The organism is Variovorax sp. KBS0712 (genome assembly GCF_006323185.2).
Classification (GTDB): domain Bacteria; phylum Pseudomonadota; class Gammaproteobacteria; order Burkholderiales; family Burkholderiaceae_C; genus Variovorax; species Variovorax boronicumulans.
On record NZ_VCCD02000002.1, the window covers coordinates 1,633,630 to 1,690,193 of the forward strand.

Sequence of the window (56,564 nt, forward strand, 5' to 3'; positions counted from 1 at the left end):
ATGCGGCTCAACCCGGCCTTGTTCGCAATGCCCATGAGCGCCACCACCTTGCCGTAGGGCACGGTCTGGTCGGCGCGCAATTGCACCTCGGTGTCCTTGCTGTCGGCGGCGGCCTTTTCGAGCTGCGCGGTCAGCTCCTCGTCGGTCACGGGCTTGTCGTTCAGGAAGACCTTGCCCGACGCATCGACCGACAGGCTCACGAACTTCGGCGTGTCGTTGGGCTGGCCCGCGTCGGTCTGCGGCAGGTCGAGCTTGATCGAGCTCGCCATCAGCGGCGCGGTGATGATGAAGATCACCAACAGCACCAGCATCACGTCGACCAGCGGCGTGACGTTGATGTCGGACAGCGGACGCTGCCCGCCCGCACCCATGGCCCGCCCGCCGCCTGCGGCGCTGCTGCCCAGTGAGGTGCGTCCGAAGGCCATGGTGTGCGCTGCGCCTTAGACGGGCATCGGCCGCGCGGGCGGCGGTGCAGCGGGTGCCGGCGCTTCGCCGAAGCTGCCGAGCAGGTCGTGCGCAAAGCCTTCGAGCTCGGCTTCGACCCGGCCCACCACACGGCCGAACACGTTGTAGGCCAGCACGGCCGGAATGGCGACGGCGAGGCCGAAGGCCGTCATGACGAGCGCCTCGCCGACCGGCCCGGCCACCTTGTCGATGGTGAAACCGCCGGTCTGGCCCGCGATGCCCGCCAGGGCACCGTAGATGCCCCAGACGGTGCCGAGCAGGCCGACGAAGGGCGCGGTGGCGCCGACGGTGGCCAGCAGGATCTGCCCGGCCTGCAGGCGCCGCAGCGCGCCGTGCAATGCACCGCGCAGCACGCGCGTGAGGCGCTGGTTGCGGTCGACCGTGGCGCCCAGCGTGCCGCCGGGCGCTTCGGTGGCGGCCTGGCGCAGCGCGGCCACAGCGGGGCGCACGAGTTCGGCGCGGTCGAAGGCCTGGAGCTTCTGCTCGGCCTCGACCAGGGTGGCCGACTGCCAGAACGCCGCGATGCTGCGCAGCACGTCGCGCGTGCCGCCGCGCAACAGCCAGGCTTTCCAGAGGATCACGACCCAGCTGGCGATCGACATCGCGAGCAGCAGCGCGGCCACCGAACGGCTGACGCCGTCACCGTGGGTCAGCAGTTCGAGCACGCTCATTCGCGTCGTCCTTTGTTGGCCGCGATGCTTAACGCAGACCCAGCACGTCGAACATGTCGTACAGGCCGTTGCGCTGGCCGCTCAGGAAGCGCACCGCACGCAGCGCGCCTTGCGCGTAGGTCACGCGGCTGGACGACTTGTGGGAGATTTCGATGCGCTCGCCGATGCCCGCGAACAGCACGGTGTGGTCGCCCACGATGTCGCCGCCGCGGATGGTGGCGAAGCCGATGGTCGACGGGTCGCGCTCGCCCGTGATGCCTTCGCGGCCGTACACGGCGCAGTCCTTGAGGTCGCGGCCCAGCGCGTCGGCGATCACCTCGCCCATCTTGAGCGCGGTGCCCGAGGGCGCGTCGACCTTGAAGCGGTGGTGGGCCTCGACGATCTCGATGTCGTAGCCGGTGGCCATGGCGCGGGCGGCCATGTCGAGCAGCTTGAGCGTGACGTTGACGCCCACGCTCATGTTGGGCGCCATCATGATGGCGATGTCTTTCGCGATCTCGGCGATCTCGGCCTTCTGCGCGTCGCTGAAGCCGGTGGTGCCGATCACGGCCTGCACGCCCAGCTCGCGGCACACGGCCAGGTGCGCCATCGTGCCTTCGGGGCGGGTGAAGTCGATCATCACCTGGGCGTCCTGCAGGCCGGTGCGCAGGTCGGCCACGATGGGCACGCCGCTGGTGAAGCCCAGGAAGGCCGCGGCATCGGCGCCGAGGGCGGCGCTGCCGGCGATGTCGAGCGCGCCGGCCAGACGGCAGTCGGGCGCGTTGCGCACGGCTTCGATGAGCATGTGGCCCATGCGGCCCGAGGCGCCGGCGATCGCCACCCGGCGCAGCGCGGGAGCGGAGGAAGAATCGGAAACGGAGGTGGGGGTGGTGGTCGGTTCAGTCACGGGGATTCGGTCGTTGAAAAGTCCCTACGGGAGCCATGGACACCGACGAAAGCCGCCCCACCGGTCCGGCGGGCACCGCCCGCAGGAGGGGTGGCCGCCGCCGGAGCCCTGCCGCGCACGCTCAGCGCGCGGCTTCGAGCGGGGGGTAGGCGGCCGGCAGCGCGGGCATGGGGGCTGCCGGGGTGCCGGTGGTGTCGGCTTTCTTGTCGGCCTTGGGCGCGAATTTCTTGAGCTCTTCTTCGGTGGCCTCGAGCTGCGGCACCTTGCCGCTCTTGCGGCGGGTGTCGAGCGTGGCGACGAATTCTTCTTCGCTGGGCATTTCATCGCCCTCGAAGCGGTCCATGAGTTCACCGTTGAAGAACACGGTCAGGCGGCGCTCCTGCGGATCGACGCCCTGGCGGCGGATCGTGAAGACGTAGTCCCAGCGGTTGGCGTGGAAGACGTCGTTCAGCAGCGAGGTGCCGAGGATCTCGCGCACCTGCTGGCGCGACATGCCGGGCTTGAGTGCCGCGACCTGTTCCTTCGACACGAAATTGCCCTGCACCACTTCGACTTTGTAGGGGGTGACGGCAGACAGCGCGCCACGCGTGCGTTCGCTGAAACCGCTGCAGGCACCGAGGGCGAGCGTCGCCGCAATGGCAGCAACCAGCAACCAGGGCCGGCGTTGGAGGATGGCAGGCATGGGAGAAGAGGGGGGTAGCGATATGATCGAACATTGTAGCGGCCGAGCCTGAAGGCCCGGCCTCAGCCCAGGGCGCAGGAACCATCATGGCCAACATCGACGAACTCAAGAACACCGGCCTCAAGGCCACCTTGCCGCGACTGAAGATCCTCGAGATCTTCCAGACCGGCAGCCAGCGGCACATGACCGCGGAAGACGTCTTCCGCGTGCTGCTCAACGAACACTCCGACATCGGCCTGGCCACCGTGTACCGCGTGCTCACGCAGTTCGAGCAGGCCGGCATCCTCGAACGCAGCCACTTCGAAAGCGGCAAGGCGGTCTACGAACTGAACGAAGGCACGCACCACGACCACCTGGTCTGCACCTCGTGCGGCAAGGTCGAGGAGTTCTACGACGCCGAGATCGAGCGGCGCCAGCAGATGATCGCCAAGGACAAGGGCTGGGTCCTGCAGGACCACGCCATGTCGCTGTACGGCCTGTGCGGCGACTGCGTCAAGAAGCGCTGACGCTGAAGACCTGCTGAAGCAGAAAGCGGCCCTTCACTTTGAAGGGCTTTTTTCTTTGCTCAGTCCGGATCGCGCCCGCTCTCCATCGCCTTGTGGTGGCGCGCCACGAAGTCGGCATAGGTGTCGATGCCGCGCAGCTGCAGGATCGAATTGCGCACCGCGGCTTCCACCAGCACGGCGATGTTGCGCCCCGCCACCACCTGGATGATGACCTTGCGCACCGGGATGCCCAGCACGTCCTGCGTGAGCGGCGCCGAGGGCATGCGCTCGTAGTCGCGCTCGAAGCTGTCGCGCCGCACGAGGTGCACGATGAGCTTCAGGCGCATCTTCCGGCGCACGGCCGTCTCGCCGAAGATCGCGCGGATGTCCAGCAGGCCGATGCCGCGCACCTCCAGCAGGTTCAGCAGCAGGTCGGGGCAGCGCCCTTCGATGGTGTTCTGGTTGATGCGGTACAGGTCGACCGCGTCGTCGGCCACCAGGCCGTTGCCGCGCGAGATCAGCTCCAGGCCGAGCTCGCTCTTTCCGAGGCCCGACTCGCCCGTGATCATCACGCCCATGCCCAGGATGTCCATGAACACGCCGTGCATCGAGGTGCGCTCGGCGAAGTGCTTGGACAGGTAGGCGCGCAGCAGGTCGATCACGAAGGCCGACGACTCGCGCGTGGCGAACAGCGGCAGCTGGGCGCGTTCGCAGATCGACAGCAGCTCGTCGGGCGCGGCCTGGCCGTCGGCCAGCACCAGCATCGGCGGCTCCAGCGTGACGATGCGGCCGATACGGCGCACGCAGTCTTCCTTGCTGCCGCGCGTGAGGTAGGCCACCTCGCGCGCGCCGAGGATCTGCACGCGGTACGGGTGGATGTAGTTCAGGTAGCCGACCAGGTCGGCGGCCGACTGCGCGCGGCTGATGACGTCGGGGTCGAACTGGCGCTCCGAGGCGCCCAGGCCCGCGAGCCATTCCCAGCGGAGCGACCCGCGGAACTCCTCGAACATGGCATCGGCGCTGATGACGGTCGGCTTCATGCGTGCGGCGGCCGGCGCGGGGCGCCGGCATTCTGGTCAGGATGGAGGGAGAGAAAAGCGTCGCCGCAGCTTATCAGCAGCAGCGGCAGGCCCGGCACGGGCGCTCAGGCGACCTGGGTCGACTGCCAGCCGGCAATGAGGCCGTGCAGCGCGGCGGCGTCGGTGCTGGACTTGATCTGCTCGCGCAGGCCTGCGTCGCTCAGCAGCTCGGCAATTTCGGACAGGATTTCGAGGTGCTTCTGCGTGGCCGCTTCGGGCACCAGCAGGAAGATCAGCAGCGCCACGGGCTGCTCGTCGGGAGCGTCGAAGCCGATGGGGTTCGCCAGCTGGAACACCGCGGCCATCGGCGCCTTGAGGCCCTTGATGCGGCCATGTGGAATGGCGACGCCGTGGCCCAGGCCGGTGGAGCCGAGGCGCTCGCGCGCAAACAGGCTGTCGGTGATGAGGGCACGGCCCAGACCGTGAAGGCTCTCGAACAGCAGGCCGGCTTCTTCGAAAGCACGTTTCTTGCTGGTGGCGTCAACGCTCACGAGCACTTGAGCGGGCGGCAGGATGGACGCGAGGCGATTCATGGTGGGGTCAGAGCGGGGGCGATTATGCACCTCCTCGGTAAAAACCCCCAGTCCCCCTAATTACTTTCGTCTACATGTGTTGCCGTGAGGCGTCGCTTCCTCTGAGGGCCTTGCAAAGCCCCACCAATGTGGTCGGACAAACAAAAGGCCGCCCGAAGGCGGCCTGGGATGCGGGGCGCGGGGCCCGGCGTTTACATCACGCGCTTGGGCGCCACGTGATGGTGGTCCTGCAGGCGATCCTTGTGGCGGACCACCTGGCGGTCGAGCTTGTCGACCAGCTCATCAACCGCGGCGTACAGATCAGCGTGGCTCGATTCCGCGAACATGTCATTGCCCTTGACGTGAATGTTGCACTCCGCCCTTTGGCGGCGTTCCTTTTCCTTCTGCTTTTCCACCGTGAGGATCACCTTGACATCGACCACCTGGTCGAAATGTCGCGTGATCCGGTCCAGCTTGCTCGTGACGTAGGTGCGCAAGGCAGGTGTGACGTCGAGGTGATGACCGCTGATCGTCAAATTCATGAATGACCTCCTGAGAATTGACGGTTGGGGAAATGACCGCGCTCCGGGATGAAGCGTGGCCGGCGAAACAGGTGAGGTTGGGAGAGAGGGGGAAGAGGAAGGGAGATGAAGAAAGGGGCGGTCGGATTCACTATGCCCAAGCTGTCACGGTATTGCAATACCGGGGCTTGCCCGAGTGACGGGCCGGTGTATTGCATGCCCTAATCCGCTATTGATTCCATAGCTGCCCCCGTGCAGTGGCATGCCGTTGCGGCACATTGGAAGCAAGTGTTTCCATGTGCAGCGCGCAGTGACCCTCACGCCCGAAGGGCCGGCCCGTTCAGCGCCAGGCGGCGCGCATGCGGTTGCGCAGGTCGATCACCGCGGCCGGCGGCGGCACCGCAGGCGGCAGCACCGGCGGCGGCGGCCAGGTCTGCAGTTCGAAGCCCGCCAGGTCAGACTCGGTGATGAAGCGGGTGCGGTTGGCGTACAGGTGCCGGTCGCCGCGCGCCGCCTGCTGCGTGATGTGGAAGCGCTGCGGCATCACCAGGTGCAGGTGGTCGCGGGCCCGCGTCATCGCCACGTAGAGCAGGCGCCGCTCTTCCTCGAGTTCATGCGCGCCCTGCGCCACGTCGGCGGGCATGCAACCGTCGACCACGTTGATGACATGCACCGAATTCCACTCCTGCCCCTTGGCCGAATGGATGGTCGACAGGATCAGGTAGTCCTCGTCGAGCGAGGGCGGGCCAGGCCGGTCACTCGTGGCCTCGGGCGGGTCGAGCGTGAGCTCGGTGAGAAAGCGCTCGCGCGAGCCATAGCCGGCCGCCAGCCGCGCCAGCTGCTCGACGTCGGCACGCCGCACGCCCGAGGTGTCTTCGTACAGCCGCTCCAGGTGCGGCTGGTACCACTGCATGGCCACCTCGACGTCGGCCGGCCACTGCAGCGACGGCGCGCGCAAGGCGGCGTAGGCCTGGGCGAAGTCGGCCCACTGTTCACGCGCGGCCGACGGCGGCACGAAGTCGCGCACCGCCGCGGCCGGGTCGCCCGCCTGGTCCATCGCGTCGAGCAGGCGCGTGCCGGTGGCCGGCCCCACGCCGGGAATGAGCTGCGTGACCCGGAAGCCCGCCATGCGCCCGCGCGGGTTCTGCGCGAAACGCAGCACGGCGAGCAGGTCCTTCACATGCGAGGCCTCGAGGAACTTGAGCCCGCCGAACTTCACGAACGGGATGTTGCGCCGCGCCAGTTCCAGTTCGAGCGCCGCGCTGTGCGACGAGGTGCGAAACAGCACCGCCTGCGACTTCAGCGCCAGCCCGCCCTCGCGGTGCGCCAGGATCTTGTCGGCCACCCAGCGCGCCTGCCCGGCCTCGTCGGGCACGAGCACCAGCACCGGCTTGCCGGCCGAGGGCTTGTCGGTCCACAGCGTCTTGGCGTGCCGTTCGGCGGCCTGCGCGATGACGCGGTTCGACACGTCGAGGATCGGCTGCGTCGAGCGGTAATTGCGCTCCAGCGTGACGATGCGCGCCTCTTGCGAGAACTGCGAGGGAAAGTCGAGGATGTTGCGCACCGTCGCGCCGCGGAACGAATAAATCGACTGCGCGTCGTCGCCCACCACCGTCACGCCGCGCCCGTCGGGCTTCATCGCGCGCAGGATCTCGGCCTGCAGCAGGTTGGTGTCCTGGTACTCGTCGACCAGCACGTGGTCGAAGCGCGCGCCGACGTGCGCGGCCAGCGCGGGCTCGGCGACCATCTCGGCCCAGTAGAGCAAGAGGTCGTCGTAGTCGAGCACGTTCTGCTGCTGCTTGGCCTCGACGTAGGCACCGAACAGCGTCTTGAGCTGCGCCTCCCACTCGGCGCACCAGGGAAAGCTGTCCTTCAGCACGGCGGCCAGGGGCGCGCGCGTATTCACGCAGCGCGAGTAGATCGACAGGCAGGTGCCCTTGCGCGGGAAGCGGTTGACCGTGGACGACAGGCTCAGCTCGTGCCGCACCAGCCCCATGAGGTCTTCGGCGTCGCCGCGGTCGTGGATGGTGAAGTTCTCGTCCAGCCCGATCTGCGCGGCGTACTCGCGCAGCAGCCGCGCGCCGATGCCGTGGAAGGTGCCGGCCCACGGCAGCGCGGGCGGGCGCTCCGACTTCAGGCCCAGCACGCGTGCCAGCACCTGGCCCGCGCGGCGCTCCATTTCCTGCGCGGCGCGGCGCGAGAAGGTGAGCAGCAGCAGGCGCTGCGGATCGACCCCGTCCGCGATCAGGTGCGCCACGCGGTGCGCCAGCGTGCTGGTCTTGCCCGAGCCGGCGCCGGCGATCACGAGCAGCGGCCGGTGGTCGACGCCGACCGCCGCGCCCACGCCGTGCTCGACCGCCGCGCGCTGGTCGTCGTTGAGCGCGGCAAGCGCCGCGGCCAGGCGCTCGGCTTGCGTCTTCGGGGGGGTGGAAAGAACGGGGGACGCAGGGGTCTGCATGGGCACGACTTTACTGTATGTCCGTCCAGTTCGAGTGCCTTGTCGCCCTGTGGCCGGTGACATAATCGCGCCTCGCTGCAACCGGAGACTCCCCTTGGAAACCGCCCCGTCTCGGCAGCTTTCAACTCCCTGGCGACGCTGCGCGTGATGTACTGACGCTGGGTCCGCGGGAATTGAAAGCGCCCCGCCCTCGCCCATCGTTCAGTCACCCCCGGGAGTGAGCCCATGCTCAACATCTTTACGCTCGCCAACGGCCGCCTCGTCCAGGAAGAGATCGAGTCGCTCGAAGAGCTCTCCAAGTTCCAGCCGATCTGGGTCGACCTCGAGTCGCCCACGCTCGAGGAAAAGCGCTGGATCAAGCAGTACTACGGCCTCTCGATTCCCGAAGACGCGATGGACGAGGACATCGAGGAATCGGCCCGCTTCTACGAGGAAGACAACGGCGAACTGCACATCCGCTCCGACTTCCTGATCGACGACGACGAAGACCCGCGCACGGTGCGCGTCGCCTTCATCCTCAACCAGCACAACACCGACCTGCGCAGCCGCGGCGTGCTGTTCTCGATCCACGACGAAGACGTGCCCGTGTTCCGCCTGCTGCGCATGCGCGCACGCCGCGCGCCGGGGCTGATCGAAGACGCGAAAGAAGTGATGCTCAAGCTCTTCGACGCCGACGCCGAGTACTCGGCCGACACGCTGGAGAACATCTACGACGAGCTCGAGGTGGCGGGCAAGAAGGTGCTGTCGGGCAACGTCAGCGACGAGCTGGCCGGCGAGGTGCTCGGCGCCATCGCGCGGCAGGAAGACTTGAACGGCCGCATCCGCCGCAACGTGATGGACACGCGCCGCGCCGTGAGCTTCATGATGCGCAGCAAGATGCTCAACGCCGAGCAGTTCGAGGAGGCGCGGCAGATCCTGCGCGACATCGAGTCGCTGGACAACCACACGGCGTTCCTCTTCGACAAGATCAACTTCCTGATGGATGCGACCGTCGGTTTCATCAACATCAACCAGAACAAGACCATCAAGATCTTCTCGGTGGCCAGCGTCGCGCTGCTGCCGCCCACGCTGATCGCGAGCATCTACGGCATGAACTTCAAGTTCATGCCCGAGCTCGACTGGGCCATGGGCTACCCCTACGCCATCGCGCTGATGGCCGCGAGCGCGCTGGTGCCGATGTGGTACTTCCGCCGGCGCGGCTGGCTCAAGTAGTCGCTGTACTGGGTGCTAGAGTGACTGCCGGCAGGCAGCTGACCCTGGAGAGCCCCGTGCGCAGACTTCGTTTCCTCACCAACCGCCACCGCGCGCCGTCGACGAACACCGCGCTCGGGCTACTGCTGGCCTTCAACGCCGGCGCCATCAATGCGGGCGGCTTCCTCGTGCTGCACATGTACACCTCGCACATGACCGGCTTCGCCTCGCAGCTGGCGGACGGCATGGTGCTGGGCAACCTCACGCTGCTGCTGAACGCGCTGGGCGCGATCCTGGCGTTCGTGAGCGGCGCCGCGGTCTGCGCGGTGCTGGTGAACTGGGCGCGGCAGCACCGGCTGCATGGCGTGTATGCGCTGCCGCTGCTGCTGGAGGCCGCGCTGATGTTCCCGTTCGGGCTCGCCGGCGCCATCACGCTGACCTGGGCCACGCCGTTCGCGGTGCCGCTCACGGTGCTGCTGCTGTCGTTCATCATGGGCCTGCAGAACGCCGTGGCGTCGAAGACCTCGGGCGGCAGCACGCGCACCACCCACATGACCGGCAACATCACCGACGTGGGGATCGAGCTGGGCAAGATGCTCTACTGGAACCGGCGCGCGCCGTCCACGCCGCTGCCGGTGCGCCACGACCGCAGCCGGCTGCGCCGCTGCGGCGGCCTGGTCGCCATGTTCGTGCTCGGCGGCGCCGTGGGCGCGCTGGGCTTCAAGCACGTGGGATTCATCTGCGTCGTGCCGCTGGCCGCGCTGCTGCTGGCGCTGTCGATCCCGCCGCTGCTGCGCGACCTGCCGCAGCTGCGCCGGCTCGCGCCGTAGGCGGGTTCTTCAGGCCGTGTCGCGCGGCAGGGAGGCGAGCCAGGCGTCGACGAGCGCGAGGCTGTAGCGGCTCGCCACCTCGGCCACGAAGCGCGTGAAGTCGCCGTGCGCGGCGTCGTCGGCGCGATCCGAGATGGTCCGCAGCGCCGCGAAGGGCACGCCGTAGTCGTGGCAGGCCTGCGCCATCGCAGCGCCTTCCATCTCGACGGCGAGCGCGTCGGGCAGCGAGCGCTGCAGGGCCCCGCACTCCGCGGTGGTCGACACGAAACGGTCGCCGCTGATCAGCAGGCCTCGATGCACCTTCGGTGAACGCAGATGGAACTCATCGACCGCCTTCTGCCCCACCAGGCTCACCGGATCGCGCAGCGTGCCTTCGGCCACTGCCGCCAGCGCATCGCCGATGGCCGCATCGGCCGCGAAGCGCGAACGCCCCATCAGCGGCACCTCGTACTTCGGAAAGATCGGCGAGGCGTCCATGTCGTGCTGCAGCAGCTCGGTCGCCACGACCACGTCGCCGACGTTCACGCCCGGCGCCAGCCCGCCCGCCACGCCCGTGAACACGATCGCCCGCACGCCGAAGCGCTCGAGCAGCACCGTGGCCGTGACCGCCGCCGCGACCTTGCCGATGCGCGACAGCACCGCGACCACGGGCTGGCCCTGCAGGTGGCCGACCCAGAAGTCGCGGCCGGCCACGCGCACGCGCTGCTCGTCGGGCATGCGCGCGAGGAGCGCACTCAGCTCCTCGTGCATGGCCGCGACGATGGCGATGGGCGCAGCGGCCACGGCTTACTTGATGTCCACGCCGTAGAAGGTGTGGCGGCCGAAGGGGCTGAGCTTGAAGTCGACCACTTCCTTGCGCACCGGCTTCAGCTGCACCGCGTGCGCGATGGTGAACCACGGCGCCTGCTCCTTGAAGATGACCTGCGCCTTCTTGTAGAGCGCGTCGCGCTCCGACTGCTTGGTCGCGCTCTTGGCCTTCACCACGAGGTCTTCATACGGCTGGTAGCAGAACTTCGAGATGTTGCTGCCGCTGGCCGACTTGGCCGAGGCGCAGCCCAGCAGGGTGTACATGAAGTTGTCCGGGTCGCCGTTGTCGCCGGTCCAGCCCAGCATGCCCATCTGGTGCTCGCCGGCCTGCAGACGCTTGCGGTACTCGCCCCACTCGAAGCTCTTGATCTCGGCCTTGACGTTGATCTTGGCCAGGTCGGCCTGCATCAGCTCGGCGATGCGCTTGGCGTTCGGGTTGTACGGGCGCTGCACCGGCATGGCCCACAGGTCGGTGCTGAAGCCGTCGGGGAAGCCAGCCTGCGCCAGCAGCTTCTTGGCGGCTTCGGGGTCGTACGGGTCGTCCTTCACGGCATCGTTGTAGGACCACAGCGTGGGCGGGATCGGGTTCTTCGCCGCCACGCCGGTCGTGAGGTACACGCCGTCGATGATGGCCTTCTTGTTGATCGCCATGTTGATGGCCTTGCGCACGCGCACGTCGTCGAAGGGCTTCTTCGTCGTGTTGTACGAGAGGTAGCCCACGTTCAGGCCCGGCTGCTCCAGCACCTGCACGTTCGGGTCCTTGCGGATCGCGTCGAGGTCGGCCGGGTTCGGGTACGGCATGACGTGGCACTCGCCCTTTTGCAGCTTGGCCCAGCGCACCGACGCATCGGGCGTGATCGCGAACACGAGGTCGTCGATCTTGGCCTTGCCGCCCCAGTACTGCGGGAAGGCCTTGAAGCGGATGATCGCGTCCTTCTGGTACTGCACGAGGTAGAACGGGCCGGTGCCGACCGGGTCCTGGTCGACCTTCTCGGGCGTGCCGGCCTTCAGCATCGCGATGGCGTACTCCTTCGACTGGATGCCCGCGTACTGCATCGCCAGGTTCGCGAGGAACGGCGCCTCGGCCTGGTTGAGCGTGATCTTCACCGTGTGGTCGTCGATGCGGTCCACCGACTTCAGCAACTTGGGCATGCCCATGTCGTTGAAGTAGGAGTGGTTCTGGCTCGTGACCTTGAAGAAGGGGTCGCTCTCCTTCCACTGGCGCTCGAGCATGAAGATGAAGTCGTCGGCGTTGAAGTCGCGCGTGGGCTTGAAGCTCTTGCTCGTGGTGTGCCACTTCACGCCCTTGCGCAGGTGGAAGGTGTACACGGTGCCGTCGGCCGAGATGTCCCATTTTTCAGCGAGGCCCGGCATCACCTTGGTGCCGCCGCGCTCGAACTCGACGATGGTGTTGTAGACCTGCGTGGTCACGTCGAAGGACGTGCCGGTGGTGTTCATGCCCGGGTAGAAGTTTTCCGGGCTTCCTTCGGAGCAGTACACCAACGTCTTGGCTGACACGGCGCCGCAGGCCAGGGTAAGGGCCGTGAGCGCTGCCGGTGCCAGGAGCGCCAGCTTTTGTGAGCGGCGCGAAACGGAGGACTGGGTCGTCATGGGGACTCCTCGAGACAGGGTTGAAAAAATCGCCACTCCACTCTTCTTCAGGACGCGGCGAGCACGGGACCATCGGCGCGCACGACAGGCGCGCCATCGAGAAACTGCTCGGCGAAGTGGCAGGCCACCAGCCGTTCGTCGAGCGCGCGCAGCGCGGGACGCTCCTCGCGGCAGCGCGGCTGCACGTGCGGGCAGCGCGTGCTGAAGACGCAGCCCGAGGGCGGGTCCAGCGGCGACGGCAGCTCGCCCTTGAGCACGATGCGCTGGCTGCTCAGGCCCGGCGTCGAGGCCAGCAGCGCCTGCGTGTAGGGATGCAGCGGCCGCGCGAAGATGCGCGACTTGGGGCCCTGCTCCACCGCGTGGCCCAGGTACATCACGAGCACGTCGTGCGCGATGTGGCGCACCACGCCCAGGTCGTGCGAGATGAAGAGGTAGGCCAGCCCCAGCTCGGCCTGCAGGTCGGCCAGCAGGTTCAGCACCTGCGCCTGGATCGACACGTCGAGCGCCGACACGGGCTCGTCGGCCACCAGGAGGCGCGGCGACAGCATGAGCGCGCGCGCGATGGCGATGCGCTGGCGCTGGCCGCCCGAGAACATGTGCGGGTAGCGGTTGGCGTACTCGGGGCGCAGGCCGACGCGGGCCAGCATCTCGCGCGCGCGCTCGGTGCGCTCCGGCTTGCTCAGCGTGGTGTTGATGGCCAGCGGGTCTTCGAGCACCGCCGAGATCTTCTTGCGCGGGTTGAGCGAGCCATACGGGTTCTGGAACACCAGCTGCACCGCCTGGCGCAGCTCGCGCTTGCGTTCATGCGGCGGGCTCACGGCATCGGCACCGATCAGCGTCAGCTGCCCGGCCGTGGGTTTCTCGATCAGCGCGACCATGCGCGCGAGCGTCGACTTGCCGCAGCCCGATTCGCCCACCACCGCGAGCGTGCGCCCGCGTTCGAGGCGGAACGAGATGTCGCCCACGGCGCGCAACTGCGCCGGTGCGCGGAACAGCCCGCGCCGCACGGCGTAGGTGCGCTGCAGGTTGCGCGCCTCGGCGACGATCTCCGGGGGCGATGCGTCGCTCATGGCAGCACCTCCGCGACGGCGGCGCGCGGTGGGTCGTGCGCGATGGCTTCGGCGCGCCCCGGCTCGCCGAGCGGAAAGTGGCAGCGCACCTCGGCGCCCTGCCACGCACGCAGCGCAGGTCGCACCTGGCAGGCGCGCTCGGTCACGTAGCCGCAGCGCGGCGCGAACAGGCAGCCCGCGGGCCGGTCGTGCACGCCGGGCACCACGCCGCTGATGGTGGCGAGCCGCCCCTCGGGCGCGGCACGCTCGGGCAGCGCCGCGAGCAGCGCCTCGGTGTAGGGATGCTGCGGCGATGCGAACAAGCGATCGACGCGCTGGTGCTCCATCACCTGCCCCGCGTACATCACGGCGATGCGCTGCGCCATCTCGCTGACCACGCCCATGTTGTGCGTGATGAGCACGAGCGCCATGCCGCGCTCCTTCTGCAGGTCGCGCAGCAGGTCGAGGATCTGCGCCTGGATGGTCACGTCGAGCGCGGTGGTCGGCTCGTCGGCGATCAACAGGCGCGGGTTGCAGGCGATGGCCATGGCGATCATCACGCGCTGGTTCATGCCACCCGAGAGCTGGTGCGGGTAGCTGCCCAGGCGCGACGAGGCGGCGGGGATGCCCACCTGCTCGAGCAGTTCGGTGGCGCGTTTCTTCGCTTCGCGCTTGTCGAGCTTCAGGTGCAGGCGCAGCGTTTCCATCAGCTGGAAGCCGATGGTGAAGCAGGGGTTGAGGCTGGTGGTCGGCTCCTGGAAGATCATCGCGACCTCCTTGCCGACCAGCGTGCGGCGCGCCTTGTCGGAGATGCCGAGCAAGTCCTTGCCCGCAAAGCGCATGTGGTCCGCGCGCACGCGGCCCGGAAAGCCGACGAGGCCCATGAGCGCCATCATCGTGACGCTCTTGCCCGAGCCCGATTCGCCGACGATGCCGAGCACCTCGCCTTCTTCGAGCGTGAGGCTCACGCCGTCGACGGCATGCAGCACGCCGCCTTGCGTGGGGAACTCGACGTGCAGATCTTTGATTTCAAGCAAAGGCATCTGTTCTTTCCTTTGCGTCAGCGCTTGAGCTTCGGGTCGAGCGCATCGCGCAGCCCGTCGCCCAGCAGGTTGAAGGCCAGCACGGCCGCAAGGATGGCGAGCCCCGGAAAGGTCACGACCCACCACGCGCGCAGCACGAACTCGCGCGCATCGGCCAGCATCGTTCCCCACTCGGGCGACGGCGGCTGTGCGCCCAGGCCGATGAAGCCGAGCGCCGCCGCGTCGAGGATGGCGGTCGAGACGCCCAGCGAAGCCTGCACGATCAGCGGCGCCGAACAGTTGGGCAGCACCTCGCGGAACATCAGGCGCAGCGTGCTGGCGCCGCTCACGCGCGCCGCGGTCACGTAGTCGCGCGAGACCTCGGCGATGACCGTGGCGCGCGTGATGCGCACGTAGTGCGGCAGCACCACGATGGCCACCGCGAGCATGGCGTTGACGAGCCCCGGCCCGAGGATCGCGACGATCACGATGGCCATCAGCAGGCTGGGCATCGTGAGGATGATGTCCATCATCCGCATGATCGCGATCTCCAGCGCGCCGCGGAAGAAGCCGGCGACGAGCCCGAGCACCACGCCCACCACGACCGACAGCGCCACCACCGCGACGCCGATCGACAGCGACAGCCGCGCGCCGTGCATGAGCCGCGACAGGATGTCGCGCCCGATGGCGTCCGTTCCCAGCAGGTAGGTCCACGAGCCGCCCTCCTGCCAGGCCGGCGGCTTGAGGAACGCGGCGGCGTTGGTTTCGTTCGGTGCATGCGGCGCGATCCACGGCGCGAACAGCGCCACCAGCAGCAGCACCACGATGGTGACGAGGCCGATGACCGCGCCCCGGTTCGCCGAGAAGGCGGTCCAGAACTCGCGCCAGGGACCGGGAGGCGCCGAGGCCTGCGAGCCGGGGGGCACTGCGTGGGTGTTGCTCGTCATCGACTCAGTGCCTGATCCGCGGGTTGATGACGCCGTAGGCGATGTCCACCAGCAGGTTGAGCAGCATCACGATGCCGCCCAGCAGCAACATGCCGCCCTGCAGCACCGGGTAGTCGCGCCGGCCGATGGCCTCGATGAGCCACTTGCCGACGCCGGGCCAGGAGAAGATGGTCTCGGTGAGGATCGCACCGGTGAAGAGCACGCCGATCTGCAGGCCGATCACCGTGACGACCGGGATCAGCGCATTGCGCAGCGCATGCAAGCCCACCACGCGAAAGCGCGACAGGCCCTTGGCGCGCGCGGTGCGGATGTAGTCCTCGCCCAGCACCTCGAGCATGGCCGAGCGCGTCATGCGCGCGATGACGGCCAGCGGCACGGTGCCCAGCACGATGGCCGGAAGAATGAGGTGGTGCAGCGCCGACCAGAAGGCCTCGGTCTCGCCGGCGCGCAGCGCGTCGATCAGCAGGAAGCCGGTCTGCGGCTCGACGAAGTACTGCACCGAGATGCGACCCGACACCGGCGTCCAGCCCAGCTGCACCGAGAAGAACAGGATCAGCAGCAGGCCCCACCAGAAGATCGGCATCGAGTAGCCGGTGAGCGACGTGGCCATCACACCGTGGTCGAAGATCGAATTGCGCCGCACCGCCGCGACGATGCCGGCCGGCAGCCCGAGCAGCAGCGCGAAGAGAATCGCGCACACGCCGAGTTCGACGGTGGCCGGAAAGAGCGCGAGGAACTCGCTCATCACCGTGTCCTGCGTGATGAGCGACTTGCCCAGGTCGCCCTGCAGCACGCGGCCGATGTAGATGCCGTATTGCACGAGCAAGGGCTTGTCCAGGCCCATGGCGGTGCGCAGCTCGGCGTGGCGCGCGGGGTCGATGCCGCGCTCGCCGGCCATCGTCTCGATGGGGTCACCCGGCACCAGCCGGATGAGAAAGAAGGCCAGCAGCGTCATGCCGATGAAGGTCGGCACGAGCAAGCCTAGGCGAACGTAAATGAATCTGAGCATCGACCCGCGAATATGCAAGATCGATGCCCCGGCCCCACCCGGGCGGAACCCTTACTACTTCTTGCTATCCCGCAGTTCGCGCCGCAGGATCTTGCCCACCGGGGTCTTGGGCATGTCGGTGCGGAACTCGATCACGCGCGGCTGCTTGTAGCCCGTGAGGTTGGCGCGGCAGTACTCGCGCACCTGCGCTTCGGTGAGCGACTCGTCCTTCTTGACGATGACGAGCTTCACGGCCTCGCCGGTCTTCTCGTCGGGCACGCCGACCGCGGCGCATTCGAGCACGCCGGGCAGCATTGCCACCACGTCCTCGATCTCGTTCGGGTACACGTTGAAGCCCGACACCAGGATCATGTCCTTCTTGCGGTCGACCACCTTGAAGTAGCCGCGCTCGTCGACCACGCCGATGTCGCCGCTCTTGAAGTAGCCGTCGGGCGTCATGACCTTGGCGGTCTCGTCGGGGCGCTGCCAGTAGCCGGCCATGACCTGCGGGCCCTTGATGGCGATCTCGCCGCGCTCGCCGGTGGGCACCTCGTTGCCGTCGTCGTCGAGCAGCTTGAGCCAGGTGCTCGGCAGCGGCAGGCCGATGGTGCCGGTGTAGGCCGTGCTGTTGGTCGGGTTGCAGGTGGTCGAGGGCGAGGTTTCCGAGAGGCCGTAGCCTTCGCAGATGGGGCAGCCGGTTTTCTCGAGCCAGAGCTTGGCCACCGCGGCCTGCACCGCCATGCCGCCGCCGACCGAGACCTTCAGGTTCTTCCAGTTGACGGTGTTGAAGTCGGGGTGGTTCGCCAGCCCGTTGAACAGCGTGTTGACGGCCGGGAAGCTGTGGATGGTGTGCTTCGACAGTTCCTTGAGCACGCCGGGAATGTCGCGCGGGTTCGGGATCAGGATCAGCTTGCCGCCCGTGCGCATGCTCAGCATCATGCCGACCGTGAACGCGAAGATGTGATACAGCGGCAACGCGCACACGCTGGTGGGCTGCTCGTTGGCCGGCACCTTGGCCATGACGGGCTCGTTCCAGGCCTCGGACTGCAGCACGTTGGCGATCACGTTGCGATGCAGCAGCACCGCGCCCTTGGACACGCCGGTGGTGCCGCCGGTGTACTGCAGCACGGCCACGTCGTCGGGGCCGGTGGCCACGGGCTTGAGCGAACCGCCCGCGCCCTTGTCGAGCGCATCGTTGAAGCGCACCGCGCCCGGCAGGCTGAAGTGCGGCACCAGCTTCTTGACGTTGCGCACCACGTAATTGACCAGCGCGCCCTTCAGGAAGCCGAGCCGGTCGCCCATGGAGGCCAGCACGATGTGCTTGATCGGCGTGCTCGCGATGCACTGCTGCAGCGTGGTGCCGAAGTTCTCCATGATGACGATCGCCTTGGCGCCCGAGTCCTTGAGCTGGTGCTCGAGTTCGCGCGGCGTGTACAGCGGGTTCACGTTCACCAGGATCAGGCCGGCGCGCAGGATGGCGGCCACCGCGATCGGGTACTGCGGGCAGTTGGGCATCATCGCGGCGACGCGGTCGCCCTTCACGAGGCCCAGGCCCTGCAGGTAGGCCGCGAAGGCCTTGCTGAGCTTGTCGGTCTCGCCGTAGCTCACGTCCTTGCCCATGAAGCTGTAGGCCGTGCGGTCGGCGTACTTGGTGAAGCTCTCCTCCATGAGCGCCACCAGCGACGGGTAGTGCGACGCGTCGATGTCGGCGGGCACGCCTTGCGGGTAGCTGCTGAGCCAGGGGCGTTCGGTCATGGATGTGTCTCCTCGGAGTCGGATGAGTTTTTAAAAACGAAAACGGCGCACGTGAGGCGCCGCGACGATCAGGCCCGCATCGCGGGCACGGACCTTCGGCCTATTCGATGGCCTTGCCCATATCTTCCACTACTTTTTTCGCATCGCCAAAGACCATCATGGTCTTGTCCATGTAGAAGAGCTCGTTGTCCAGGCCCGCGTAACCGGCGGCCATGGAGCGCTTGTTCACGATGACGGTCTTGGCCTTGTAGGCTTCCAGGATCGGCATGCCGTAGATCGGCGTGCCCTTGGTGAGCGCGGCCGGGTTCACCACGTCGTTGGCGCCCAGGATGATCGCCACGTCGGCCTGCGCGAACTCGCCGTTGATGTCTTCCATCTCGAACACCTGGTCGTAGGGCACCTCGGCCTCGGCCAGCAGCACGTTCATGTGGCCCGGCATGCGGCCGGCCACGGGGTGGATGGCGTACTTCACGTTGACGCCCTTGTGCGTGAGCTTCTCGGCCAGTTCGTTCACCGCGTGCTGGGCGCGCGCCACGGCCAGGCCGTAGCCCGGAACGATGATCACCGTCTCGGCGTTGGACAGCATGTAGGCCGCGTCGTCGGCGCTGCCGCTCTTCACGGGGCGCTGTTCCTTGGCGCCGTCGGTGGCGGTGGTTGCCTCGCCGCCGAAGCCGCCCAGGATCACGTTGAAGAACGAGCGGTTCATGGCCTTGCACATGATGTAGCTCAGGATCGCGCCCGAAGAGCCCACCAGCGAACCGGCCACGATCAGCATCGCGTTGTTCAGGCTGAAGCCGATGCCGGCCGCAGCCCAGCCCGAGTAGCTGTTGAGCATCGACACCACCACCGGCATGTCGGCGCCGCCGATCGGGATGATGATGAGCACGCCCATCACGAAGGCCAGCGCCAGCATCGCGAAGAACGCCGGCCAGCTTTCGGTGGCCACGAACACCAGGCCCAGTGCGATGGTCGCCAGGCCCAGCACCAGGTTCAGCATGTGCTGGCCCGAGAACTGCACCGGCGCGCCCTGGAACAGGCGGAACTTGTACTTGCCCGAGAGCTTGCCGAAGGCGATGACCGAGCCGCTGAAGGTGATGGCGCCGATGGCCGCACCCAGGAACAGCTCGAGCCGGTTGCCGTACGGAATGGCGTGGCGCACGAAGCCCTCGAAGAGGACCGCGCCGTCGGGCGTGCGCGCACCGACGACAGCCGCCACGGGCGCGGCGGTGATGCCGAAGGCCCAGGGCTCGGCCACCGCGGCCACGCCGATGAACACCGCGGCCAGGCCGATCATGCTGTGCATGAAGGCGACCAACTCGGGCATCTTGGTCATCTCGACCTTGTTGGCCATGAACGCGCCCAGGCCGCCACCGACCACGACGGCGGCCAGCACCCAGGCGATGCCGGTGGTGAAGTCGACGTTGAGGGCGCGCGCCTGTCCGTGGACGAGCGCGATGGTGGTCAGCACGGCGATCGCCATGCCGGTCATGCCGAAGACGTTGCCGCGGATCGAGGTGGTGGGATGCGAGAGGCCCTTCAGGGCCTGGATGAAGCAGACGCTGGCAACGAGGTACAGCAGCGTGACGAGGTTCATGCTCACTTGGCGACTCCCTCTGCAGCCTTGGGGGCGGCCTTCTTGTCTTTCTTCTTGAACATCTCGAGCATCCGGCGCGTGACCAGGAAGCCGCCGAAGACGTTCACCGCGGCCAGCGCCACGGCGAGCACGCCCATGGTCTTGCCCAGCGGGGTGGTGGTGAGCGCGGCGGCCAGCATGGCGCCCACGATCACGATGGCCGAGATGGCGTTGGTCACGGCCATGAGCGGCGTGTGCAGCGCGGGCGTGACGGTCCAGACCACGTGGTAGCCGACGTAGATGGCCAGCACGAAGATGGTCAGGTTGATGACGGTGTGCGAAACGATTTCCATGGTGTTGTGTTCTCCTCGTTCGGTCTCGGTCTCTTGTCCAGGGCTCTGTCAGAGCTTCTTGACTTCGTTGATGCGGTTGGCATCGCCAAGCAGCACCACCTTCGGCTTGTAATCGGCGGCTTCGGCCTCGGTCATGGGGGCGTAGGTGCAGATGATGAGCAGGTCGCCCACATGCGCCTTGCGCGCCGCCGCGCCGTTGAGCGAGATGGCGCCCGAACCGCGCGCCGCCTTGATGATGTAGGTCGAGAAGCGCTCGCCGTTGTTGACGTTGTACAGCTCGATCTTTTCGTACTCGCGCATGTCGGCCGCGTCGAGCAGGTCTTCGTCGATGCCGCACGAGCCTTCGTAGTGCAGGTCGGCTTCGGTCACGGTGGCGCGATGCAGCTTCGCGCGGAGCATGGTGCGGTTCATGGAAGGCAGCCTGCTCTTACTTGCGCGTGACCTGGCCGTCCTGCGTGACGCGGCAGGCGGCGACGATGTCGTCCTCGAGGTCGATCTTGAGCGCGCCTTCCTTCGTGACGACGAGCTTGAGGAAGTCGAGCACGTTGCGCGCATACAGCGCCGACGCGTCGGCCGCCACCAGCGCCGCGAGGTTGGTTTCGCCGACGATGGTCACGCCGTGCTTGACCACGGTCTTGTCGGCCTCCGACAGCGGGCAGTTGCCGCCGATGCCGTCGGCGCCCTTGCCGGCCGCGATGTCGACGATCACCGAACCCGGCTTCATCGACTTGACCATGTCCTCGGTGACGAGGGTGGGCGCGGCGCGGCCCGGGATGAGCGCGGTGCTGATGACCACGTCGGCCAGCGCGACGCGCTTGGCGACCTCGGCCTGCTGGCGCGTGAGCCAGCTGGCGGGCATCGGACGGGCGTAGCCGCCGACGCCTTCGGCCGCGTCTTTCTCTTCCTGCGTCTCGTAGGGCACGTCGATGAACTTGCCGCCCAGCGACTCGATCTGTTCCTTGACGCTCGGACGCACGTCCGAGGCCTCGATGACGGCGCCCAGGCGCTTGGCCGTGGCAATGGCCTGCAGGCCGGCCACGCCGACGCCCAGGATGACGACGCGCGCGGCCTTCACGGTGCCGGCGGCGGTCATCAGCATGGGAAAGAAGCGCTGGTACCTGTCGGCCGCGATCATCACGGCCTTGTAGCCGGCGATGTTGGCCTGCGAGCTGAGCACGTCCATGCTCTGGGCACGGGTGGTGCGCGGCGCGGCTTCGAGCGCGAAGCCCGTGACGCCCGCAGCGGCCAGGCGCTGCAAGCCGGCCGCGTCGAAAGGATTGAGCATGCCGATGACGACCGCGCCGGCCTTCAGCTGCGCCGCCTCGGCGTCGCTGGGCGTGCGCACCTTGAGCACCATGTCGGCGGAGAGCGCCCCGGCCGCATCGGTGATCTCGGCGCCTGCCGTCTGGTACGCCGCGTCGGTGACGCTGGCTGCAATGCCGGCACCGGCCTGCACACGCACGGTATGCCCGGAGGCCACCAGTTTCTTCACCGTTTCGGGTGTAACGGCCACTCGGGTTTCGCCAGCCGCTGTCTCGGCAGGCACGCCTATCAACATAGAGTTCTCCTCAGGGGGAAGGGGCAGCACGGATTGCGGGCAGAGCTTACAGCAAGATTACAAGCGCACCTGTCGCCAGAATGCCGCGTTCTTTTTGCTGCTCAACGCCCGCAGGCACTGCACATGTAGCTATTTAATTGATAGCAAATTGGCGGCCGGCACGACCCCGGGGGAAACACGGGTGACCGCCGCAGAAGCGCTTGTGGCGCCTTCGCTCGCTCTGGTTCTAGATTGCAATCAACTAACACCAATTGGATTCAATTAGCAATTGAACCACATACATAAAATCAATTTGCGTGAATTAATAGCAATTCACAGCAATGATTTCAGACGCAGATAGATACACTTCGATTCATATTGCGGACACATAGAGGTCCACACAGGGCGGAACAAGGGAATGGAATGCGCATTGCAGTACTCGACACCGAGCCGGACCAACTCCGGTTGATCAACCAATCCATGGCGAGCCTCGGTCACGAGTGCCACACGTACGCCGCCGGCAAGGCGCTGCTGCACGCCATGCGCCGCGAAACCTTCGACCTGCTGGTCCTCGACTGGCGCCTGCCGGACATGAATGGCCCGGACGTCGTCAAGACGATCCGGCAGGACTACAAGAGCCGCATGCCGATCCTGTTCGTGACCGAGCACCACGACGACAGCGACATGGTCGAAGGCCTCAATGTCGGCGCCGACGACTTCATGGCCAAGCCGCTGCGCCCGATCGAGTTCGAGGCCCGCATCAACGCCCTGCTGCGCCGCGCCTACCCCTCGCGCAACGAGCCCGAAATGGTGTTCGGCCCGTACCACTTCTTTCCGCCCTCGCGCACCATCCGGGTCCACGGCGAGCTGGTCGAACTGAAGAACCGTGAGTACGAACTCGCGCTCTTCCTGTTCCAGAACCTGGGGCGCCTGCTGTCGCGCGAGCACCTGCACGAGGCGGTCTGGGGGCTGGGGGTCGAGGCGCTGTCGCGCTCGCTCGACACCCACGTGTCGCGCCTGCGCACCAAGCTCGAGCTGCGCCCCTCGAATGGCTTCCTGCTGCTGGCGGTGTACGGACTGGGCTACCGGCTGGAAACCATCGAGGTCGACACACGGCCCGCCGCTGCAGCTTCCAACGCTCGCTGAGCGCACGCCCCGGCAGGCCGGGCGGGGAACCCCTCCTTCCCGTCGGCCTCCAACTTGTTCCGTCCGAACAAGTGCCCTTCCCCATGCCCCGGCTCCTCCTGGCCGCACTGCTCCTGCTGTGCAGCGGCCTGTTCCCCGCCCTCGCTGAAGACGTCGAGGCCAGCGACATGGTGCGCGGCGGCCTGCAGGCGATCCAGATGATCGACCGAAACGAGGCCGGCGAGCTGTGGGACGGCGCCACGCCCGCCACCCGCAAGCGCATCACCCGCACCGACTTCGCCAGCAAGGTGGCCAAAAGCCGCGCCCCGCTCGGCGGACCGCAGCAGCGCACCTGGGTGGCCGTGCACCGGCAGGTCCTGACCGACCCGGACGCCGATGCGGCCGGCCAGTACGTCAGCGTCGAGTACGAGACCCGCTTCGGCAACACCCCCGAGCGCACGCTGCGCGAACGGGTGAGCTTCCGGCTCGACGCCGACCGCATCTGGCGCTTCAGCGGCTATGTCGTGCGATAGCCGAGATGCCGATAGACTCGCGCCCACGATGCCCACACGCTGGAAACCCAATGTCACCGTGGCCGCGGTGATCGAGCAAGACGGCCGCTTCCTGCTCGTCGAAGAGCAGACCGACGACGGCCTGAAGCTCAACAACCCCGCCGGCCACCTCGACCCCGGCGAGTCGCCCGAGGACGGCTGCATCCGCGAGACGCTCGAGGAAACGGCCCACGCCTTCGCGCCGACCGCGCTGCTCGGCGTGTACATGGCGCGCTCGGCCGAGCAGTCCGACGTGACCTACATGCGCTTTGCCTTCACCGGCGAACTGGGCGCGCGCGAGGAAGGTCGCGCGCTCGACGAAGGCATCGTGCGCACGCTGTGGATGACGGTGGACGAGATCCGCGCCAGCGTGGCGCGCCATCGCAGCCCGCTGCTGCTGCGCTGCGTCGAGGACTACCTCGCCGGCAAGCGCCACCCGCTCGCGCTGATCCACACCGAAGACAGCGTGCGGCAGCCGCGCTAGGGCAGGTTCAGACGATGACGCCGCCCCCGAGGCAGCGTTCGCCGTCGTACAGCACGGCCGACTGCCCCGGCGTGACCGCCCATTGCGGCGCTCCGAAGCGCAGGCTGAAGGCGCCGTTGGCGCCCTCGGCCATCTCGCAGGCCGCATCGGCCTGCCGGTAGCGGGCCTTCGAACCGTAGGCGCCCGCGGTGGGCGCCTCGCCGGCGACCCAGCTCGCGTCGTCCGCCTTCAGTTCGGACGACAGCAGCCACGGATGGTCGTGCCCCTGCACCACCCACAGCGTGTTCTTCTCGACGTCCTTGCGCGCGACGAACCAGGGCGAATGGTCGCCCGCGCCGCGCTGTGCACCCTTCTCCTTCACGCCGCCGATGCCCAGCCCCTGGCGCTGGCCCAGCGTGTAGAAGCTCAGGCCCTGGTGCTCGCCGAGCTTGCGGCCGCGGTCGTCCTTGATCGGGCCCGGCTCCTTGGAGATGTAGCGGTTCAGGAAGTCGCGGAACGGCCGCTCGCCGATGAAGCAGATGCCGGTCGAGTCCTTCTTCTTCGCGTTGGGCAGGCCGATCTCTTCCGCGATGCGGCGCACCTCGGTCTTGTGCAGCTCGCCGACCGGGAACAGCGTCTTCGACAGCTGCGCCTGGTTCAGGCGGTGCAGGAAGTAGCTCTGGTCCTTCGAGTTGTCGAGCCCCTTGAGCAGCTCGTGCCGGCCCGAAGCTTCGTCGAGGCGCACGCGGGCGTAGTGGCCCGTGGCGATCTTCTCGGCGCCCAGCCGCATGGCGTGGTCGAGGAAGGCTTTGAACTTGATCTCGGCGTTGCACAGCACGTCGGGGTTCGGCGTGCGGCCGGCCTTGTACTCGCGCAGGAACTCGGCGAACACGCGGTCCTTGTAGTCGGCGGCGAAGTTGACGTGCTCGATCTCGATGCCCAGCACGTCGGCCACGCTGGCGGCGTCCACGAAGTCGATGTTCGACGAGCAGTATTCGCTGTCGTCGTCGTCTTCCCAGTTCTTCATGAAGATGCCGACCACCTCGTGCCCCTGCTGCTTGAGCAGGTGCGCGGTGACCGCGGAGTCCACCCCGCCGCTCAGCCCGACCACGATCCGTTGTTTTGCCATAAGCCCGCCATTGTCCCAGCCCGGCGACAGGGGCATCCGGCGTGTGGGAAATCGGGAAAACCCGTGTCGCCGGCTTGTCAGCCGCCACTCCACGATGCGAAAGGCCGGCGCTACAGTGCCCCGAAACACAGCGGAGACAACACGCATGGCGACCCCTTCCCTCTCTGGCGACCCCACCCCCTGGACGCGCAACTACCCGCCCGGCATGCGCTGGGACGCCGACCTGCCCGTCAAGCCGGTGCAGCAGATGCTCGACGAAGCGGTCGCGCGCTGGCCCGACCATTCGGCCGTCGAGTTCATGGGCCAGTCGCTCAGCTACCGCCAGCTCGGCGCAGCGGTCGACCGCGCCGCCAAGGGCCTGCAGGACCTGGGCGTGAAGCCGGGCGTGCATGTCGGCCTCTACCTGCCGAACACGCCGCACTACCCCATCGCATTCTTCGCCGTGCTCAAGGCCGGCGGCACGGTGGTGAACTACTCGCCGCTGGACGCCGAGCGCGTGCTGGCCCACAAGATCGAGGACAGCCGCACCGACATCCTCGTCACGCTCGACCTCGTGAACCTGTACCCGCTGATGGCGCGCCTGCTCGACAGCTCGCGCCTGAAGACGCTGGTGGTCGGCAGCCTTGGTGACTACGGCGCGGCGGGCGACAAGGTGCAGGCCCAGCTGGAGGGTGCCGGCCAGATCGCACCGGTGCCCACCGACGACCAGCACGTGCGCTTCACCAACCTGCTCAAGAGCGAAGGCGCGCGCCAGACCTACCCGCTGGGCGACCTCGCCGAAGAGATCGTCGTGCTGCAGTACACCGGCGGCACCACCGGCCTGCCCAAGGGCGCGATGCTCACGCACGCCAACCTCACGTCGGCCTCCGCGCAGTACTACGAATCGACGCGCGGCGAGCCGCCGATCCTCGATGAGGGCAAGGAGCGCTTCCTGGTCGTGCTGCCGCTGTTCCACATCTTCGCGCTCAGCGCCGCGATGCTGCTGGGCGTGCGCCTGGGCGCAGCGCTGGTGCTGCACACGCGCTTCGATGTCGACGCGGTGATGAACGAGCTCGCGGCCAGCCGGATCAGCGTGTTCCCCGGCGTGCCGACCATGTACACCGCCATCCTTTCGCACCCCAAGGCCAAAGAGATGGACCTGCGCTCGCTGAAGTTCTGCGGCTCCGGCGGCGCACCGTTGCCGGTGGAGGTGGAGCAGCGCTTCTTCGAACTCACCGGCTGCCACCTCAACGAAGGCTGGGGCATGACCGAGACCTCGCCCGTGGGCACCTTCACGCCCGCGCGCGGCGTGCGCAAGGCCGGTTCGTGCGGCATGCCGCTGCCGCGCGTGCGCATCAAACTCGTGAGCCTGGACGACCCGACCCAGGACGTGACCGCGTTCGGCGAGCCCGGCGAGCTGTGCGTGCAGGGCCCGAACGTCATGAAGGGCTACTGGAACAACCCGAAGGCCACCGCCGAGTCGATGACCGCCGACGGCTATTTCCGCAGCGGCGACGTCGCGAAGATGGACGCCGACGGCTACCTGTACATCGTCGACCGCACCAAGGACATGCTGCTGTGCGGCGGCTACAACGTGTACCCGCGCGTGCTCGAGGAAGCGGTGTACGAACACCCGTCGGTGGCCGAGGTCTGCGTGATCGGCGTGCCCGACGAGTACCGCGGCCAGTCGCCCAAGGCCTTCGTGAAACTGAAGGACGGCGCGGACGACCTCACGCTCGACGCGCTCAAGACCTTCCTGAAGAGCCGCCTGGGCAAGCACGAGATGATCGGCGCGCTCGAGATCCGCGCCGAGCTGCCCAAGACCGCCGTGGGCAAGCTCTCGAAGAAAGACCTCGTGGACGAGGAAGCCCGCAAGCGGGCCTAGGGCCTGTTCACCCTATTTCTGGCGTCGCGTTGGCTGGCAAAGGGGCTGGCTGCAAGGCGCCCGTGCGCAGCAAGGCTGAAGCCTTGCAAGCGCGGGCAACGCCGCAGACGGCCCCTTTGCCAGCCAACCCGAAGGGAAGGTCTGCCACGGCGGGCCACTCGGCGTTGCGCTCCTTGCGTGTGCGCATGCACACGCGGCGTCACGCGCCTTGATTGGCCCGCCGTGGCAGACCTTCGCGACGCCAGAAATAGGGCGAACAGGCCCTAGCTTTACTTCTTCTGGCCGAACGCTTCGGCCAGCAGCTCGTACGAGCGCAGCCGGGCGACGTGGTCGAACACCTGCGAGGTGATCATGAGTTCGTCGGCGCCGGTGCGCGCCACGAACGCTTCCACGCCCTGCTTCACGGTCTCGACCGAGCCCACCGCCGAGCACGACAGCACCGAGTCCAGCAGCGCGTTCTCGGCCGGGCCGACCTTCTGGCGGTAGTTCTCCACCGGCGGCGGCAGGCGACCCGGGCGGCCGCTGCGCAGGTTCACGAAGGCCTGCTGCCACGAGGTGGCGCGGAACTCGGCCTCGGCGTCGGTGTCGGCCGCGAACACGTTGAAGCCCAGCATCACGTACGGTTTCTGCAGCTGCGCCGAAGGCTTGAAGGTCTCGCGGTAGATCTGGATGGCCTGCATGATCTGCTGCGGCGCGAAGTGCGAGGCAAAGGCATACGGCAGCCCCAGGTGCGCCGCCAGCTGCGCGCCGAAGGTGCTCGAGCCCAGGATCCACACCGGCACCTCGAGTCCCGCGCCGGGCACGGCGCGCACGGCCTGCTGCGGGTTCTTCGACATGAAGTCCATGAGCTCCATCACGTCCTGTGGGAACTGGTCGGCGTCCGACTCCAGGTTGCGCCGCAGGGCGCGCGCGGTGCGCTGGTCGGAGCCGGGCGCGCGGCCCAGGCCCAGGTCGACGCGCCCCGGGTACAGCGACTCCAGCGTGCCGAACTGCTCGGCGATCACCAGCGGCGAGTGGTTCGGCAGCATCACGCCGCCGGCGCCGATGCGGATGGTGGAGGTGCCCGCGCCCACATGCGACAGCAGCACGGCCGTGGCCGCGCTCGCGATGCCCGGCATGCCGTGGTGCTCGGCCAGCCAGTAGCGCGTGTAGCCCAGCTTCTCGCCGTGCTGCGCCAGCGACAGCGAGTTGCGGAACGACTGCGCGGCATCGCTGCCTTCGGTGATCGGGGAAAGGTCGAGGATCGAAAGCGGAATCATGGCGCGATCATGGCGCGAACCGCCCGATGCCGTCACGCGCGGGGCTATTCGGTTTGGTATAGCGTCGCGACGCTCGCGAAATCGCGCCCGTGCTGCGTCACATGGACCTGGAAGGGCACGCTCTCGCCCGGCGCGATGGCCGGCAGGTTCTCGATCAGCTTGAAGCCGGTCAGCTGGTCGTTGCGGTCGCGCAGGCTGACCCACAGGCGCACCTTGGCCGCGATGGCCGTGCCGGGGTTCTTCACCGTGCCCGTGACCTCCACGCTCTTGTAGGTGAAGCGCTGGCTGAAGTTGAGCAGCACGCTGCCGGTGCCGGCCTGGGTGCCCGTCACCTGCACCTCCAGCGGCTTGCGCGGGCCGGGCAGCGCGGCGCGGCGCATCGGCTTCCACTCGACGCGGGTCTGCGTGATGCGGTCCACGGCCTTGGGCTCCAGCAGGATCGGAAAGCGCTCGCCCGGGTACAGGGAGGCCAGCGCATCGAGGCGCGTGGTGCCGTCGGCCGTGCTGCCGCCGAAGCGCGAGATCACGGCGCCGGGCGCGATGGCGATGGCGTCGGTGCTGCGGTTCACCAGCTCGGTCATGAACAGCGGCCGCTGGATCGTGCTGCGCCCCGCCACCAGGGGCAGCAGTTCGAGCTGCCGCGGGTCGAAGCGCTCGCTGTCGTCGGCCAGCAGGTCTTCGGTGCCCAGCCGCAGGTCGGGGTGGAAGGCCTCCGGCGCACCGGCCGTGCGGATCACGCGGTCGGCGCTCAGCACCGTCGTGCGCGCGCCCGAGGGCGTGACCGTGCGGTAGCCGATGCGGTAGTCCCACGCCGCGATGGCGGCGCCTCGGCCGAAGCGGCTGAGGTCGACATCGATCGCCGTGCGTGCGCCGGGCGCCAGCTCGGAACCCGGCGCATGGCCGCGCCCGACGCCGATCACCTGGCCCGCGTCGTCGTACAGGGTGACCAGCGCCTCGATGCTGCCGAACGCCGGTGCGCCCGCGGCGCCCGCATGCACGAGGCGCCCGACCAGGCGCACGCGCTCGCCCTGCTGCACCAGCCGCACGCGCGAGAACGCCAGGCGCGGCCCTTCGGCGGCGCTGCGGGGTTCGGACAGCTTCTCGACCGTCACGTCCTGCCGCGTGACGTTCTGGCCCGAGGGCAGGTCGACCAGCACGGGCGCGGACTCGCCGGGCATCAGCACGTCGATCGGCAGGGATTCGTTGCGCTCGTTCAGCCGCGTGTCGCCGTCGTGGAACACCACCTTCAGGCCGGGCCGCTCGAGCGGCCGGCCGGTCTCGTTGCGCGCCAGCACCAAGAGCTTCGGCCGCTCGCCGACCAGCACCTGGCGCGGCTCGGAGAGCTTCAGGCCGTCGGTCGCGATGGTGCGATCGACGATCGCGCGCGCCACCGAAGGCGTATCGCTGCGCTGGCCAGAACCGAACAGCAGCATCGCGACCTGGACGGCCACCGCCACGCCGAGAAAGCCGATCACGACGAAGCCGACCGTGCGCACCATCTGCTTCTGGCGCAGCGCCTGTTCGGCCGCGATCTGCTGGCCGGCGTGGTGCTTGACCTGCTGCAGCACGCGCTCGAGGCGGTCGGACACGTCGTCTTCCACCAGCGACATCGAGCCGCAGTGCGCGCAGGTGTATTCGTTCAGGCCGGTGCGGCGCAGCGCGCTGCTGCCGCATTCGCCGCATTTGAGGGTCTGCAGGTCGATGCTCATGTGTTTTCTTTTGTCCCTTACCAGCCGAACACGTCGACGACGTTTTCGGCCGCCGCCGCACTGCCCAGCAGCGGCGCGAGGCGATCGACCAGGCGCGCGCGGTGCACCGGATCGACCTCGCAGTCGTCCTCGTCGGTGAAGATGGCGTCGCCCGCTTCGTCCCACACCTGGCCGATGGTGCCCAGGCAGGCGGCCATCTCGAAGATGTCGGCGAAGAGCGGTTCGTCTTCTTCCCAGGCGCCCGTGCCGTGCATCGCGAACTGGATCGCGCCGGTGCGCAGGTCGAAGATGAACGGATCGGCGCCCTGGTCGGCCACCACGAGCCAATGCTCGGGCCAGTCGGCGATGCGCTCGCCGGTGATGCCGTGCCAGCGGTAGCCCGCCTGCAGCTGCCACAGGCGCGAGAGCGCGGGAATGCTGAACGGGTTGCCGGTGGTCGGCACCGTGAGGCCCGCGTAGCCCACGCGCTCGTTGACCCACTCGCCGAGCGGGCCGACCTGTTCGTAGAAGGTGACGAGGGCGGCGGGCAAGGCCAGCTCGCCGTGCCAGTGCTCGGCGGCGGATTGCGGCGCCAGCGCGCCATGGGAAGCCAGGGCCGCGCGGGCCTGTTCGATCGATGCCACGGGGGTTGTTCTCCGTTCAGGTCAGGCGGACGGCCTGCTGCAATGCGGTGCGCAGTGCGTCGATGTCGCCGGGTGCGACCTCGTGCACGCCCGGCACGCCGGCCAGGCCGCAGGCCGTCGATGCCACCACGGGCACGCCGGTCGCCACGGCGCGCAGCAATGCGCGCGGGGCGTGCTCGACATGCGCGGGCAGCACGACGACGCTCGCACCGGCCAGCACATCGCCTTGCCAGTTCATGTGTTGAATGTGTTCGATGCCCTGCCAGAGCTGCGCGTCGTCCGACGGCGCGCCCAGCACGCGCAGGCGGCACGGCCAGCCTTGCAGCGCGGCCGCGAGTTCGCGCGCGCCCTTGCGCGCCAGCGCGCTGGCGGCGAACACGACGAGCGGTGGTTCTTCGCGCTTGCTGTGCGTCGTCTTCACCTGCGGCAGCGCCCAGTCGAGCCGCTGCAGCGTGGCCTGCGGCGCGTACTGCGCCATGGCCTGTGCCACCCCTGCATGCGGCGTGACGACGACCGCCGCGCGCGCGAGCGCCAGCGCTTCGTCGCGCACCAGCGATGCATCGGCGCGGAAGTCGCGCAAGGTGGCGTCGCCGGGCCAGCGCTGCGATGCGGCATCGAGCCGCTTTTCAATCTCGGCCATCAGCAGTGCGCTGGCCAGCACGGTGATGCGGCGCCCGTCGAGCGCGCCGAGGCGCTGCAGGTGCGACAGCAGCGACTGCTCGACCACCAGGTGCGTGTGCGCAGGCACCAGCCGCGCGGCAAAGGCCTGCGCGAGCCAGCGCTGGCCGTCGATCAGGCTGGCCTGGCGCCGGCCTGCCTGCCGCGCCCAGAGCCGCTGCCACACGGCGCGGCGCAGGCTCGCGGCCCACGCGGTGGTCACCGCTGCGTTCGTCGCGGGCTCGCGATGCCAACCGGTGGAAGGCACGCGCCAGAACGCGAGCCGCAGCGGCACGGGCTGCATGCGCTGCGCTTGCGGATGCGCCTCGCGCAGGTGGCGTGCGAACTCCGGCGTCCAGCCATCGACGAGCACGGCGGTGCGCCCTTCGGCGCCGACATCGACCGGCGGACGGTGGCGAAAGCATGCCGTCTGGTCGCAGCTCAGGCAGCCGCGCGCCAGCGCCAGCGGCAGCGCCGTGGGCGTGTCGTCGTTCGTGCGCCGCAGCGTGACGGGCTCGGCCGGCACCGCCCGCGGCTTGCGCGCGCGGATGCGCACCACGAGCTCGGTGTCGGTCAGCGCCACTTCGAGCCGCCAGGCGTGCCGGGCGCGCAGCTTCACGTCGACGTAGTTCCAGAACACCGTCGCATCGACGGCGTCGCCGTCCGGCGTGTCGGCCTGCTCGATGCGCGCCGTGTGGCCGTGGCGCTCGACCAGCTCGAAGCCCGCGCGCACGGCCACCGTGGCGAGCGCGTTCGACAGCTGGCACAGCCCGCCGGCCAGCGTCGGCACCACGCAGCCGCCGCGCACCTCGCGCCCGACCACGAAGCCGCGCCCGGCGCCCGGTCGCCCCAGCTGGCGCCAGAAGCTCAGCACCTCGCCGGCCGGCACCTCGATGGCGTCGAAGGCCGGCCGCGCCACGCGCAGGTTGTGCACCTTGCCGGCGACCAAGGGAAATTCATCGGCCCGGCCGTCGGACCACAAGGGGGTTCGGTACTGCGCGAGCACCGGCGCATCGGCCAGCGCGTGTTGGCCTGTGGGCCAGCGCCGGGCCGAGGGCCGCAGGGTTTCGCGCAGGGCGTGGGCCGTGGCGAGCAGCCGCGAGCGCAGCCAGAAGTCGATCGCGTCGATGCGGCGCGGCGGCTGCCAGGCCTGCGCACTCACGCGGCGGGGCCTCGCTTGCGCCATTGGCCGAGGTCGGCTTCGATGCGCTCGTTGATGTTGCCGCTCCATTGCGCGCCGAAGCCGGCGTCGCGCAGCAGCTCGACGATGCGGCGGCCGACCACGACGGTGTTGGCTTCGCGCTGCGCGATCTCGGGGATCATGCCGCCGCTGAAGGCGAGGTACAGGCGGCCGGAGCGCACGGCGCCATCCAGGTCCTGTGCGTGATAGAAGCAGCAGCCGCGGATGCCGGACTCGAGCCGCCCGGCCGCACGCCACTGCTCGCGCACGTCGTCGTGCCCGTCGGACAGCGTGTTGCCGGCGCGGTGCAGGGCGATGATCTTTTCGCTGCGCAGCTGCGCGAACACGGCCTCGAGCCGGTCGTACTCGGTCTGCGCGGGCCACTGCGCCTCGGCGGCGCGCTTGGCGGCGCAGGCGCGCGTGGTTTCGGCCTTGATCCAGGCGCGGTCCTCGGGCGTGAGCTCATCCGGATCGAGGTACTCGTCGGTGATCATCCAGCCGATGTCGGCATCGACATGGAAGCCGCTCCACACCAGGTCGTGGATGCGTCCGCGCGTGTCTTCGGGGTCGAGAGTGAGGGCCATGCGTAGTGGGTCGTCGCTTGGTTGGCGACGGATCGTGCTTTCATTTTTCGCGGTCGGAACGACGCTCGATTCTCGCGTGTCCGCACCACGGCGATGCGTTAATGCGAAAGCATGCGCTCTGGCGGCCATCCCTCCCGCGCCCAAATCATGAGGGATGCGCAAGGCCAAGGCAATGTGACTTTCGGCCAAGAATTCACGGTCATGGCCCATGAAAAAAGCCGGCCCTGCGTTGGCAGGGCCGGCTTTTCATGAAGACCTGGAACCTTCGCCGATCCCGTCGGCGAAGCGTTCTGGCTGTTGCTTACAGCGGCAGTGCGTCGCCGTGGGCAGCAGCGCGGGCTGCGGCGCGAACCGCAGCGCGGTCGACGGTGCTGGCGACGATCGGGGCCACGCCCGACGAAGCGCCTTCGGCGTACGGGTCGGCGCTGTGTGCGGCGGCGACAGCGTCGGCACGCACGGCGGCGCGGCTGGTGTTCGACACGATCACTTGCGCGGGGCCTGCATTGGCGCCGGTGGCGTAGGGGTTGGCGCTGTGCGCGGCCACGACGGCTTGGGCGGCAACGTCGGCGCGGCTGGCGGCCGAGGTCAGTTGATGCACGCCTTCATAGCTTTCGGCATGGGCGGCGCCGGCAACGGCCATCAGGGCAACAGCAACGGCGGAGAGGATCTTCGAGGCGGTCATTTGGATTTCTTCCTTCTTCAATTCAGTTCAAGTTCTTGCTTCGGATGTCGAACCGGTCTTGGGTGAGTCACCGCCCCTCTGTTCTTTTTCGGAGGGCGGCCACCTCGCTCGGGGCCCTGTTCACCCAGATCAGCTTTGAGGGCTGGTCCGTGAGATGAATTGTGCGCCTCGATCTAGGTAAAAACCCGTAGCAAAACGAACCGCGGTGTTCACGGATTCGAAACAATTGAAGGGCAGTCGCGATGCTCAGGCGTTCGCGACCGCACTGCCAAAGAGCGCCAACGCCGGGGCGATCCGCTCGGCGGGCGTGTTGCCGAAGCCGAAGACGAAGCCCGTGCGGACCTGCTCGCTCAGGCAGTAGGCCGAGATCGCGGGCACATCGATACGGTGCGCCAGCAGCGCCTGGGAGACCGCCGCATCGTCGATCGGCGTGCGCGAGATGGCCGACAGGTGCAGCCCCGAGCCGGTGGTCGACAGCTCGAAATCGCGCCCCACCAGCGTCCTGAAGCAGTGCTCCATGAGCTGCGCGCGTTCGCGATAGCGCACGCCCATGCGCCGGATGTGGGCCGCCAGCTGCCCGCTCGCCATGAAGTCGGCCACCACGCCCTGGGTCGGCATGGAGGCCTTGAACGAGAAGATCTGCGTGGCGCAGGCGAAGGCGTCCGCCAGGTCGGGCGGGACCACCAGGTAGGCCAGGTTGAGCGCGGGCGAGATGGAACGGTTGAAGTTCCCGATGTAGATGACCCGCCCCCCGTGGTCCAGCGCCGCCAGCGGAGGCAGCGGCCTGCCGCGGAAATGGAAGGCGTTGTTGAAGTCGTACTCGATCACCCAGGCGTTGCGCTCGTGCGCCCACTGCAGGAGCGAGAGGCGTCGCTCCAGCGGCATCGTGCTGCCGAAGGGGAACTGGTTGGTGGGCGACGCCACGATCAGCCGCGCGTCGGGCGCATGGCTGTCGAACCGGCTGCTGTCCAGGCCCTGCAGGTCGATGGGCACGGGCACCAGGTCCGCGCCGAAGCCCATCAAGGCGGCAAGCCGCGTGATGTAGCCCGGGTCTTCCACGATGATGCGATCGCCGTGGTCGGTCAGCACCTGGCCGGCCAGCACGAAGCCCTGCGTCGTGCCGTCGACCACGAGCACCTGGTCCGGCAGGCAGGAAATACCGTGTGCCTCGCCCACATAGTCCGCGATCTGCTGGCGCAGTTCGGGCAGCCCCATCGGCGAGCCGTAGCCCAGCTCCGCGGCCGGCGCCGAACGCCAGTACTGCGACGAGACCTTGGCGAACTGCTCGAACGGCAGCTGGTCGAGCGCGGGAACGGTCGGGCTGAGGTCGAACGTGGCATTGCGCTCGGGCGGCAGCGCCAGTTCGGACATCGCCTGCGCACGCCGCGAGATGTGCCGGGGCGCCGGCGCGGCGACAGGGGCATTCGACGGCGCCCCGGCCGGCGCGCTGCGCTCCTCGGGCAGCACGGCGGCAATGTAGGTGCCCGCCCCGACGCGGCCGCTGACATAGCCCTCGGCCAGCAGCCGTTCGTAGACGAGGACCACGGTGTTGCGCGACACGCCGAGTTCCGCGGCCAGCTGGCGGGTGGGCGGCAGCCGCGAGTTCTTGGAGATCCGGCCCTGCACGATGGCCTGGCGGATCTGCTCGAACACCTGGACGTGCAGCGGATCGGAGCCGCTGCGGTCCAGCGAAAGCGAACTCCAGGTCGGGTAGTTGAAGTGCCGCGGCATACGAGATCTCCATGCCGCCCATGCCGGACAGGGCTGCGGCGGCCTTCGAATATACGGCCCGGTCGCCCGCGCTAGGCGCCCGCAAGCATGCGCAGGACCTCCTCGTGGCGGCGGGGGTTGCCCGACGCGACCAGCCGGTTGCCGGAGTAGATCGTGAGCGGACGCCCCTCCCAATCGGTGATGACGCCGCCGGCGCCCTCGATCACCGGCACCAGCGCGCAGTAGTCGACCTCGCGATGGCGGCCGCAATCGATGCCGATGTCGATCGTTCCGTTGGCGATGCAGCCGTACGCATAGCAGCTCGATCCGTACACGCACCATTTGGCGGCGCTGCGCAGCGTCTCGAACGCCTCGCGCTCGCGCGGCCCGAAGGGCTCCGGGTTGCTGCACGACACCAGCGCGTCGGCCAGCGACGGGCATTCGCGGCTGCGGATGCGCTGGCCATTGAAGGTGGACGGCTGGCCCTGCGCCCCAGCCCATCGGTCGTTGGTGATGGGGTGGTCGATCACGCCGATGATCGGCGTGCCGTGGCGCGCCAGCGAAATCAGCGTCCCGTAGATGGGAATGCCCGTGATGAAGGCCTTGGTGCCGTCGATCGGGTCGAGCACCCAGACGTACTCGGCATCGAGGTCCTGGCCTTCGAACTCCTCGCCGAGGATGCCGTGCGAGGGATAGCGGTGGCGGATCAGCGTGCGCAGCGTCTGCTCGACATGCTTGTCCACGACGGTGACGGGGCTGTCGTCCTCCTTGGACTCGAAGCCCCTGCGGCTGTACAGGTTCTCGCGCAGGATGGCGCCGCTGGCGTCGGCCAGCCCATGGGCGAAGGCGAGGAATTCGGCCATCGCCGACTCTGGAACGGAAGAAGTGGACACGCGGTCTCCTGGATCAAGTGGGCATGGGCCCGGTGCCGTGCTGCGCCGGCAAGTGGCGAAGATGGCGAGACATGCGGTGCTCCAGCCGCCGCACCAGGTGGTTGGCGGCGAACGCGAAGGCAAGGTAGATCAACCCGGCCGCAATGAAGATCTCGTAGGGGGCGAAGGTGCGCGCCACCAGGGTGTTGGCCACGCCCGTCAGCTCCGACAGCGTGATGGCGCTGGCCAGCGACGTGCGCTTGATCGTCTTGATCACCTCGTTGCCGTAGGCCGGCAGCGCCAGCAGCATCGCCCGCGGCAGGATGACGTGGCGGTACAGCGCACCGAAGGACAGCCCGAAGGCCTGGCCGGCCTCGACCTCCCCGTGCGGCACCGCCTGGATCGCCCCGCGGAAGATGTGCACGGCGTAGGCCGTCGTGTTCAGCACGAAGGTGATGACGGCGCACCAGTACGGCTTGCGCAGGTAGGGCCAGGCCCAGCTGTCGCGCACCGCATCGATCTGGGCAATGCCGTAGTACAGGATGAAGATCTGCACCAGCAGCGGCGTTCCCCGGAAGACCTGCGAGAACACCTCGACGGGCCAGCGCAGCCACCAGGCCTTCTGGACGCGCACGATGGCCAGCGGCACCGCCAGCAGCGTCGCGAGCACCATCGTGATCGCGAAGAGCTCCAGCGTGAGCAGCGCGCCCTGCCAGAGCACCGGAAGGCTCTCGACAATGAGTTCGACATCCATGGTCAGGCCGTCCTTTCACCGCGGGCGCCGCGGCGCTCGAGCTGATGCAGCACGAGCGAACTCAGCACGGTCAGCGTGAGGTAGATGGCGCCGGCACTGAGGTAGAAGAACAGGGCGCGGCGCGTGTCGCTGGTGGCCAGTTCGGAGGCCTTCATCAGCTCGCTCAGCCCCACGATGGAGATCAGCGAGGTGTCCTTGAGCGTCGAGATCCAGATGTTGCCCAGGCCCGGCAGCGCCAGCCGCAGCATCTGCGGGCACTGGATCACGAAGAAGATCTGCAGGGTGCCCATGCCCACGGCCATGCCGGCCTCCACCTGCCCGCGGGGAATGGCCGTGAGCGCGCCGCGGAACACCTCCGAGGCGTAGCCGCCGAAGATCAGCGCCAGTGCAAACACACCCGCCGGATACGGCGGAATCTCGACCATGCCCGCGTCGGGCCTGACCAGCGCGAGCAGCCGGCTCAAGACCACCGTGCTGCCGAAGTACACCATCAGGATCAGCAGCAGTTGCGGGATGCCCCGTATCGTCGTGATGTAGGCCTCGGCCAGCCAGCGCACCGCCTTGAAGCGGGACAGGCAGGCCGCCGCGCCCAGAAGCCCCAGCGCGATGCCGAACACCGACGACACCAGCGCCACCTCCACGGTCGTCCAGGCGCCCTGCGCGATGGTCGGCCCCCAGCCGTTGAACATGTCCATGGTGTCGTCAGAAATCGATGAGCGGATTGGGCGGTGCGACGGCGTCAGTGCCAGACCGCGGGCAGCACACTGAAGCTCCAGTACTTCTGGTTGATCGCCTTGAAGGTCCCGTCGGCAAACATGCCCTTGAGCGCCGCGTTGATCTCGTCGCGCAGCGCCGCGGCCCCCTTGGGCAAGCCGACGGCCACGCCTTCGCCCAGGTACTTGGGCGCCTCGATCTCGGGGCTGACGAACTCGTAGTTGCGCCCTTCCGGCTTTTCCAGGAAGTCGGTGCGAACCTTCATGGGGCTCACGAGCATGAGGTCGATGCGGCCGGCCACGAGGTCCAGCAGCATGTTCTCGGCCGAGTCGTAGCGCGTGATCTCGACGCCGGAGAACTCGCCCGCAAGGTAGCTGTCGTTCGTGGTGGCCCGCTGCACGCCCACCACCTTGCCCTTGAGCGCGCCTGCGTTGGGCGTGTTGTCGGGCTTCATCGGGAGCAGCCCCCCGTTCTTGCGGCCCACGAAGCGCGCCGTGGAGGCCCGGTAGGGAACGGAGAAGTCGATGCTCTTCTTGCGCGCCTCGGTGATCGACAGGCTCGACGTGACGACATCGATCTTCCTGGAAAGCAGCGCGGGAATCAGCCCGTCGAACCCCAGGCAGACGAACTGCACGTTGGCGTTCATCCGCCGCCCGATCTCGCGGGCGATGTCGATCTCGAAACCCTTCAGCTCGCCCGACGCATCGCGGTAGTTGAAGGGCGGATAGGTGCACTGCACCCCGGCCTTGATCTCGCGGCCCATGGCGGCGAGGGAGCACGCGGCCAGCAGGCCTGCGAACAACCATTTCTTCATTTCGTCTCCAGTTCTTGGTTCGTGATGTCGTGGCTACAGGACGCTGTCGAGGAACTTGCGGCAGCGCTCGCTGCGCGGGTTGCCGAACACGTCGGCAGGCGCCCCGCGTTCCTCGATCTTTCCCTTGTGCAGGAAGGCGACCTCGGTCGAGACCTCGCGTGCGAACGCCATCTCGTGGGTGACCATCACCATGGTGCGCCCCTCCTCGGCCAGCAGGCGGATCACCTTCAGCACCTCGCCCACGAGCTCGGGGTCGAGGGCGGATGTGGGCTCGTCGAACAGCAGCAGCTTGGGCTCCATCGCCAGCGCACGGGCGATCGCGCAGCGCTGCTGCTGGCCGCCCGAGATGTGGGCCGGATAGTGCCGAAGCCGGTCGCCGAGCCCGACCTTCGCCAGCAGCGCTTCGGCCCGTTCCGTCGCTTCGCGGCGCGACAGCCCCAGCACCTTCATGGGCGGCATGGCCACGTTCTCCAGCACGGTCATGTGGCTCCACAGGTTGAAGTTCTGGAACACCATGCCGATGCCCGCGCGCAGCCGGTTCACCTGGCTCTTGCTGGCGGGGCTCGACTGCCCTGCCGACGACCGGCGCATGCGGATCTCCTCGCCATCGATGGCGACGGTGCCGGCGTCGGGCACTTCGAGCAGGTTGAGGCAGCGCAGGAAGGTGCTCTTGCCCGAGCCGCTGGCACCGATCAGCGTGACCACGTCGTGCTCGTGCGCGCACAGGTCGATGCCGCGCAGCACGTCCAGCGCGCCGAAGCGTTTCTCGATGCCGGTGGCAGACACGATCTGCCTGCCCTGTTGTCGTTGGGGGTCGCTCAAGTGAGTTCCTTTTGAACGGTGCTGGCGCTTCGCCTAGAAGGTCCCGGGATAGGCCCCGCCGTCGAGCAGCAGATTCTGTGCGTTGATGTAGCCGGCATGGGCGCTGCACAGGAAAGCGCAGGCACGGCCGAACTCCATCGGATCGCCGAAGCGCGCGGCCGGGCTGCGGCCCTGCCATTCGGTCTGCTCGGCCTCGAACGAGCGACCCGACCCGGCCGCGGCAGCCTCCACCGTGGCGCGCAGGCGGTCGGTGGCGAACGAGCCGGGCAGCAGGTTGTTGATGGTGACGTTGCGATGCGCCGTGCGCCGCGCCAGGCCCGCCACGAAGCCGGTGAGCCCGCTGCGCGCGCCGTTGGACAGCCCCAGGATGTCGATGGGCGCCTTCACCGAGGACGAGGTGATGTTGACGATGCGGCCAAAGCCGCGCGCCATCATGCCGTCCACCGTCGCCTTGATCAGCTCGATGGGTGTCAGCATGTTGGCGTTGAGCGCCACCATCCAGTCGTCGCACGTCCATTGGCGGAAGTCGCCCGGCTTGGGACCTGCGGCATTGGTCACCAGGATGTCCGGCGCGGGGCAGGCCTCGAGGACGAGCGCCCGCCCCTGCACCGTCGTGACGTCGGCGGCCACCGTGCGCACGTGCACGCCGGTGGCCTCGCGGATGTCGTCAGCGGTGGCCTCGAGCGCCTGCGCGCCGCGCGCCACGATGGTCAGCGATGCGCCGTCTTCCGCCAGCGCGAACGCGCACGCCCGGCCCAGCCCCTTGCTCGCGGCGCACACCAGCGCCGTCTTGCCCTTGATTCCCAGATCCATGGCGACCTCTTGCCTCAGATGAAGTTCGCGGCGACCGTGCCGAAGCGGTCGAACGAGGAATGCACCCGCATGCCCTGCGACGCGCGGTACTGCCGCGTGAAGGAGCCGGACATCACCTGCATCCCCGCCTCGAGGGCCAGCCCGAATTCGGCCAGCTTGTTCGCCAGCCACAGCACCGAGAGCAGCCCGCCGCCCTGCATGACCGCCGAGCCGGAGGCCGTCTCGCTGACGGCGCCATCGACCTGCACCGTCACATTGGCGCCGGCCAGGTCGCGGTTGTCGGCCGTCAGCGGCACGGCCGCCCCCGTCACATAGGCCTTCTGCTGCGCGTTGTCCGCCATGGCCAGCGCCAGGTTGCCGGCAAACGGACCGCGGACCTCCACGATCTCCAGGGCCGGCGCCGCATGCGTCACGGCGGCAGCGACCTCCTCCAGGCTCACGCCGGGTCCGCGCAGCGTCTTGCCGATGGTCAGGCACAGCTCGTTCTCGAAGCCGGGCGCGATCAGCTCGGAGAAGCGATAGGCCTGGCCGCTCGCATGCCGGCCGCTTTCCAGCAGATAGCCGAAGCAGGGCTCGTGCACCTGCTGCTGCACGCGCATGGCCTCGGCGGTGAGGCCGACCTTCCAGCCCGTCTGCCGCTCGCCCCTGGCCAGGCGCCTGTGCAACAGGGCCAGCTGCACTTCGTAGCCCTGCTGCAGGGAAAACTTCCCGGCCCATTCCGACGGCATGTGGCGTCCGTCCTCCATGGCTTGCCAAAGGGCGCCCGCAATGTCTTGGGTGTTCATCGCATCCTCATCGTGTGGTTGGGTGGTGTTCCAGGTAGGCGGCCAGGCGGCGAACGCCATCGTCCAGGCGCGGCGTGCCGCTGGCATAGCACCAGCGCAGGTAGCCTTCGCCCTCGGGGCCGAAGGCCACGCCGGGCGCCAGCCCCAGCCCGGCCTCGGCCACGAGCTGCTTGCAGAACGCGAGGCTGTCCGTCACGCCGTCGACACGGAAGAAGGTGTACATCGCGCCCCGGGCGGGCGCGGCGAGCTCGACCCCCGGCACGCTCCCCAGGCGCGCCGCCAGGTGGTCCCTGCCCTGACGCAACCGCTCGACGGTGCGGGCAATGGCATCTTCCCCGCGCGCCAGGGCGACCACCCCCGCCGCCTGCACGAAGGGCGGCGCGCAGGTGCTGCTGTACTCGATCAGCTTGCCGATGTCGCCCAGCATCGCCGGCGGCACGACGATCCAGCCCAGGCGCCATCCGGTCATGCGCCAGGCCTTGGAAAAGGAGTTGCAGCTGATGACCCGGTCCTCGGGCGTCGCGATGTCCAGGAAGGACGGCGCGCACGGCGCATCGAAGCTGATGCGCTGGTAGACATCGTCGCTGACGATCCAGATGCCCAGGCGCCGGCAGTGCGCGAGGATGGTCTCCTGCGACTCGCGCGAGAGCGTCCAGCCCGTCGGGTTGTTGGGCGCGTTCAGCAGCAGCGCGCGGGTGTCCGGCCGAAGCGCTTCCAGAAGGCGCTGCTCGTCGAGCACCCAGCCCGCCGCGGTGAACTGCAATGCGACGGTCTCGACGTGCGCGCCCAGCACCTTGGGCATCTCGACCAGGTTGGGCCACAACGGCGTCACGGCCACGACGCGGTCGCCGGGGTTCAGCAGTGCCTGCAGGGCCAGCATCAGCGCATGCGTGCCCGAACTCGTCACCGCCACCCGTTCGACGCCGATCGAGCCATGCCAGCGCGACAGATACCGGGCGATCTCCTCGCGCAACGCGGGCTCGCCCAGCGTCTGGACGTAGAAGGTGCGCCTGTTCTCGAGGGCTGCGATCGCAGCGCCACAAATCTCGTCCGGCGTCTCCTCGTCGGGCTCACCGAACCAGAAAGGCAGGATGTCCTTGCGGTCCATGCCCGCATTGGCGACCTCGCGGATCTTCGAGGACCGCAGGGCCTGGACTTCGGCGCGTGCGACGGTCGATGGCGGGCAGTGGGAGGCGGCGCTCTGCATGTCGTGCTTGTCTCGGTGTTCTATGGCCTGCATGCTCCGACGCCGCACGGTGCGGGACAAGGACCAATTCCGCGCGCCGAGGCGGACCAATCGCGGCGAACCGGCCGACGGCGATGCGCTGCTGCACGGCGCTATTCAGCAGAACGGCCGGAGCCAATGGGTCGATTGCCGCCGGGAATTGCCCCTCTGAACACAGTCATTGCCGTCGAAAAGGGGCTCACGTCAAACGCTTCCGCTGCGCTCAACGGCCAGACGAACACAGAGGCTGCACTTCCTTGGCAAGACAGCACTTTCCCGGGCGCGACCGCCCATGGAGAGAATTCGAAATAAAAAGGGCAAAAAAAAGCCTGCCTTCGAAAAGGCAGGCCTTCATTGAAACGCTCGAGGAGCCGGTTTCAGAACGGAATGTCGTCGTCCATGTCGTCGAAGCCCGACGACGACTTGGCCGGCGCCTGGCGCGGCGCCGGTGCCGGGGCACGCGGTGCGGCCGCGGGAGCACGCGGGGCGTAACCGCCACCGCCGCCACCACCACCTTGCGAATAACCACCGCCGCCGCCCCCGCCTTGCGAGTAGCCGCCGTCGTCGTCGCTCGGACCCGACGGGCCGCCCTGGCCCTGGCGGCTGCCCAGCATCTGCATCTGGTCGGCGCGGATTTCGGTGGTGTATTTTTCGATGCCGTCCTTGTCGGTCCACTTGCGCGTGCGCAGCGAGCCTTCGACATACACCTGCGAGCCCTTGCGCAGGTACTGGCCGGCGATTTCGGCCAGGCGGCCGTTGAACACGATGCGGTGCCATTCGGTGGCTTCGCGCATCTCACCGCTTTGCTTGTCTTTCCAGCGATCGGTGGTGGCCACGGTGACGTTTGCGACCTGATCGCCGCTCGGGAATGTCCGCATTTCGGGGTCGCGCCCCAGGTTGCCGACGACGATGACTTTATTGACCGATGCCATATGCACTGCCCCTGATAAGTAGATGAAGGAGGAGGTTGAGAGGAACCCTCCATTCTGCCTGAGCCGAAATCGGCCCGGCGCCGGCCAGCCTGGGCGGGGGCGTCCGCCGCCGTCCATCCCCTGGTCATGACAGGCGGAGCCGGCGCCTCTATCATGTCCGGTTGCCCTCGGACGACCGCACCCCTTGAATTCACCCACCACTGAAGACACCCCGGAGCGTGACGCCTACCTTGGCGCCCTGCTCGCCCAGCAGCGCATCAGCATCCGCGGCGCGCGCACCCACAACCTGAAGAACGTCGATCTCGACATCCCGCGCAACAAGCTGGTGGTGATCACCGGCCTGTCGGGCTCGGGCAAGTCGAGCCTGGCGTTCGACACGCTGTATGCCGAGGGGCAGCGGCGCTACGTGGAAAGCCTCTCGGCCTATGCGCGGCAGTTCCTGCAGCTCATGGACAAGCCCGACGTCGACGTGATCGAGGGCCTGTCGCCCGCCATCAGCATCGAGCAGAAGGCCACCAGCCACAACCCGCGCTCCACCGTGGGCACGGTGACCGAGATCCACGACTACCTGCGCCTCTTGTACGCCCGCGCCGGCACGCCCTTCTGCCCCGACCACCACCTGCCGCTGCAGGCGCAGACGGTGTCGCAGATGGTCGACGCGGTGCTGGCCCTGCCCGACGAGCCCCGGCTGATGATCCTGGCACCGGTGGCGCGCGAGAAGAAGGGCGAGTTCCTCGAGCTCTTCACCGAGATGCAGGCGGCCGGCTACGTGCGCTTTCGCGTCGACGGGCAGACCTACGAATACAACGACCTGCCCAAGCTCAAGAAGACCGAGAAGCACGACATCGACGTGGTCATCGACCGCCTGCGCGCGCGCCCCGACATGCAGCAGCGCCTGGCCGAGAGCTTCGAGGCCGCGCTGCGCCTGGCGGAGGGCCGCGCCATTGCGCTGGAGCTGGGCGCAAGGCCGGAAGGCAGCGCCGATGGCGCTGCGGGGGCGCCCGACAAGGAACACCTGTTCAACGCCAAGTTCGCCTGCCCGATCTGCCACTACTCGCTGTCGGAGCTCGAACCGCGCCTGTTCTCGTTCAACTCGCCCGTGGGCGCCTGCCCGAGCTGCGACGGCCTGGGCCACCGCGAGGTGTTCGACCCGGTGCGCGTGGTGGCGTTTCCGTCGCTGTCGATCGCCAGCGGCGCCATCAAGGGCTGGGACCGCCGCAATGGCTACTACTTCAGCATGGTCGAGAGCGTCGCCAAGCACTACAAGTTCGACGTCGACGCGCCCTTCGAGTCGCTGCCGGCCTCGGTGCAGCAGACGCTGCTGCACGGCTCGGGCGGTGAAGAGATCAAGTTCAACTACACCATGGAGTCGGGCAACTTCGCGGGCAAGAAGCTCACGAAGAAGCACCCCTTCGAGGGGATCATCCCGAACATGACGCGGCGCTACCGCGAGACCGATTCGGTGATGGTGCGCGAAGACCTCGCGCGCTTTCGCAACCAGCAGCCCTGCCCCGACTGCGGCGGCTCGCGGCTGCGGCGCGAGGCGCGCAACGTGTTCCTGGTCGACGATGCCGGGCACGTGGGCGCGAACGGCGGCGAGCCGCCGCGCATGGCCATTTTTGAACTCAGCCACCTCACGTTGCGCGATGCCTACGCCTGGTTCAGCACTCTGAAGCTGCGCGGCGCCAAGGCCGACATCGCCGACAAGGTGGTGCGCGAGATCGGCCTGCGCCTGAAATTCCTCAACGACGTGGGCCTCAATTACCTGAGCCTGGACCGCAGCGCCGAGACGCTCTCGGGCGGCGAGGCGCAGCGCATCCGCCTCGCGTCGCAGATCGGTTCGGGCCTCACGGGCGTGATGTACGTGCTCGACGAGCCCAGCATCGGCCTGCACCAGCGCGACAACGACCGCCTCATCGGCACGCTGAAGCACCTGCGCGACATCGGCAACAGCGTGATCGTGGTGGAGCACGACGAGGACATGATCCACGCCGCCGACCACGTGATCGACATGGGCCCCGGCGCCGGCGTGCACGGCGGACGCGTGATGGCGCAGGGCACCTACGCCCAGGTGTCGGCCAACCCCGAGTCGCTCACCGGCCAGTACCTCTCGGGCGTGAAGAAGATCGAGGTGCCCAAGCACCGCACCGCCTGGCTGCCGGCGGTGAAGAAGCCGGCCTTCAACGAAGGCAAGAAGCCCTCGCGCTTTCCGCAGAGCCCCGCGGCCGAACGCCGCGCGGCGCGCGAGGCGGCGCACCTGGCTTCGCAGACCGACCTGCAGGAGATCCGCGTGGTCGGCGCCACCGGCAACAACCTGAAGAACGTGAGCGTGGCCTTCCCCGTGGGCCTCTTGACCTGCGTGACCGGCGTGTCGGGCTCGGGCAAGTCGACGCTGGTGAACGACACGCTCTACACCGCCGTGGCACGCACGCTGTACCGCGCGCACGAAGAGCCGGCCGCGCACGAGTCGGTGGAAGGCATCGAGTATTTCGACAAGGTCATCAACGTCGACCAGAGCCCCATCGGCCGCACGCCGCGCAGCAACCCGGCCACCTACACGGGCCTGTTCACGCCCATCCGCGAGCTCATGGCCGAGACCAACACCGCACGCGAGCGCGGCTACGGCCCGGGCCGCTTCAGCTTCAACGTGGCCGGTGGCCGCTGCGAGGCCTGCCAGGGCGACGGCGTGGTGAAGGTCGAGATGCACTTCCTGCCCGACGTGTACGTGCCCTGCGAGGTCTGCCACGGCCAGCGCTACAACCGCGAGACGCTCGAGGTCCAGTACAAGGGCCGGAACATCGCGCAGATCCTCGAGATGACGGTCGAGGTCGCGCACGAGTTCCTGAAAGCCGTGCCGACCATCGAGCGCAAGCTGCGCACGCTGCTGGACGTGGGCCTCTCCTACATCAAGCTCGGCCAGTCGGCCACCACGCTGTCGGGCGGCGAGGCGCAGCGCGTGAAGCTCGCGCTCGAACTCAGCAAGCGCGACACGGGCCGCACGCTCTACATCCTCGACGAGCCGACGACCGGCCTGCACTTCGCGGACATCGAACTGCTGCTCAAGGTGCTGCACCAGCTGCGCGACGCGGGCAACACCATCGTCGTGATCGAGCACAACCTGGACGTCATCAAGACCGCCGACTGGCTCATCGACATGGGCCCCGAGGGCGGTGCCGGCGGCGGCACGGTGGTGGGCGAAGGCACGCCGGAAGACATCGCGGCGAACGAGGCGAGCCACACGGGCCGCTACCTCAAGCGCCTGCTGTAGCCGCACCGCCAGCACGAATGCACGGGCCGCGCCACAATCGCGGCCCATGCCTTCCTTCACGCCGCGCCAGTTCGTTCTTCTCGTGCTCCTCACCCTCGCGTGGGGCTTCAACTGGCCGGTGATGAAGCTCGGCGTGGCCGACTACTCGCCGCTGGCCTTCCGCGCGATTTCGATCTGGCTGGGCGTGCCCGTGCTGGCGATCGCGCTGGTGGTGATGAAGGTGCCGTTCCGCGTGCCGCGCAGCGCCTGGCCCGAGCTGGTGTGGCTGGGCGCGACCAACATGTTCGTCTGGCACGCCTGCATCATCCTCGCGGTGAAGGCGCTGTCGGGCGGGCGCGCCGCGATCCTGGGCTACACGATGCCGGTGTTCTCCGCGGTCATCGGCGCGCTGCTGTTCTCGGCCGTGCTCACGCGCCGCGCGTGGACCGGCGTGGGCGCCTGCGCCATCGGCGTCGGGCTGCTGCTGTGGCACGAGCTCACCGACTTCGCCGGCCGCCCCGGCTACGTGGCACTGGCGCTGGTGGCCGCCGCCACCTGGGCGCTGGGCACGCAGCTGCTGCGCCACACGCGCATCGGCCTGCCCACGCTCACGCTCTCGTTCTGGATGACGGCCATGACGGCCGTGGTGATGACGGTGCTGTCGCTGCTGTTCGAGCGCGACCAGTGGCGCTCGCCGGGCGCGGTGACCTGGGGATCGATCGCCTACAACGCGGTGCTGATCTTCGGCTTCGCGCACGCAGCCTGGTTCTACCTGGCGCGCGGCCTGCCGCCGGTGGCCTCGACCCTGAGCGTGATGTTCATCCCCGTGCTCGGCGTGTTCAGCGGCGCCGTGTGGCTCGGCGAGGTCGTGCACTGGCAGGACTGGGTGGCGGTGGCGCTGATGATGGTCGCCATCGCCTCGGTGCTCTTGCCTTCGCGCAGCAGCAGCAACGCGAAGGCCTGAGCTCAGGTCGTCGTCTGCACGTGCAGGCGGCTGGTCTTGCAGCGGTGCAGCGCGCGGTAGTGCTCCAGCGGCCGGCCGTTGGCGCCGTAGGCGATCGATTCGATGCGCAGCAGCGGCTCGGGCTGCGGCAGGTCGAGGAGGCGGCAGGTTTCCGCGTCGGGCAGCACGGCATCGATCCAGCGTTCGGCACGCACCAGCCGCACGCCGTACTGGCGGCGCAGCACGTCGTACAGCGAGCGGTCGTCCAGCCGCGTGCGGTGCAGGCCCGGCGCCAGGTCGGCCGGCACGGCCGTCTCGACCAGGAGGCGCAGTTCGCCGTCGACGCTGCGCAGGCGCTTGAGGCCGACCACCTGCGCGTCTTCGGTGAGGCCGAGCGCGGCGGCTTCCTGCGCGGTGGCGGCGCGCAGTTCCTGCACGAGGATCTGCGTGCGCACCGAGCGGCCCTTGCGTTCCATCTCGTCGGAAAAGCCCAGCACGGTGGAGACAAAGTCTTCGTCGCGCTCGCGCGCCGACACGAAGGCGCCGCGTCCCTTGATCTTGTAGATGAGGTTGTTGCGCACCAGGTCGGCGAGCGCCTCGCGCACCACGATGCGCGAGATGCCGAACTGCTCGCCCAGCTCGGCTTCGGACGGCAGCTTGGCGCCGATGGGCAGCACGCCCTGCAGGATCTGCAGCCGGATGGCGTCGCGGAACTGCGCCCACAGCGGCGATTCGGAGTTGCGGTCGAGCGAGGTCGTCGACACGGTGTCGGGGGCGGTGGAAAGGGTCACGTTAGGTCGGGCCGAGGACGGGGCTGGCCATCAATGATGCATCGAAAGCGGAAGGCGCCGGCTCATTGGCCGCCACCGGCTGCAGGCGCACGCCATGCCGCTCGCGCAGGGCGGCGGCGCAGGCGCTGAGTTCCTGGTGGGCGCGGGTCGCGTCCCAGCCGAGGGCTTCGGCGGCCACGGCGGCGATCTCGGCGAGCGCGTCGTCGGTGACCAGCCCGCGGATCGCCAGCAGCGTGCGGCGGATCACAAGGTCGTCCAGGTGCACGACGCCGGTCTCCATGCACAGGTACGAGAGTTCGGCCGCCGAGTACTCGGGCGCATGGCGCAGCGGCGTGTCGCCCGAGGCCGCGAGGCGCTGCGCCAGCGGCAGCGCCTTCGAGCCGTAGCGGCGCAGCAGGCCCAGCGCGCGCGCGCGGCCCAGGCCCGAGCCGGCCGTCATCTTGTCGATGAAGCGTTCGGTGGCGGCCGCGTCGGCCGGCAGCTCGGCGCCACCGCCGATGGGCAGCGACTCGGTCGAGGCGGTGCGCGAGCGGCCCAGGTGGCGCAGCACGTGGTCGGTGGCTTCTTCGGCCAGCGCGCGGAAGGTGGTCCACTTGCCGCCCACGAGGCCGACGATGGGCACGTCGCGCGTGGCGCTCGGCGGGTCGACCACCACCGAGTGGTCGCGCGAGATCTGACCCGGCTTGTCGGCGTCGGAGCGCGCCAGCGGGCGCACGCCGACGTAGGTGTAGATCACGTGGTTGCGGTCGAAGGCCATGTTCGGGAACACCTCGCGCAGCACGTCGATCAAGTAGTCGATCTCGGCCGGCTCGGTGACGATCTGGTCGGGATCTTCCACCGGGATGTCGGTGGAGCCCACCAGCACGCGGTCGAGGAAGGGGTAGACGATGCACACGCGCCCGTCCACCGCCTCGAAGTAGGCCATGCGGCCTTCGAGCGCGTCGCGCAACGCCGGGTGGTCGAGCACGAGGTGCGAGCCCTTGGTGCCCATCACGCGCGGGCCGGCGCCGCCGAGCACGGCCGCGCTGCGGTCGAGCCAGGCGCCGGTGGCGTTCACCACGGTGTCGGCCGTGACGCGCACCAGCGCGCCGGTGATCTCGTCGCGCAGCGTGAGGATGTTGCCCGCGCAGCCCGTCACGCGGCAGTAGTTGGCGGCGGCCGAGCGCGGCTGGTCGCGGCAGGCGTCGCCGATGAGCTCAAGGATCAGCCACTCGGGATGGCTGATCCAGGCGTCGAAGAAGGTTGCGGTCCAGCGGATCGCGGCGCGGAACAGGCGGCGGTCGTTGGTGGGCACGCGGCTGATGCGGTGACCCGGCATCACGCGCTGGCGCCGGCCCAGCAGGTCGTACAGACGCAGGCCCGCGGCCACGGCCAGCAGGCCGCGCGTGCGCTGCGGCGGCGTGCGTCCGAAGAACTTGAGCGCGCTGCTCAGCAGGCCGCCGAAGAAGCTCGACAGCGGCACCACCGTCTTCAGCGGCTGCACCAGGTGCGGCGCATTGCGCAGCAGCAGGTTGCGCTCGCGCGTGGCCTCGGCCACCAACGAGAAGCTGCCGTTTTCGAGGTAGCGCAGGCCGCCGTGGATCATGCGCGAGGGCGCACTGCTGGCGCCCGCGCCGAAGTCGCCCTTGTCGACGATGAGGCAATCGACGCGCTGCAGCGACAGGTCGCGGAACACGCCCACGCCGTTGATGCCGGCGCCGACGATCACCGTCGAAAAGTGGCGGCCCTCAAGAGAGGCTGGGCGGACAAAAGGCAGTTGCCACGCGCTCATGACGCACCGCCCGACAGATGGTTGAAGACAGGAGACATGCGATCGATCAGTTCGTTGAATTCGGCGTTGAAATCGGCATGGGCCCGCGCGTCGCGCGCGTCGGGTTCGATGAGTTCGCAGGGCGCGCGCAGCGGGCTGGCAGGCCCCGCGTCGTCGAGGTCCTGCGACATCGCGGCATAGAGGGCAGCGCCGCGCGCGCCGGTTTCGTCGTCGGCGCAGCGCTCGACCGGGTGGCCCAGCAGTGCCGCGAGCAGGCGCACCAGCCGTGCATCGCTGGCACCGCCGCCCAGCACGCTGGAGGCCGACACCGGCAGGCCCTGCGACGCCAGGCGTGCGGTGTGGCGCGCATGCAGCGCGGCCACGGCATCGACCACGGCGCGCGCCATGTCGGCCGGCGTGTGGTGGCTCTTGAGCCCGACGAAGCCGGCCGTGATGCCGCCCCCGCCGTTGATGAAGGGCAGGAAGCGCAGCCCGTTCGCGCCGAGCGGCACGCCCATGGCCAGGTCGACCACGGCGCGCGCATCGGGCAGCCCGAGCGCGCCGGCCAGCCACGCGATGTTGGCCATCGACGAGGGGCTGTTCTCCATGTACAGGCGCTCGCGCGTGCGGCCGAAGTTGACGAGCGCGGCGACCTCGGGCTGCGGTTCGATCACCGGACCGATGACCGCATTGACGCACCACGTGCCCAGCACCGACACGGCGCGGCCGCGGTCTTCGGCGCCGATGGCGGTCATCGAGGCGAGCAGGTCGATGGCGCCCATCGCCACCGGAATGCCGGCGGGCAGGCCGCACAGCGCCGCCTCGGCCGCGCGCAGCCGGCCCATGGTCTGGCCGCTGGGCACCAGCGGGCCGAAGGCACGCGGCCCGAGGCCGTCGATGCCCGCGACCTCGAAGGCGAGGTTCGACCAGTCGCCGGTGGCCAGCGAGAGCAGGCCGGCGGTGCTGGCGTCGCTCGCGTCGGTGGCGATTTCGCCGGTCAGCAGGAAGCCGAGGTAGTCCTTGGCGAACAGCAGGCGGTGCAGTTCGCCGCGCTGCACGGCGTCGGCGCCGAGCAGCTGGGCCGCGATCACCGTGGGCTGGCCGGGCCAGGGGCGGCAGCCCACGTCGGCGAACAGCCGGTCGCCGTGGCGTGCCGAGAGGGCGAGTGCGCGCGCATCGGCGCGCTGGTCGGTGGAGGCGACGGCGCGGCCGCCGACGAGTTCGTTGTGTGCATCGAGCGCGTACAGGCCCGCCCCGTGGCCGGTGCAGCCGATGGCGCACACGTCCGCCGCGCGCGGGCCGAGCTGGCGCGCCACGTCGCCGAGCACGTGGGTCAGCCCCGCGCGGATCGCCGCCGCGCCCACCTCGCACCCGCCGCCGGGCAGCCGCGCATGCCGCAGGGGCAGGCGCGACACGGCCAGGCTGCGCCCGCTCCCCGCGTCCAGGGCCAGCGCCTTCAGGCTGCTCGAGCCCATGTCGATGCCGATCAGTATTTTGGTCTTCATGTCATAACAGCTTCGGCGGAAAAAAAGGCTGTCACCAGTAGCGTTTCCCCTAGTTATCGGGAGAAACGGCCCGCCATTACATTCTAGCCTGTCATAACAACTGTCGTGACACCACGGTCCACAGGTCCGCCACGCAACGGCGGGCCGAAAGCTCTGCCAGTCAACGTGAGGAGACAAAGAATGAGGCGTAATTTCCTGAAGTCCGCGGCCGCCGCCGGTATCGGCCTGGCCGGTGCGAGCGCGTTCGCGCAACAGCAAGCCGCAGCCCCCGCGGCGGGTGCCGGCCTGCGCGGCAATGCCAGCGACGTCTACGTGATGAACGTGATGGTCTCGGGCGTCGAGTACTGGTTCCCGGTCTACGAAATGATGAAGCAGCTCGGCCGCACGCTGGGCGTTCGCACCCGCTACACCGGCACGCCGGAGTACGACGTGAACAAGCAGCTCGCTTCGTTCGAACAGGAACTGGCGCGCAAGCCCGCCGGCATCCTGCTGCACCCGATGAACCCCGATCCGTTCATCGAACCCATCAACCGCGCCGCCGCGATGGGCATCCCGGTCGTGACCTTCGCGGCCGACTCGCCCAACTCCAAGCGCACCTCGTTCATCACCTCCGACAACGACCGCGAAGGCAACCAGGCCGCCGACGCCATCGCCGCCTCGCTGAACGGCAAGGGCGAGTACGCCGTGCTCGAGAACCCGGGCCAGGACAACCACGACCGCCGCATCGCCGCCTTCGTCAACCGCATGAAGGCCAAGCACCCCGGCATGAAGCTGGTCGGCCGCGCCGCCAGCAACCAGGACCCGAACAAGGCCTACCAGGCCGTGCTGAGCCTGGCGCAGGCCAACCCGAACCTGGGCGCGCTGTTCATGCCCGAGGCCAACTCGGCGCTCGGCGCAGCGCAGGCCAAGGTCGAGACCAAGAAGAACATCAAGGTGATGTGCTGCGACGTCAACGCCAAGATCCTGGACATGATCAAGTCGGGCGACGTGTTCGGTGCCATCAACCCGAACCAGGGCATGCAGGGCTACATGGGCATGATGATGCTGTTCCTGGCCAAGAACCCCGGCCTCATCGATCCGATGAACGACGCCAAGCGCAACGGCACGAACCCGATGTCGGTGCCCTTCCTGGACAACGGCCTGGCCGTGGTCAGCAAGGCCAACGCCGACGACTTCTACTGGGACAAGTACCTCGCCCGCCGTGGCACCAAGGGAATCGGCGAGTGAGCACCCCTGCCGCATTGCTTGAACTGCGCGGCATCGCGAAGCGCTTCGGCGCTTCGCGCGCGCTCTCGGGCGTGGACTTCTCGCTGCAGGCCGGCGAGATCCACGCCCTGTGCGGCGAGAACGGCGCGGGGAAGTCGACGCTGATGAACATCATCGACGGCATCCACCAGCCCGACGAAGGCGAGATCGTGCTGTGCGGCCAGAAGGTCGTCATCGACGGCCCCGCCCACGCCATGCGCCTGGGCATCGGCCTGGTGCACCAGGAAATCGCCCTGTGCGCCGACGCCACCGTGGCCGAGAACATCTTCATGCCGGAAATCAACGCCGGCAAGCAGGCGTGGATGAACTTCTCCGCCTTGAACACGCGCGCCGCAAAAGTGCTGGCGCGCCTGGGCCAGGACATCGACCCGGCCGCGCTGGTGCGCGACCTGAGCATTTCGAGCCAGCAGCTGGTGGAGATCGCCAAGGCGCTCACGCTCGACTGCAAGGTGCTCATCCTCGACGAGCCCACCGCCGCCCTCACCGACAACGAATCGGCCGCGCTCTTTCGCGTGCTGCACGACCTCAAGGCGCAGGGCATCGGCATCATCTACATCAGCCATCGCATGGCCGAGATCTTCACGCACTGCGACCGCGCCACCGTGCTGCGCGACGGGCGCAACGTGCACAGCGGCCCGCTCGAAGGCATGACGCCCGACGAGCTGGTGCGCCGCATGGTCGGGCGCGACCTGGGCAACTACTACCCGCCCAAGCAATCCGGCGCCGCCACCGATGCGAACGCCGGTCCCGTGCTCGAAGTCGACAACATTGCCGACGACGACCGCGTGCATGGCATCTCCTTCACGCTGAAGCGTGGCGAGATCCTCGGCATCGCCGGCCTCATGGGCGCCGGACGCAGCGAGCTGGCCGAGACCGTGTGCGGCCTGCGCCCCGCGCGACGCGGCGAAGTACGCCTGAACGGCAAGACGCTCGCCATCCGCAAGTACAGCGACGCGCTGCGCGAAGGCATCGCCTACCTCAGCGAAGACCGCAAGGCGGCCGGCGTGTTCCTCGACCTGCCGATTGCACAGAACATCTCGTCGATGGCGCTGCGCCGCGTGAGCTCGGCCCTGGGCCTGCTGCAGCGCGCCACCGAGCACCGGCTCGCGGTGCAGCTGGGCGCCAAGCTCAACCTGAAGTCGGACGGCGTGGCGATCGAGGTGTCGAGCCTGTCGGGCGGCAACCAGCAGAAGGTGGCGATCGCCAAGCTGCTGGCCACGCAGCCCGCGGTGCTGCTGATGGACGAGCCCACGCGCGGCGTGGACGTGGGCGCGAAATCCGAGATCCACCACATCCTGCGCGACCTGGCCGACCAGGGCGTGGGCGTGGTGGTGATCTCTTCCGAACTGCCCGAGATCATCGGCCTGTGCGACCGCGCACTGGTGATCCGCGAAGGGCGATTGGCGGGCGAACTGGCCCATGACGAGATGACGGAGGAAGCCCTGCTGCGGCTGGCCTCCGGACTTTGCGAACCCGAAGAGGCAATGGCATGAACTTTCCGACCAGAATCGACGCAGGCGCCGCGGCCACGGCCACGGCCGGCTCCCTGCAACCCCGCCGAACAGGAGACCCCGTGAAGCAGGCCAACAAGCTCACGAGCATGCGCGAGGCCGGGCTGGTGCTGATCATCGTGGCGCTGTGCGTCGCGATGAGCTTCGCATCGCCCTACTTCCTCACCTGGGACAACGTGCGCGCGATGCTGCTGTCCTTCTCCATCGAAGGCATCGTGGTGGTGGGCATGACCATCCTGCTCATCGTCGGCGGCATCGACCTGTCGGTGGGCTCGGTGGTGTGCTTCGCGATGGTGGTGACCGGCAAGCTCTTTCTCATGGGCATGGACCCGTGGCTCGCGAGCCTGGTGGCCATCGGCGCCAGCGGCCTCATCGGCGCCATGATCGGCGGCTGCGTCACGCGCATCGGGCTGAACCACTTCATCGCCTCGCTGGCCTTCATGGTGATCGTGCGCGGCCTGTGCCTGGCGCTCACGCAGGGCACGCCGCAGTCGCTGTTCTCGCTGCCAGCCGAGTTCAAGTTCATCGGCCAGGGCACGCTGTTCGGCGTGCCGGCCGTGATCCTGATCTTCCTGGCCATCGTGATCGTGAGCGACTTCGTGCTGCGCCGCTCCACCCTGCTGCGCCGCGTGTTCTACACCGGCAGCAACGAGAAGGCCGCGCTGTACGCCGGCATCCGCGTGGGCCGCGTGAAGTTCTGGGTCACGGTGCTGTGCTCCGCCTCGGCGGGCCTGGCCGGCGTGATCTACACGGCGCGCTTCGGCGCTGCCACGCCGACCTTCGGCATGGGCATGGAACTCAACGTGATTGCCGCGGCCGTGATCGGCGGCGCCAGCCTCAAGGGCGGCTCGGGCACCGTGCTCGGCGCCGTGCTCGGCCTGGCCCTGCTGTCGGTGGTGACCAGCTCGCTGATCCTGCTCGACGTGTCGCCTTACTGGCAGGACGTGATCAAGGGCTTGATCCTGCTCGCGGCCGTGACCATCGACCACATCCTGAACACCCGAAAGACCAAGCGATGAGCAGCGCAACGCAGATGAAGAAAACCACCCTGGGCCCCTCGGGCATCGAAAGCTCGGCCATCGGCCTGGGCACCTGGGCCATGGGCGGATGGATGTGGGGCGGCGGCGACAACGCAGCCGCCGTGATCGCCATCCAGGCCTCGCTCGATGCGGGCGTGACCCTGATCGACACCGCACCGGCCTACGGCCTGGGCCGCTCCGAGAGCATCGTCGGCACCGCGCTCAAGGGCCGCCGCCACGAGGCCGTGATCGCCACCAAGTGCGGCCTGGTGTGGCACACGCAGCAGGGCACGCACTTCTTCGAGGAAGACGGCCACCCGGTGTACCGCTACCTCGGTCGCGACTCGATCTTCCATGAATGCGAAGAGAGCCTGAAGCGCCTGCAGACCGACTACATCGACCTGTACATCACGCACTGGCAGGACCACACGACGCCCGTGGCCGAGACCATGGACGCGCTGCTGGCGCTCAAGAAGCAGGGAAAGATCCGCGCCATCGGCGTGAGCAACGCGACGCCCGAGATTCTTTCGGAGTACCTGAAGCACGGGCCGGTCGATGCAGCGCAGGAGCTCTACAGCCTCATCGACCGCGGCATCGAGACCACGCTGGCGCCGCTGTGCGCCGAGCACAACGTGGCGGTGCTGGGCTACTCGTCGCTGGCGCTGGGCCTGCTGGCCGGGCCCATCGACCCCGCGCGCGAGTTCAAGGGCGACGACCAGCGCGCCACCAACCCGCGTTTCAGCGAAGCCAACCGCGCCAAGCTGAAGGCCTTCTTCGACACGCTGGAGCCGCTGCGCACGCACCTGGGCTGCTCCTTCGGCCAGATGATGATCGCCTGGACCGTGGCCCGCGGCACCGTCTCGGTGGCGCTGTGCGGTGCGCGCGTGCGCCAGCAGGCCATTGAAAACGCCGGCGCCGGTGCGGTCGTGCTCGATGGCGAGGCCCTGCAGCTGATCGACGCTGCAGCCAAGCGCCACCTGGACGCGCTCGCCTGAGCGCGCGCATTTCTTCCCTTCCTTTTTCCTCAACACGGAGTTCTTCCTTCATGTCGAAAGACAAGACCGCGCGGCTCAACCGCCTGCTGCACAACGGCCGCTGCCTGGACATCGCCCTGGACCACGGCGTGTGCAACGAACCCACCTTCCTGGACGGCCTGGAGGACATGCCCGGCGTGATCGACAAGCTCGTGGCTGCCAAGCCCGACGCGATCCAGCTGAACTACGGGCAGTCCGACCTGCTGCAGGACCGGCCCGGGCGCGACCGCCCCGCGCTGGTGATGCGCCTGGACATGGGCAACCCTTACAACGCCGTGCACCACCGCGTGATGTGGGCCGTGCTGCAGAACCAGGACGACCCGGTGCTGCCCGCCGTGCAGCGGGACGCGGCCTGCGTGGTCGTCAACCTGTTCATGCTGCCCGACGAGCCCGACCTGTTCCGCCAGTGCGTGCAGAACATCGCCCGCGTGCGCGCCGACTGCGACCGCTACGGCATGCCGCTCATGATCGAGCCGCTCGTGATGCAGGCGCCCACGGCCACCAGCCGCTACATGGTGGACGGCGACGCCGAAAAAATCGTCACGCTCACGCGCCTGGCGCGCGAGATGGGCGCCGACATCGTCAAGGCCGACCCCACCACCGACGCCACCGACTTCCACCGCGTGGTGCAGGCCGCGCGCTGCCCCGTGCTCGTGCGCGGCGGCGGGCGCGAAGACCTGCAGCAGGTGTTCGCGCGCTCGCGCGTGCTCCTGGACCAGGGTGCCGTCGGCATGGTGTACGGCCGCAACGTCTACCAGCACGCCAACCCCTCGGCGGTGGTGAGCGCACTGATGGCCATGATCCACGAC

General features: G+C 68.5%; 53 protein-coding genes (2 of these 53 only partly in view). 14 read left to right on the forward strand and 39 right to left on the reverse strand.

Features of this window, described 5'->3' with window-relative positions:
• The 4 genes from FFI97_RS24570 to FFI97_RS24585 all read right to left on the reverse strand — a co-directional run.
• Nucleotides 1-425 carry the 5' portion of an ExbD/TolR family protein gene (locus FFI97_RS24570; RefSeq protein ID WP_099794719.1) on the reverse strand. 46 nt of this gene lie to the left of the window's left edge, so the window shows 425 of its 471 coding nt (coding positions 1-425); its start codon is at nt 423-425; its stop codon lies off the left edge, out of view.
• A gap of 15 nt (nt 426-440) precedes the next feature.
• Complete coding sequence (locus FFI97_RS24575) at nt 441-1,136, reverse strand: MotA/TolQ/ExbB proton channel family protein (RefSeq protein WP_095743304.1); 696 nt, start codon at nt 1,134-1,136, stop codon at nt 441-443.
• A 28-nt stretch (nt 1,137-1,164) separates the two neighbouring features.
• Entirely contained in the window at nt 1,165-1,965 is an 801-nt protein-coding gene (gene dapB / locus FFI97_RS24580; RefSeq protein WP_139702236.1) for a 4-hydroxy-tetrahydrodipicolinate reductase, read from the reverse strand.
• 178 nt (nt 1,966-2,143) lie between these two features.
• A complete protein-coding gene (locus tag FFI97_RS24585; protein WP_062481043.1) occupies nt 2,144-2,704 on the reverse strand; it encodes an outer membrane protein assembly factor BamE in 561 nt (186 codons plus the stop codon).
• A gap of 86 nt (nt 2,705-2,790) precedes the next feature.
• Here FFI97_RS24585 and fur point away from each other — a divergent pair, with 86 nt between their 5' ends.
• The gene (gene fur / locus FFI97_RS24590) at nt 2,791-3,210 is read left to right on the forward strand and encodes a ferric iron uptake transcriptional regulator (protein WP_062481042.1); all 420 of its coding nucleotides are present in this window, start codon (nt 2,791-2,793) and stop codon (nt 3,208-3,210) included.
• A gap of 59 nt (nt 3,211-3,269) precedes the next feature.
• Here fur and hprK read toward each other — a convergent pair whose 3' ends face one another.
• The 4 genes from hprK to FFI97_RS24610 form a co-directional block, all read right to left on the reverse strand.
• Nucleotides 3,270-4,229 (reverse strand): HPr(Ser) kinase/phosphatase, encoded by a 960-nt coding sequence (gene hprK, locus FFI97_RS24595; protein ID WP_062481041.1) that lies wholly within the window; start codon nt 4,227-4,229, stop codon nt 3,270-3,272.
• 104 nt (nt 4,230-4,333) lie between these two features.
• A complete protein-coding gene (locus FFI97_RS24600; protein ID WP_042581318.1) occupies nt 4,334-4,801 on the reverse strand; it encodes a PTS sugar transporter subunit IIA in 468 nt (155 codons plus the stop codon).
• Between the two features lie 191 nt (nt 4,802-4,992).
• On the reverse strand, nt 4,993-5,322 hold the full coding sequence (gene hpf / locus FFI97_RS24605; RefSeq protein WP_013538898.1) for a ribosome hibernation-promoting factor, HPF/YfiA family: 330 nt from the start codon (nt 5,320-5,322) through the stop codon (nt 4,993-4,995).
• Nucleotides 5,323-5,641: 319 nt separating this feature from the next.
• Nucleotides 5,642-7,759 carry an ATP-dependent helicase gene (locus tag FFI97_RS24610; protein ID WP_139702220.1) on the reverse strand — a complete coding sequence of 706 codons (2,118 nt, stop codon included), beginning with the start codon at nt 7,757-7,759 and terminating at the stop codon, nt 5,642-5,644.
• Nucleotides 7,760-7,984: 225 nt separating this feature from the next.
• Here FFI97_RS24610 and corA point away from each other — a divergent pair, with 225 nt between their 5' ends.
• The gene (gene corA, locus FFI97_RS24615) at nt 7,985-8,971 is read left to right on the forward strand and encodes a magnesium/cobalt transporter CorA (RefSeq protein ID WP_056584267.1); all 987 of its coding nucleotides are present in this window, start codon (nt 7,985-7,987) and stop codon (nt 8,969-8,971) included.
• Between the two features lie 56 nt (nt 8,972-9,027).
• Nucleotides 9,028-9,780: a YoaK family protein gene (locus FFI97_RS24620; protein WP_062481040.1), complete on the forward strand. Its 753-nt coding sequence runs from the start codon at nt 9,028-9,030 to the stop codon at nt 9,778-9,780.
• Between the two features lie 9 nt (nt 9,781-9,789).
• Here FFI97_RS24620 and FFI97_RS24625 read toward each other — a convergent pair whose 3' ends face one another.
• The 11 genes from FFI97_RS24625 to FFI97_RS24675 form a co-directional block, all read right to left on the reverse strand.
• Complete coding sequence (locus FFI97_RS24625; RefSeq protein WP_139702237.1) at nt 9,790-10,530, reverse strand: 5'-methylthioadenosine/adenosylhomocysteine nucleosidase; 741 nt, start codon at nt 10,528-10,530, stop codon at nt 9,790-9,792.
• A 36-nt stretch (nt 10,531-10,566) separates the two neighbouring features.
• A complete protein-coding gene (locus tag FFI97_RS24630; RefSeq protein ID WP_095743302.1) occupies nt 10,567-12,198 on the reverse strand; it encodes an ABC transporter substrate-binding protein in 1,632 nt (543 codons plus the stop codon).
• A 47-nt stretch (nt 12,199-12,245) separates the two neighbouring features.
• Nucleotides 12,246-13,268 carry a peptide ABC transporter ATP-binding protein gene (locus tag FFI97_RS24635; RefSeq protein WP_139702221.1) on the reverse strand — a complete coding sequence of 341 codons (1,023 nt, stop codon included), beginning with the start codon at nt 13,266-13,268 and terminating at the stop codon, nt 12,246-12,248.
• On the reverse strand, nt 13,265-14,290 hold the full coding sequence (locus FFI97_RS24640) for an ABC transporter ATP-binding protein (protein WP_139702222.1): 1,026 nt from the start codon (nt 14,288-14,290) through the stop codon (nt 13,265-13,267). Before FFI97_RS24640 ends, FFI97_RS24635 begins: the two co-directional genes overlap by 4 nt.
• Before the next feature lie 17 nt (nt 14,291-14,307).
• A complete protein-coding gene (locus tag FFI97_RS24645) occupies nt 14,308-15,216 on the reverse strand; it encodes an ABC transporter permease subunit (protein WP_095949747.1) in 909 nt (302 codons plus the stop codon).
• A 4-nt stretch (nt 15,217-15,220) separates the two neighbouring features.
• Complete coding sequence (locus tag FFI97_RS24650) at nt 15,221-16,225, reverse strand: ABC transporter permease subunit (RefSeq protein WP_070063398.1); 1,005 nt, start codon at nt 16,223-16,225, stop codon at nt 15,221-15,223.
• Between the two features lie 54 nt (nt 16,226-16,279).
• Nucleotides 16,280-17,959 (reverse strand): long-chain-fatty-acid--CoA ligase, encoded by a 1,680-nt coding sequence (locus FFI97_RS24655; protein ID WP_062481514.1) that lies wholly within the window; start codon nt 17,957-17,959, stop codon nt 16,280-16,282.
• A 100-nt stretch (nt 17,960-18,059) separates the two neighbouring features.
• Nucleotides 18,060-19,559, reverse strand: coding sequence for an NAD(P)(+) transhydrogenase (Re/Si-specific) subunit beta (locus FFI97_RS24660; protein WP_139702223.1), 1,500 nt, complete (start codon nt 19,557-19,559; stop codon nt 18,060-18,062).
• The gene (locus tag FFI97_RS24665) at nt 19,556-19,885 is read right to left on the reverse strand and encodes an NAD(P) transhydrogenase subunit alpha (protein ID WP_139702224.1); all 330 of its coding nucleotides are present in this window, start codon (nt 19,883-19,885) and stop codon (nt 19,556-19,558) included. Before FFI97_RS24665 ends, FFI97_RS24660 begins: the two co-directional genes overlap by 4 nt.
• A 48-nt stretch (nt 19,886-19,933) precedes the next feature.
• Nucleotides 19,934-20,296: an aspartate 1-decarboxylase gene (panD, locus tag FFI97_RS24670; RefSeq protein WP_062481508.1), complete on the reverse strand. Its 363-nt coding sequence runs from the start codon at nt 20,294-20,296 to the stop codon at nt 19,934-19,936.
• 16 nt (nt 20,297-20,312) lie between these two features.
• On the reverse strand, nt 20,313-21,443 hold the full coding sequence (locus FFI97_RS24675; protein ID WP_139702225.1) for a Re/Si-specific NAD(P)(+) transhydrogenase subunit alpha: 1,131 nt from the start codon (nt 21,441-21,443) through the stop codon (nt 20,313-20,315).
• A gap of 402 nt (nt 21,444-21,845) precedes the next feature.
• On the opposite strand from FFI97_RS24675, the gene FFI97_RS24680 reads away from it, so the two are divergent.
• The 3 genes from FFI97_RS24680 (at nt 21,846) to FFI97_RS24690 (ending at nt 23,582) form a co-directional block, all read left to right on the forward strand.
• The gene (locus FFI97_RS24680) at nt 21,846-22,568 is read left to right on the forward strand and encodes a response regulator transcription factor (protein ID WP_062481504.1); all 723 of its coding nucleotides are present in this window, start codon (nt 21,846-21,848) and stop codon (nt 22,566-22,568) included.
• Nucleotides 22,569-22,651: 83 nt separating this feature from the next.
• Complete coding sequence (locus FFI97_RS24685; protein WP_139702226.1) at nt 22,652-23,080, forward strand: DUF4019 domain-containing protein; 429 nt, start codon at nt 22,652-22,654, stop codon at nt 23,078-23,080.
• Between the two features lie 28 nt (nt 23,081-23,108).
• Nucleotides 23,109-23,582, forward strand: coding sequence for an NUDIX hydrolase (locus FFI97_RS24690; protein WP_139702227.1), 474 nt, complete (start codon nt 23,109-23,111; stop codon nt 23,580-23,582).
• Between the two features lie 7 nt (nt 23,583-23,589).
• On the opposite strand, the gene mnmA is transcribed toward FFI97_RS24690, so the two are convergent.
• The gene (gene mnmA / locus FFI97_RS24695; RefSeq protein WP_139702228.1) at nt 23,590-24,690 is read right to left on the reverse strand and encodes a tRNA 2-thiouridine(34) synthase MnmA; all 1,101 of its coding nucleotides are present in this window, start codon (nt 24,688-24,690) and stop codon (nt 23,590-23,592) included.
• Between the two features lie 145 nt (nt 24,691-24,835).
• Here mnmA and FFI97_RS24700 point away from each other — a divergent pair, with 145 nt between their 5' ends.
• Nucleotides 24,836-26,554, forward strand: coding sequence for a long-chain-fatty-acid--CoA ligase (locus FFI97_RS24700; protein WP_139702229.1), 1,719 nt, complete (start codon nt 24,836-24,838; stop codon nt 26,552-26,554).
• Between the two features lie 269 nt (nt 26,555-26,823).
• Here the strand turns inward: FFI97_RS24700 and FFI97_RS24705 are convergent, their stop codons facing one another.
• The 16 genes from FFI97_RS24705 to ssb form a co-directional block, all read right to left on the reverse strand.
• Nucleotides 26,824-27,813: an LLM class flavin-dependent oxidoreductase gene (locus FFI97_RS24705; RefSeq protein WP_139704301.1), complete on the reverse strand. Its 990-nt coding sequence runs from the start codon at nt 27,811-27,813 to the stop codon at nt 26,824-26,826.
• A gap of 44 nt (nt 27,814-27,857) precedes the next feature.
• A complete protein-coding gene (locus FFI97_RS24710; RefSeq protein WP_139704299.1) occupies nt 27,858-29,522 on the reverse strand; it encodes an FxLYD domain-containing protein in 1,665 nt (554 codons plus the stop codon).
• Between the two features lie 17 nt (nt 29,523-29,539).
• Nucleotides 29,540-30,145 (reverse strand): hypothetical protein, encoded by a 606-nt coding sequence (locus FFI97_RS24715; protein WP_139704297.1) that lies wholly within the window; start codon nt 30,143-30,145, stop codon nt 29,540-29,542.
• 16 nt (nt 30,146-30,161) lie between these two features.
• Nucleotides 30,162-31,964, reverse strand: coding sequence for a VanW family protein (locus FFI97_RS24720; protein ID WP_260685142.1), 1,803 nt, complete (start codon nt 31,962-31,964; stop codon nt 30,162-30,164).
• Complete coding sequence (locus tag FFI97_RS24725; protein WP_139704295.1) at nt 31,961-32,566, reverse strand: DUF6891 domain-containing protein; 606 nt, start codon at nt 32,564-32,566, stop codon at nt 31,961-31,963. Before FFI97_RS24725 ends, FFI97_RS24720 begins: the two co-directional genes overlap by 4 nt.
• 301 nt (nt 32,567-32,867) lie before the next feature.
• Nucleotides 32,868-33,248, reverse strand: a complete 381-nt coding sequence (locus FFI97_RS24730; RefSeq protein ID WP_139704294.1) for a helicase SNF2 — start codon at nt 33,246-33,248, stop codon at nt 32,868-32,870.
• Nucleotides 33,249-33,494: 246 nt separating this feature from the next.
• Nucleotides 33,495-34,979: a PLP-dependent aminotransferase family protein gene (locus FFI97_RS24735; protein WP_070063410.1), complete on the reverse strand. Its 1,485-nt coding sequence runs from the start codon at nt 34,977-34,979 to the stop codon at nt 33,495-33,497.
• Between the two features lie 71 nt (nt 34,980-35,050).
• Nucleotides 35,051-35,851, reverse strand: coding sequence for an inositol monophosphatase family protein (locus FFI97_RS24740; RefSeq protein WP_206167823.1), 801 nt, complete (start codon nt 35,849-35,851; stop codon nt 35,051-35,053).
• 13 nt (nt 35,852-35,864) lie between these two features.
• A complete protein-coding gene (locus FFI97_RS24745; protein ID WP_139704293.1) occupies nt 35,865-36,584 on the reverse strand; it encodes an ABC transporter permease in 720 nt (239 codons plus the stop codon).
• 2 nt (nt 36,585-36,586) lie between these two features.
• Complete coding sequence (locus FFI97_RS24750; protein WP_139704291.1) at nt 36,587-37,279, reverse strand: ABC transporter permease; 693 nt, start codon at nt 37,277-37,279, stop codon at nt 36,587-36,589.
• Nucleotides 37,280-37,323: 44 nt separating this feature from the next.
• Nucleotides 37,324-38,112, reverse strand: a complete 789-nt coding sequence (locus tag FFI97_RS24755) for a transporter substrate-binding domain-containing protein (RefSeq protein WP_139704289.1) — start codon at nt 38,110-38,112, stop codon at nt 37,324-37,326.
• A 33-nt stretch (nt 38,113-38,145) separates the two neighbouring features.
• Nucleotides 38,146-38,934 carry an ABC transporter ATP-binding protein gene (locus tag FFI97_RS24760; protein ID WP_062480462.1) on the reverse strand — a complete coding sequence of 263 codons (789 nt, stop codon included), beginning with the start codon at nt 38,932-38,934 and terminating at the stop codon, nt 38,146-38,148.
• A gap of 33 nt (nt 38,935-38,967) precedes the next feature.
• Entirely contained in the window at nt 38,968-39,747 is a 780-nt protein-coding gene (locus tag FFI97_RS24765) for an SDR family oxidoreductase (protein ID WP_139704287.1), read from the reverse strand.
• Between the two features lie 14 nt (nt 39,748-39,761).
• Complete coding sequence (locus FFI97_RS24770) at nt 39,762-40,532, reverse strand: 2-keto-4-pentenoate hydratase (RefSeq protein ID WP_095950688.1); 771 nt, start codon at nt 40,530-40,532, stop codon at nt 39,762-39,764.
• A gap of 7 nt (nt 40,533-40,539) precedes the next feature.
• Nucleotides 40,540-41,739, reverse strand: a complete 1,200-nt coding sequence (locus FFI97_RS24775) for a pyridoxal phosphate-dependent aminotransferase (RefSeq protein ID WP_139704310.1) — start codon at nt 41,737-41,739, stop codon at nt 40,540-40,542.
• A gap of 395 nt (nt 41,740-42,134) precedes the next feature.
• Entirely contained in the window at nt 42,135-42,689 is a 555-nt protein-coding gene (gene ssb, locus FFI97_RS24780) for a single-stranded DNA-binding protein (protein WP_139704285.1), read from the reverse strand.
• Between the two features lie 184 nt (nt 42,690-42,873).
• On the opposite strand from ssb, the gene uvrA reads away from it, so the two are divergent.
• Entirely contained in the window at nt 42,874-45,957 is a 3,084-nt protein-coding gene (gene uvrA / locus FFI97_RS24785; protein ID WP_185993702.1) for an excinuclease ABC subunit UvrA, read from the forward strand.
• Between the two features lie 46 nt (nt 45,958-46,003).
• A complete protein-coding gene (locus FFI97_RS24790) occupies nt 46,004-46,900 on the forward strand; it encodes a DMT family transporter (protein WP_139704284.1) in 897 nt (298 codons plus the stop codon).
• 2 nt (nt 46,901-46,902) lie between these two features.
• On the opposite strand, the gene FFI97_RS24795 is transcribed toward FFI97_RS24790, so the two are convergent.
• The 3 genes from FFI97_RS24795 to FFI97_RS24805 are packed head-to-tail and all read right to left on the reverse strand — an operon-like array spanning nt 46,903 to nt 50,925.
• On the reverse strand, nt 46,903-47,670 hold the full coding sequence (locus FFI97_RS24795; protein ID WP_172438465.1) for a GntR family transcriptional regulator: 768 nt from the start codon (nt 47,668-47,670) through the stop codon (nt 46,903-46,905).
• 1 nt (nt 47,671) lies between these two features.
• On the reverse strand, nt 47,672-49,441 hold the full coding sequence (locus FFI97_RS24800) for a glycerol-3-phosphate dehydrogenase/oxidase (RefSeq protein ID WP_139704282.1): 1,770 nt from the start codon (nt 49,439-49,441) through the stop codon (nt 47,672-47,674).
• Nucleotides 49,438-50,925, reverse strand: a complete 1,488-nt coding sequence (locus FFI97_RS24805) for an FGGY family carbohydrate kinase (protein WP_139704278.1) — start codon at nt 50,923-50,925, stop codon at nt 49,438-49,440. The genes FFI97_RS24800 and FFI97_RS24805 overlap by 4 nt, the downstream gene beginning before the upstream one ends.
• A 180-nt stretch (nt 50,926-51,105) precedes the next feature.
• Here FFI97_RS24805 and FFI97_RS24810 point away from each other — a divergent pair, with 180 nt between their 5' ends.
• The 5 genes in view from FFI97_RS24810 to FFI97_RS24830 are tightly spaced (at most 50 nt apart) and all read left to right on the forward strand, a layout consistent with a single transcriptional unit that may run on beyond the window.
• Nucleotides 51,106-52,152, forward strand: a complete 1,047-nt coding sequence (locus FFI97_RS24810; protein WP_056584185.1) for a substrate-binding domain-containing protein — start codon at nt 51,106-51,108, stop codon at nt 52,150-52,152.
• Nucleotides 52,149-53,684: a sugar ABC transporter ATP-binding protein gene (locus FFI97_RS24815; RefSeq protein ID WP_139704277.1), complete on the forward strand. Its 1,536-nt coding sequence runs from the start codon at nt 52,149-52,151 to the stop codon at nt 53,682-53,684. The genes FFI97_RS24810 and FFI97_RS24815 overlap by 4 nt, the downstream gene beginning before the upstream one ends.
• Entirely contained in the window at nt 53,681-54,721 is a 1,041-nt protein-coding gene (locus FFI97_RS24820) for an ABC transporter permease (protein ID WP_070063424.1), read from the forward strand. Before FFI97_RS24815 ends, FFI97_RS24820 begins: the two co-directional genes overlap by 4 nt.
• A complete protein-coding gene (locus tag FFI97_RS24825; RefSeq protein ID WP_139704275.1) occupies nt 54,718-55,716 on the forward strand; it encodes an aldo/keto reductase in 999 nt (332 codons plus the stop codon). The genes FFI97_RS24820 and FFI97_RS24825 overlap by 4 nt, the downstream gene beginning before the upstream one ends.
• A gap of 50 nt (nt 55,717-55,766) precedes the next feature.
• A protein-coding gene (locus FFI97_RS24830; protein WP_070063426.1) for a class I fructose-bisphosphate aldolase crosses the window boundary here: on the forward strand, nt 55,767-56,564 show its 5' portion. Its footprint extends 54 nt past the window's final position; the window shows 798 of its 852 coding nt (coding positions 1-798); the start codon lies at nt 55,767-55,769; its stop codon lies beyond the right edge, outside the window.

Coding starts and splice junctions, on each gene's coding strand:
- FFI97_RS24575 (WP_095743304.1), bottom strand. CDS start 1,136: ATGAGCGTGCTCGAACTGCTGACCCACGGTGACGGCGTCAGCCGTTCG.
- FFI97_RS24585 (WP_062481043.1), bottom strand. CDS start 2,704: ATGCCTGCCATCCTCCAACGCCGGCCCTGGTTGCTGGTTGCTGCCATT.
- fur (WP_062481042.1), top strand. CDS start 2,791: ATGGCCAACATCGACGAACTCAAGAACACCGGCCTCAAGGCCACCTTG.
- hprK (WP_062481041.1), bottom strand. CDS start 4,229: ATGAAGCCGACCGTCATCAGCGCCGATGCCATGTTCGAGGAGTTCCGC.
- FFI97_RS24600 (WP_042581318.1), bottom strand. CDS start 4,801: ATGAATCGCCTCGCGTCCATCCTGCCGCCCGCTCAAGTGCTCGTGAGC.
- hpf (WP_013538898.1), bottom strand. CDS start 5,322: ATGAATTTGACGATCAGCGGTCATCACCTCGACGTCACACCTGCCTTG.
- FFI97_RS24610 (WP_139702220.1), bottom strand. CDS start 7,759: ATGCAGACCCCTGCGTCCCCCGTTCTTTCCACCCCCCCGAAGACGCAA.
- corA (WP_056584267.1), top strand. CDS start 7,985: ATGCTCAACATCTTTACGCTCGCCAACGGCCGCCTCGTCCAGGAAGAG.
- FFI97_RS24625 (WP_139702237.1), bottom strand. CDS start 10,530: ATGCACGAGGAGCTGAGTGCGCTCCTCGCGCGCATGCCCGACGAGCAG.
- FFI97_RS24630 (WP_095743302.1), bottom strand. CDS start 12,198: ATGACGACCCAGTCCTCCGTTTCGCGCCGCTCACAAAAGCTGGCGCTC.
- FFI97_RS24635 (WP_139702221.1), bottom strand. CDS start 13,268: ATGAGCGACGCATCGCCCCCGGAGATCGTCGCCGAGGCGCGCAACCTG.
- FFI97_RS24640 (WP_139702222.1), bottom strand. CDS start 14,290: ATGCCTTTGCTTGAAATCAAAGATCTGCACGTCGAGTTCCCCACGCAA.
- FFI97_RS24645 (WP_095949747.1), bottom strand. CDS start 15,216: ATGACGAGCAACACCCACGCAGTGCCCCCCGGCTCGCAGGCCTCGGCG.
- FFI97_RS24650 (WP_070063398.1), bottom strand. CDS start 16,225: ATGCTCAGATTCATTTACGTTCGCCTAGGCTTGCTCGTGCCGACCTTC.
- FFI97_RS24655 (WP_062481514.1), bottom strand. CDS start 17,959: ATGACCGAACGCCCCTGGCTCAGCAGCTACCCGCAAGGCGTGCCCGCC.
- FFI97_RS24665 (WP_139702224.1), bottom strand. CDS start 19,885: ATGGAAATCGTTTCGCACACCGTCATCAACCTGACCATCTTCGTGCTG.
- panD (WP_062481508.1), bottom strand. CDS start 20,296: ATGAACCGCACCATGCTCCGCGCGAAGCTGCATCGCGCCACCGTGACC.
- FFI97_RS24675 (WP_139702225.1), bottom strand. CDS start 21,443: ATGTTGATAGGCGTGCCTGCCGAGACAGCGGCTGGCGAAACCCGAGTG.
- FFI97_RS24680 (WP_062481504.1), top strand. CDS start 21,846: ATGCGCATTGCAGTACTCGACACCGAGCCGGACCAACTCCGGTTGATC.
- FFI97_RS24685 (WP_139702226.1), top strand. CDS start 22,652: ATGCCCCGGCTCCTCCTGGCCGCACTGCTCCTGCTGTGCAGCGGCCTG.
- FFI97_RS24690 (WP_139702227.1), top strand. CDS start 23,109: ATGCCCACACGCTGGAAACCCAATGTCACCGTGGCCGCGGTGATCGAG.
- mnmA (WP_139702228.1), bottom strand. CDS start 24,690: ATGGCAAAACAACGGATCGTGGTCGGGCTGAGCGGCGGGGTGGACTCC.
- FFI97_RS24700 (WP_139702229.1), top strand. CDS start 24,836: ATGGCGACCCCTTCCCTCTCTGGCGACCCCACCCCCTGGACGCGCAAC.
- FFI97_RS24705 (WP_139704301.1), bottom strand. CDS start 27,813: ATGATTCCGCTTTCGATCCTCGACCTTTCCCCGATCACCGAAGGCAGC.
- FFI97_RS24710 (WP_139704299.1), bottom strand. CDS start 29,522: ATGAGCATCGACCTGCAGACCCTCAAATGCGGCGAATGCGGCAGCAGC.
- FFI97_RS24725 (WP_139704295.1), bottom strand. CDS start 32,566: ATGGCCCTCACTCTCGACCCCGAAGACACGCGCGGACGCATCCACGAC.
- FFI97_RS24730 (WP_139704294.1), bottom strand. CDS start 33,248: ATGACCGCCTCGAAGATCCTCTCCGCCGTTGCTGTTGCCCTGATGGCC.
- FFI97_RS24735 (WP_070063410.1), bottom strand. CDS start 34,979: ATGCCGCGGCACTTCAACTACCCGACCTGGAGTTCGCTTTCGCTGGAC.
- FFI97_RS24745 (WP_139704293.1), bottom strand. CDS start 36,584: ATGGATGTCGAACTCATTGTCGAGAGCCTTCCGGTGCTCTGGCAGGGC.
- FFI97_RS24750 (WP_139704291.1), bottom strand. CDS start 37,279: ATGGACATGTTCAACGGCTGGGGGCCGACCATCGCGCAGGGCGCCTGG.
- FFI97_RS24755 (WP_139704289.1), bottom strand. CDS start 38,112: ATGAAGAAATGGTTGTTCGCAGGCCTGCTGGCCGCGTGCTCCCTCGCC.
- FFI97_RS24765 (WP_139704287.1), bottom strand. CDS start 39,747: ATGGATCTGGGAATCAAGGGCAAGACGGCGCTGGTGTGCGCCGCGAGC.
- FFI97_RS24770 (WP_095950688.1), bottom strand. CDS start 40,532: ATGAACACCCAAGACATTGCGGGCGCCCTTTGGCAAGCCATGGAGGAC.
- FFI97_RS24775 (WP_139704310.1), bottom strand. CDS start 41,739: ATGCAGAGCGCCGCCTCCCACTGCCCGCCATCGACCGTCGCACGCGCC.
- ssb (WP_139704285.1), bottom strand. CDS start 42,689: ATGGCATCGGTCAATAAAGTCATCGTCGTCGGCAACCTGGGGCGCGAC.
- FFI97_RS24790 (WP_139704284.1), top strand. CDS start 46,004: ATGCCTTCCTTCACGCCGCGCCAGTTCGTTCTTCTCGTGCTCCTCACC.
- FFI97_RS24800 (WP_139704282.1), bottom strand. CDS start 49,441: ATGAGCGCGTGGCAACTGCCTTTTGTCCGCCCAGCCTCTCTTGAGGGC.
- FFI97_RS24805 (WP_139704278.1), bottom strand. CDS start 50,925: ATGAAGACCAAAATACTGATCGGCATCGACATGGGCTCGAGCAGCCTG.
- FFI97_RS24810 (WP_056584185.1), top strand. CDS start 51,106: ATGAGGCGTAATTTCCTGAAGTCCGCGGCCGCCGCCGGTATCGGCCTG.
- FFI97_RS24820 (WP_070063424.1), top strand. CDS start 53,681: ATGAACTTTCCGACCAGAATCGACGCAGGCGCCGCGGCCACGGCCACG.
- FFI97_RS24825 (WP_139704275.1), top strand. CDS start 54,718: ATGAGCAGCGCAACGCAGATGAAGAAAACCACCCTGGGCCCCTCGGGC.